The sequence below is a fragment of the Hominimerdicola alba 8 genome (genome assembly GCF_000178155.2).
Taxonomy (GTDB): domain Bacteria; phylum Bacillota; class Clostridia; order Oscillospirales; family Ruminococcaceae; genus Hominimerdicola; species Hominimerdicola alba_C.
The window spans coordinates 1-57671 of the sequence record NZ_ADKM02000128.1; the positions used below are offsets into that span (position 1 = coordinate 1).

Genomic DNA, 57671 nt, shown 5'->3' on the forward strand with positions numbered 1-57671 from the left:
ATTTCAGCAGTTCGTTTATACAATATGAATACTCGACATTACAATTGAATAGACACCTGCTTATGGCGGGGATGGCGTACAGTCGGTCAACGCGGCAGGTTTGATGGAATCTACTATTCGGGAACAGTTCGTAAGGAATTTCCGGATATTTCAGAGCAAGGAGTGAGTTCCACCAGTTTGATTTGGCTTGACCTCCGATAGCGGAGGTATTCGACAGTGACGCGGCAGCGTTAATTTACGAAAGGTGCTAAGGCCGATGGCATAACACTTTGTTGATTTCGATTATGACCCGATGATATCGGGATCTAATATAGGTTCAGGGAGTGGTGCATTATGAAAATGCGCAACAGACTGTTGAATATTTGAGAGTGAGGAGTGAGTCCCAAGTACAACACAGCTTAGCCTCCGAGCGAGGGAGGTATCCTGACCACAGCACTTGAAGCGCAAACTAATGAAAGGAAATCAGACCGATGGCATAAAAGGTTTTCTGATCTGAATGTTAGCGGCAGGTTCGCCGCACAAATTATATAAGGAGTGGTGCATTATGGTAATGCGCGCTAGACTGCTGAGAATCTGAAAGATTGGAGTGAGTCCGAAGGGTAATGCAGCTTAGTCCCGAAGCGAAGAGGGACACCCCGACAAACGGCGCGTGAGCGCTAGTAATTCTGAAAGGAATGCAGACCAATGGCATAGTTGGTTTTTTATCCCGACTTTTCGGCGGTGGGTTCGCCGCACAAACTATATAAGGAGTGGTGCATTATGGTAATGCGCGCTAGACTGCTGAATATCTGAATGTGAGGAGTGAGTCCGAAGGGTAATGCAGCTTAGTCCCGAAGCGAAGAGGGACACCCCGACAAACGGCGCATGAGCGCTAGTAATTCTGAAAGGAATGCAGACCAATGGCATAGTTGGTTTTTATCCCGACTTTTCGGCGGCGGGTTCGCCGCACAAATTATATAAGGAGTGGTGCATTATGGTAATGCGCGCTAGACTGCTGAATATCTGAATGTGAGGAGTGAGTCCGAAGGGTAATGCAGCTTAGTCCCGAAGCGAAGAGGGACACCCCGATGATCGGCGCGTGAGCGCTAGTAATTCTGAAAGGAATGCAGACCAATGGCATAGTTGGTTTTTTATCCCGACTTTTCGGCGGTGGGTTCGCCGCACAAATTATATAAGGAGTGGTGCATTATGGTAATGCGCGCTAGACTGCTGAATATCTGAATGTGAGGAGTGAGTCCGAAGGTACATGCAGCTTAGTCCCGAAGCGAAGAGGGACACCCCGATGATCGGCGCATGAGCGCTAGTTTAAAGAAAGGTAATTAGACCGATGGCTTGATTTTAATTGTCGCTGATGCGGCACTCGACTAAAATATATTGAAAGGTAATAGGACCAATGAGAAGATAAGTTTTTATCCCGTCTAAAGATTATTTCTCTACCGAAAGGAAATTAAATTCCAATGGAAATTTGATATATATGCCTGCACGTTTGCTATGAGTCTGCTTGCGATGCGGGTAAAGGGTCTTGACTTTCTATATATAACATGAAAGGAATCAAAGTCCAATGGCTTAATATGTGGATCGTAAGAGGGTTGCCGAGTTACGGCAGCCCTCTTTTTGTGCAGCTATTTCCGACTTATATTATCGTTCAAAAAAATTATTGATTACCGACGGTGAAAAATAGCAAACAATACTTGACTTTTATCAAATATTTGATATAATCGTAATTGTCCGATAATATTCGGATGTGTAAAAATTTTAAGCAGTCATCTTTTTGCATAAAGAGCAGATAAAGGTATCAGGGCGCCAAGTCCTGCATCGGTAAAAAGGGCTGCAAAACTATCTCATAGATTATGGAGGGTATGAAGAATTGAAATGTGGAAATGGTTGCGTAAGGGTGAAAAAAATAAGTGAAGAAGAACTGTATATGGATATCACGAGGATATTGACCGCGCTGTGTTTTAAAAAGAAATATACAGGCTACAGATATGTGCGCGATGCAGTCAGGTTTGCGGTGCAGCAGGAGCAGTGCGGAGGGATATCAAAACACATCTATCCGCTTATCGCAAAGCAGAACGGCATAAGTTCTGCGGCGGTCGAAAGCGGTATACGGAGCGCTATCCACAAGGCGTGGAAACTTTCCGACAGCAGCACAAAACAGGAACTTTTCGGCGTATACGGTCAGCCTGAACAGCGTACACCCAGCAACAGTGAATTCGTTTACACGATAGCAGACAAACTGGCGTGCACAGGGAACATTAACGAGTTTCCGAAATGTTGAATAGTATATACAAACGAACTTCCCCGATGCGGGCAGGGTGACAATAAGTCCCCCGAACAGCCCTGAGCATACCCGCAGCGGTCGGTGCGTTTCAGATATGTTGCCGCAGCCACAGCGCTGCGGCATTTTTGTTCTGTGTAAATTTCAGGCGATAAATGTTAAGCGTAATGTATTTTTCAGCCCGCATCACTCAAAATATAAAACAGCAGGAGAGCACTGTCGCTCACCTTGACACGGTCCTGTAAAAAGATAGTCAAAATTTTACCAAAGTCGCAAAAGTCGGTTTTGTAGGGGAAAATCCGCCGTTTTGCAGGAAAAATTGCGCCGTTCCCGAACATGGTGCAGAACGTTCAGAAAAAATTTAAAAAGTTATGGGTATAATGGGATTGACAAAAAAATAACAAACTGGTATAATATATACAGTTACAACGCACATCGCCTTTAACAAAACTGAAACACAACTGAAACTTTACTCAAACAAGGCAGTCGTATCATTCAGATATACCGAAGACGAATGCGGTCAACCCCGTCAGTGCATCTTCTGTGATGCCTGTGAAATGCCGAACGCGGCATTGTGCGGGGCTGAGAGCGTAACTGTGATAGCGGTACTGAAAATGAATGCGGGTATCATCACCCGCTTAACATTGAGATGGAGGAGTTAAATTATGGCAAAAACTACTGCTAAGAAAAGCGAACCTATCTACGTTGACAGCGTTGAGGCTCTTACTGCCAAGATAAAGGAAGTAAGAGAGGCTCAGGCTAAGTTCGCTGAGTACACTCAGGAACAGGTCGATAAGATCTTCAAGGCGGCTGCACTGGCTGCGAACAAGGCTCGTATCCCGCTGGCTAAAATGGCTGTCGAGGAAACAGGCATGGGCATCGTTGAAGACAAGGTCATCAAGAACAACTATGCTGCCGAGCATATCTACAACGCATACAAAAATGTGCAGACCTGCGGCGTTTTCGAGAGAAATGAATCATACGGCACAACTAAGCTGTACGAACCTATCGGTCTGATAGCAGCGGTAATACCTACCACAAACCCAACTTCCACCGCTATATTCAAGACACTGATCTCACTTAAGACCAGAAACGGCATCATCATCAGCCCACACCCCCGCGCAAAGAACTGCACCATCGCGGCTGCCAAGATAGTTCTTGATGCGGCTGTTGCTGCGGGCGCACCTGAGAATATCATCGGCTGGATAGATGTTCCCTCACTGGATATGACCAATGAGATAATGCGCGATTCAGACCTGATACTGGCTACAGGCGGTCCCGGAATGGTAAAGAGCGCTTATTCTTCGGGCACACCTGCACTGGGTGTCGGCGCGGGCAACGCATCGGCTATAATCGATGCTTCTGCTGACATCAAGGTGGCTGTGAACTCCATAATCCACTCGAAGACTTTCGATAACGGTATGATCTGCGCTACCGAGCAGACACTTATCGTTGACAAGAAGATATACAAAGAGGTAAAGGCTGAACTTAAGGCAAGAGGTTGTTATTTCCTTAACAATGAAGAGGCTGACAAGGTAAGACATACCATGATAATCAACGGCGCACTTAATGCGAAGATCGTTGGTCAGCGCCCTGTTGCTATCGCAAAACTCTGCGGCTTTGAAGTTCCCGAAAATGTCAAGGTGCTTATCGGTGAGGCTACCAGCACTGACCGTGACGAGGCTTTCGGTCACGAGAAGCTGACTACCGTTCTGGGTATGTATAAGGCTGACGATTTCGATGATGCACTTGACAAGGCTGAGGCTCTGCTGGAGAACAACGGCGGTCTGGGTCATACATCGGTACTGTGGATAGATAACGTCAACGAGCGCGAGAAGATGATGAAATTCGCTGAGAGAATGAAGACCAGCCGTCTTATCATCAACACTCCGTCTTCGCTGGGCGGTATCGGTGACCTCTACAACTTCAACTTCGCACCATCGCTGACACTGGGCTGCGGCTCATGGGGCGGCAACTCGGTTTCCGAGAACGTGGGCGTTAAGCACCTGCTGAACGTTAAGACTGTTGTTGAGAGGAGAGAGAATATGCTGTGGTTCAGAGCGCCTGAAAAGGTTTATTTCAAGAAGGGCTGTCTGCCTGTTGCACTTGACGAACTGAAAACTGTCATGGGCAAGAAGAGGGCGTTCATCGTTACAGACCAGTTCCTCTACAAGAACGGCTACACCAAGCCTATCACCGACAAGCTGGATCAGATGGGCATTGTACACGATATATTCTTCGATGTTGCACCCGACCCATCGCTGGGCTGCGCACAGGAGGGTGTAAAGGCTATACGTGCATTCGAGCCTGATACCATCATCGCTATCGGCGGCGGTTCTGCTATGGACGCTGCAAAGATCATGTGGGTGATGTACGAGCACCCTGAGGCTGACTTCCTCGATATGGCAATGCGCTTCATCGATATCAGAAAGAGAGTCTACACATTCCCGAAGATGGGTGAAAAGGCTTACTTCATCTGCATACCTACTTCTTCGGGTACAGGTTCTGAGGTAACACCTTTCGCAGTTATCACCGATGAAAAGACAGGTCACAAGTATCCTCTGGCTGACTACGCTCTGCTGCCTAACATGGCTATCATCGACACCGATCTGATGATGAGCGCACCAAAGGGTCTGACTGCAGCTTCCGGTCTGGACTGCATGGTGCATAACCTTGAGGCTCTGGCATCTGTAATGGCTACCGACTTCACTGACGGTATCGCTCTCCAGTCGCTGAAAATGACATTTGAAAACCTGCCTGAGTGCGTTGACAACGGTCAGACCGCAGTCAAGGCAAGAGAAAAGATGGCTCACGCTGCAACTATGGCAGGTATGGCATTCGCAAACGCATTCCTTGGTATAGGTCACTCGCTGGCACACAAGCTGGGCGCTTATCACCACCTGCCTCACGGCATCTGCTGCGCACTGGTAATAACCAATGTCATGAAGTTCAACGCTAACCCTGTTCCTACCAAGATGGGCACATTCTCGCAGTACGAGTATCCCAAGACCCTTGAAAAGTACGCTCTGGTAGCACGTTCGCTGGGTCTGTTCGGCAAGGACGACAAGGAGTGCTTCAAGATGCTCTGCGACAAGGTAGAGGCTCTGAAAGAGCGCGTAGGCTGCAAGAAGACTATTGCTGAATACGGCATCTCTGAGGAAGATTTCCTCGCTACCCTCGACCAGATGTCTGAGGACGCATTCGATGACCAGTGCACAGGCGCTAACCCAAGATATCCTCTCATTGAAGAGCTGAAGGAGATCTACAAGGCTTGCTACTACGGCACTGAGTACAACGGCTGATAGGGTCGGACACTTTGCTGTACTGACGGAAATCAACACAAAATGTAGGGTGGGAGCTTGCTCCCACCTTTTTTTGCGCCCGTTATAAGGAGAAAAAAGAAATGCGCTCGCGGAAGATCCCGTGAGCGCACTTTTTGTCAGATCGTAAAACTTTATTTCATGCCAATGATCATGAATCTCCCAATTTTGATATGTATTGCTGATGATGCAAAATGGCTGTTCTTTCGTACTGTTCCCCCGCCTTCGGCGGGGGAACAGTACACAACCAAATTGGGATTCATGAATTAATGACTCGGTTTTTTCCTGCGGATTTGCCTGCGTAAAGCCGCTTGTCCGCAAGGGATATCATCTTCTCGATGTCGTCATCGGGCTTGCCTTCGGCAACACCGATGGTCATTGTCACACCAAAACGCTTCTCGCCCGACTTGAAAGTTCTGTCAGCGATGGCGCGGCGTATCTTTTCAGCACATTCGCGACCTGCTTCAATGTCGGCATTCGGTATGACGAACAGGAACTCCTCACCGCCCCAGCGTGCCGCGTAGCCCTCAGCAGGCACCGAATGTTCGATTATGTCAGCCACCTGTTTGAGTGCATCGTCGCCCGCACCGTGTCCGTAGCTGTCGTTTATCTGCTTGAAGTCATCTATATCGCCCAGACATACAGCGTAACCCTTGCCTGTGCGTTCGCTGTTCAGATGGACAAGTTTCAGGTATTCACCCATCGCGCGGCGATTGAACAGCCTTGTCAGCGGGTCGATGGTGGCGAGTTTTTGCAGGCTCTCGTTCTTTGAAGTCAGCTTGAACTGCATTATCTCGCGGTTTATCATATAAATGGAAGAAATGTACAGCAGTATCGATGAACCCATTACCACATTAAGGAAATAGATAAGGTCGTTCAGCGAATGGTCGCGGAAAGTGTACATGGCAGTTTCGGCAGAGCCGTATTTTGCACGCATTATGATGTAAAGCGCCAGCGGCACCAACGAAGACAGGTACGGCATGAACAGCTTCCTCAGCGGCATATAGAAAGGTATCGGCATGATGAACAGCAGTATCATCGAAAAGCCCATATCCCAGCCCATTGTGACAATGCCCAGACAAGCGTGGGCGATTATCTCGGCAAGTGATGCCATTATCAGCCCCTTGCGCAGATGCGTCCGAAAAAGCAGCAACAGCAGCGCTGAATAAAACGTTACGCTGAAAATGTTGAAGTACATCATCGGGCGAACGCCCAGTATACCGAACATTATAAGATACATCACATGTCCCAGCAGCAGCGCGCCGATACCTATCAGGTAGGCTGTGCGTTCGCTTATCTTCTCAAAGCGCATGAAGTTGATGTTGTTCTTTTTACGTGATATCGCAGCCATATTGACCCCCCTTCCGGAAAACATCCGTCACGACCTGAACGCGCATGCGCATCAGTATCGGCAGAACCTAATTATACATCTATATTATAAAATATTACAAAATTATTTGCAATACATCAAATTCACAAAATTGGTCTACAATATTAATCTGTCGGAGTTATCTGCGGGAAATATGAACTCAAATGAGGGCGGTTTTTCGCCGTATAATTGATATGGTAAAACTCACGAAGCGGCGATAGACGGTCTATCATTTGAGCATAATCAACTATTCGCACAGCATAAGTTTGTGCATAAAGCATCATACTTTATGATGTTGCGTACACTAAAAAATCGTGCTAAAATATTACGAGAAGTTCGGGCATTCCTGAACTATAAAACAGTCCATCATTTACCCTTTCATAATACAGCGCCGCTTTCGGTATGATATCCGACAGCGGCGTTTGTTATTTGTGAAATTTATGCGCATAAAATTGAAAAATATGTGAAAATTAGCACTCTCCCCTTGACAGTGCTAAAATTAAGTGCTATAATATAGTCAGAACAAAGGAACAGAGCGGAACGCCCGGGAGTCCGCTGATCGTCCCAATGCTCAGATGTATAAACATAAAGCAAATGGTCAAAATATGTTTACCGAGATGATCTCGGCGTGTGAGAAAAGGAGGACTGACCTATGTTACTGCCTACAATTTTTGGTAATGATTTTTTCGATGATATGATGAGTTTCCCGAGATTTGAGGACTTTGGCGATGTTGACCGCAAACTCTACGGCAGGCACGCAGACCGTGTCATGAAGACAGATGTCACAGAGCATGAAGACAGGTACGAGATAGACATCGACCTGCCGGGCTTCAAGAAAGATGAACTTGAACTGAACCTGCAAAACGGCTACCTTACCGTGACTGCCGCGAAGGGTATTGACAAGGACGAGAAATCGGCTGAGGGCAAGATGATAAGGCAGGAGAGATATGCGGGCGCAATGCAGCGCAGCTACTTTGTCGGTCAGGAATTGACTGAAGAGGATATCAAGGCTAAGTTTGAAAACGGCGTGCTGACCCTCTGCATACCGAAGAAAGAGCCGAAAAAGGAGATACCTCAGAAAAAGTGTATAGCGATCGAAGGTTAAAATAAGATAATATAAAGCGGCTGCCGCATGAAAACGGCAGCCGCTTTTTTGTCCTGCGAAAGGGAAGTCAAATTTATGACAAACAAAAAGACCCGACACAAAATCGGGTCTTAGATCCATTATTAAAAACGATCTTAGCCGAGCTTCTTAGCAAGCTGGGACTTCTTTCTTGCAGCGTTATTCTTGTGCAGAATACCCTTTGTGCAAGCCATATCCACCTTCTTGATGGCAGCTCTTACAACCTGCTCCTTGTCGGAAGCGTTGTTTGCAACAGCAGCATCAGCCTTCTTCAGAGCAGTCTTAAGATCGGACTTGATAGCCTTGTTTCTCAGGGTCTTCTTCTCGATGACCTTAACTCTCTTCTTAGCAGACTTGATATTAGGCATTATGGACACCTCCCTCAATGAATAAAATCTCGCTTATCAGGATAAGCTATCCGCAGACTGAGAGGAAATGCGGATAACAGATTGGCAAGCTACATAAGTTATATTAACATATTTTCCGCTGAATTGCAAGGGGTTTTCAAAAAAAATATCTCAAATTTTTTACCCTGCTTTTGTACATATTGTCAAATATGGCTGACCTGCCGACTCACCGCACTAAAGGTCGTTTCGGCGGGCGTTAAAATATCCCCTGTATGACGCAGAAAAGAGGTAATCAAAATGAATGGATCACGCACAGACCTTGCGGTAGAAGCCGCCCGCAGACTGTCCCTCAGCCGCGATATAGAGGGCGCAGAACGCCGCATCGATATCATTGAGAGCGCACAGCTTGAAATGGCGGATATAACCATCTCCACCACAGCCGCCGCCGACACCATCGGCAGACCGAAAGGGCGCTATATCACGCTGAAAGCCCTTGACAGCACGTTTGAGAACTACTGCCCCTGCTTTGCCGAGCGGGTCAAAGTCCTCGCAGAAAGCCTGCGTGACCTGGCAGGCGGTGCAGAGCGTGTGCTGGTGGCGGGGCTTGGCAACCGTCACCTTACTGCCGATTCGCTGGGTCCCCTGACTGTTGACGGTATATTCGCCACCCGCCACATCATGCGGCTCTCCCACGAACTGGAAACAGGCGGTCTGACGGAAGTCAGCGCCGTTGAAACAGGCGTGCTGGGTCAGACGGGCATCGAGTCCACCGAGCAGGTAAAAGCCCTCTGCGAAGCCGTCCGCCCCGACCTTGTCATAGCGGTAGATGCCCTTGCCTGCTGGGAACTGGGGCATCTGGGGCGCACGATACAGCTTTGCGACACAGGCATATCGCCGGGAAGCGGTGTCGAGAATGCCCGCCGTGAACTTTCGCGCGCCACACTGGGCGTTACCTGCATAGCGATAGGCGTGCCGATGGTGGTAGACCTGTCATCTGCCGCCGAAATGATATTCGACCGCCCCGCCCCCGAAGGCAGTGAGCGCATGACCGTCACCCCTGCATCGGCAGACAGACTTGTGCGCTCGGCGGCGGCATATATCTCAGAAGCGATAAATCAAGCCTTCCAGCCCACCCTCACCCCCGAAGAACTGCGGACGCTGGTGTAAAAAACAAAACAGCGCCCACTAAATAATGAGCGCAGTTTCTAGGAAGAAAAGCAGTATTCTTCCGTTCATGCCAATAATTATGAATTATGAATTATGAATTATGAATTAAAACACGCGGTACTCTGGGGGAAATGCCGCAGGTTATCTCGTAGCCGATGGTACCTGTCAGCGCGGCGAGGTGGTCGGCGTTCATCTCGGCGTCCATAAGTATCGCTTCGTCGCCCGATCTTATGTCAGGCAGGTCGGTGACATCGCACATGAACTGATCCATGCAGACACGCCCGCATATCCTGCACCGCTTGCCGCCGATGATGACTTCACCCTTGTTTGAGAGCGCACGCGGGTAACCGTCGGCATAGCCTGCGGTTATGGTAGCCAGCTTCATGCGCCTGTCGCTGACGAAAGTTCTGCCGTAGCTGACAGCTGTACCTGCGTCTATCCACTTCACCTGTGAAACGACAGCTTTCCAAGTCATAACAGGCTTTGGTTCAAAGGGAAGTGGTTTGGCAGGGTCGGGGTAAAGCCCGTACATGATGATGCCCAGCCGCGCCAGCGTACTGCCCTCACCGAAACCGTAAGCGCCGCCCGCAGAATTTTTGATGTGGGCGTGTTTCAATTCTATGCCGCCCGCAGTCAGCAGGTCGCGCACACGAAAGAAACGCTCTGCCTGCATGTTGGTGTAGTCGTCATCAGCCTGCGCTGTGCCGTCAGCAGAGGAAAAGTGGGTGAAGATGCCCTCCAGCGCGATATTCGGGGTCGCGGCGATCTCGGAGAGTTCAGCCGCCTGTTCTTCCGCAGTGCCGTGAACGCCGATGCGGGTCATGCCTGTGTCAACGGCGCCGTGTACCCTGACAGTCCCCTCAGCATTTTTGCTCAGTTCACGCGCATAGCTGAGGTCGGTACATGCCTGTATGACATTGTGCTTTGCAATCAGCGGCGCATATTCGGGCAATGTGTAGCCCAGAATGAGGATATCCCCCGAAATACCCATGCCGCGAAGCCTGATGGCTTCATCGAGGTCAGCCACCGCGAAATATTCAGCACCCAGCTTTTCCTGCAAAAATGGTACTATAAGACTGTCATCATGCCCGTAGCAGGCGGCTTTTACCACATACATCAGTTCAGTGCCCGCAGGCAGCAGCTTTTTGTACTCGGTGACATTGTATTCGACCGCTGAAAGGTCGATCTCTGCCCAGCAGCGCTTTATGTAATCCATTTTAAAACTTCCTTTATGATAAGATGGTTTGGCGAAACAGCCAAACTATAGCAATCCGCCTTAAAATTCAGACAAAATCCGGTCACAAAACCCATAAATCCGAGCTTTAGCGACCGGATTTTGTGAATTTAAATAGTTGGATTGCTATAATTATACTCCGAAACGGCAGATTTGTCAACAAAAAAAGCTGCCCCGCAGGACAGCTTTGTGTAAATGCGTGAAAATTACTTTTCAGCCTCAGCCTTAGCAGCCTCGATCTTAGCCAGCGCTTCGGGAGAAGCAGTAGCGGTCAGCAGATCGCGGATCTCGCCCAGCAGCTTTTCTTCTGCGGAAGGCTCAGCAGCAGCCTCTTCTTCTTCCTCTTCCTTCTTGGCAAGAGCAGCAGCCTTAGCAACAGCGCCGTTAACAGCCTTAAGCATCAGGAAAAGTACCAGTGCGATCACAAGGAAGTTGATGACAGCGGAAACGAACGAACCGTAGTTGAAAGCAACTCCTCTGATCTTGAAAGAACCGCCGACTACCTGCATAACGCCGTTTTCATCCTTCTTCGCACCGCCTGTGATAACAGCGATGAGTGGGTTGATGAAGTTATCGGTCAGCGAGGTAACGATATTACCGAAAGCCGCACCGATGATAACACCGATAGCCATGTCCATAACGTTACCCTTGAGGGCAAACTCCTTGAACTCCGTCATAAATTTCTTAAACATACTTCTGCACGTCCTTTCAGAAAATTTCTGTTAATATAATAGCACACCAAATCATGCAAGTCAAGTCATATTTCGTTAAAATTTTATGCTTTATGGGAATTTTTGCACATCTGCGAGGGCATCTGTCTGCGTGAATGTAAAATAGTGCAGATCAGTATTTCTCTTTAATAAGGTATAAAGAAACGACATATGTCGCTAACGGAAACGATATGTAAACAAAATGTAAATGTTGGTGAAAAGGGGTTGTAATCTGAAAAAGACTGTGGTATAATATAAAAGCTGTCAGGGAAGACAGTAAAGCGATGGAGGACACCTGCTGGGGTATAGCCAAGCGGTAAGGCAACGGACTTTGACTCCGTCACTCGATGGTTCGAATCCATCTATCCCAACCATACTGGGGCGTCGCCAAGCGGTAAGGCAACGGACTCTGACTCCGTCATGTCGAAGGTTCGAATCCTTCCGCCCCAACTAATGCACCTTACATAGTAATGTGAGGTGCTTTTTGTTTATATTGACATGCTCCGAACGGTTCGAGAAGACTGCATGAGAGTCAGAAACAGGCTTTTTTGTGGTGAATATACCAAAAATTATTTTTTGAACTGGTAAATATTATTTGCAATTTGCTATTGACATGACGGTTAAATTGTGATATAATGTGGACAAATCCGAATAGGAGACGTCTTATTTGGGGCATGATACGCTGTACATACTGTTGAGGCAGCTGCTGAAAACTTACTGTTTGAGTAAAGTTAACACAACGTTAACAAAATATTCAACGATGGTATGTATATATGTATTATAATTAGTAACATCGGATTAATTGTATCACCATAATTTCGCGGCGGACAAGTTCTGCGGCGTCAAATGGGTATGATTAAGCAATAAAAATTCAAATTATTAATTTTGGGAGGAATTTTTTATGAACAAGAAGTTATTTGCACTTCTCACATCCGCAGCTCTGATGGCTGGTTTCGTACCTTCTGTTTTTGCAGATGATACTGCTGCTGGCGATGTTAAGGCTACTCTGGAGATCAAGGCACAGTCTGCTACTGTTGCTCCTGAGGCTGAAGCTACTTTTGACGTAGTTCTGACTGCTGACGTTGCTGTTGACACCATTCAGTTCGCTTTCGTTGCTGACGGCGGCGAGATCACCGGCTTCACTTTTGATGAGGCTGCTATCCAGAGCCTGGGCTTCGATGACTGGGGCTACAAGGGTGTTATGAGCGAGCAGGACAAGATCGATTTCCCTGACAACGAGGATTATCAGATCGTAGCTTACGATTCCAACTTCAAGAATGAGTCTGACGTTGTTCCTGCTGGTACTGTTATCGGTACTCTGACTGTTAAGGCTCCTGCTGAGGAGGGCGCTACTGTTTCTGTAACTACTTCTTCTGCTAAGAACACCGCTGGTGGTATCGTAAACTATGATGTTGACGTACCAGCTGCTATCACTGTTGTTGACGGTTCTGTAACTGTAAAGGCTGAAGAGTCTTCCGCAGCTGAGCCTGTTTCTTCTGACAGCGAGTCTTCTTCTGAGTCTGTTGCAGAGCCTGTAAGCAGCAATTCTGAGGTTTCTTCTACCTCTTCAACTTCTTCTGCTTCTTCTACTTCTTCTGCATCTTCCAGCTCTAAGGCAGCTACTAACAACACTACTTCTAACACCAACACCGGTGCTGCTTCTACCGCTGCTGTAGCTCTGGCTGCATCTGCTGCTGCTCTGGTTGTTATCTCCAAGAAGAGAAAGTAATTTGAGCGACTGCTAGAAGTCAAATTTATAAGCATATAACGGCGGAGTCTTTACGGCTCTGCCGTTTTTTGTTGACAATACTGCGGCTTTAGTGTATAATTATGTGGGAGGTGCTTTGATGAAAAAAGTGATACTCTGTCTGCTGACGGTGCTTACAGTGATTTTCGGGCTGACTGCCTGCGGCGCAAGAAGTCTGCCGCCTGAGGAAGAGTCGATGTATGATCTTATAATCACTGAGGAAAGTTCTACAGCTGAAAGTTCTACAGCTGAAACGACGGGATCTTCTGCCCCGACAGAAGAAAGTTCTGCGGCGGAAACTACTGCTGAAAAGTCGAAGAAGTCTGCCACAACGACCACAACTGCCGCCCCCGAAAGTTCACAGGGCGAGTATGTTGAATACTGGTTCAGGACGAAAAACCTCCGCGACCAGCATTATGAGAAACACGGCATAGAGATGGGCTTTGACAACGCCGATGATTACCGCAAAGCGGCTTCCGATGTGGTCAATGACCCTGCCGCACTCCATAAGACCGAGAAAGAGGACGGCGACGATGTCTACTATATCGAGGAAACCAACGAGTTCGTGGTGGTGTCAAAAGACGGCTACCTGCGAACCTATTTCAATCCCGCTCGCGGTAAGGATTACTTCGATAAGCAGTGAGATGTTAAAAAAGTGTTAAATCAGACCTTGTGCTCTTGACATGAGGGCGTTAGTGTCGTATAATTATTTGTAGATTTTGGAAGGTGGGCTGAGTGCATGCTTAACGAAAATAAAGTGAAATTTAAAAAGGCGCTGGCAAAAGTCATTGCTGATATGCGTGCCGATGTGCAGGATAAACTCCCTGAGGTCGGTCCCGCTGATAATGCGCTGAACTTCAACCTGCCGATCATCGGAAGTGATAATTTCGTTGCTTTCCTGTTCGATAACTCGAAAGACCCACATGTGGGTAAGTATAATGTGGTCATCGGTGTGACTTGCAATGGCAGTAATCAGCTTGAAGCTGTACATGCTGTGACAGGTCAGACAAAGGCGCAGATAACCGCATTTTTGGCTAACGAAAATCTTCCCAACCGCCTGTGCGACAGGCTTGTGATGGCATCGGATAAACTCGATGCTGATAAATGACGAAAGGAAACCTTGTATGATGCTGACCGTTAATACTGTCTTTACATACTTTACCAGCTTTGAGCGATTTTTTTGCTCAGAGCGTTTTGGTCGTAGTATGAAAGCAAAACAAACGGAAAATCAGCGCATATAGGTTATGTATATTTTCCATAAGTTTACAGACTGTGCTTTCGTATTGCGAGGGCACAGTTATTTTTATGCAGAAATTCTGACATAAATTTCAATAAATTTCCAAAATATTACAGGAGGAATGAAAAATGGTAATCGTATTGAAAGACGGCGCAAGCAAAACACAGATCGATGAACTTATCGGGTGGCTGACAAGGTTCGATGTGAAGTCAAATCTGGTGGAGGGCGTTCACTCGAAGATAATCGGTCTTATCGGAGATACCACCAGCGTTGATATCGAGTCGGTGCAGGCTAAAGAGATAGTCGAAACCGTCAAGCGTGTGCAGGAACCCTATAAAAACGCTAACCGCCGTTTCCACCCGCTGGATACCGTCATCGATGTACGCGGCAGAAAGCTGGGCGGTGACCGCTTGCAGGTCATCGCGGGTCCATGCTCGGTGGAAACCGAAGAGCAGACCATAAAGACTGCCATCGCTGTTAAAGAAGCAGGCGCGACAATGCTTCGCGGCGGCGCGTTCAAGCCCAGAACTTCTCCTTACGCATTTCAGGGTCTTGGCAAAGAGGGGATCGAGATACTGAAAAAAGCCCGCGCTGAAACTGGTCTGCCCATCGTCACCGAGATCATGGACGTTTCGGATATTGACTTGTTCGATGATGTTGATGTTATCCAGGTCGGTGCAAGAAATTCCCAGAACTTCACACTGCTGAAAGCACTGGGTCGTCTTAAGAAGCCTATACTGCTCAAACGCGGTCTTTCGGGTACTTTGCAGGAACTTCTGATGTCGGCTGAATACATCATGAGTGAGGGCAACGATCAGGTCATACTGTGCGAGAGAGGTATACGTACCTTTGAAACAGCTACAAGAAATGTACTGGACTTGGCGGCTGTTCCGCTGCTTAAACAGAAAACACATCTGCCTATAACCGTTGACCCCAGCCATGCAACGGGTATCGCATCACTTATCGAACCTTGTGCATTGGGTGCGATAGCAGTGGGGGCGCACGCTTTGGAAATAGAAGTCCATATAGACCCTGAGCATGCGTGGAGCGATGGTGCGCAGTCATTGACACCTGCCGCTTTCTCAAAGACGATGGACAAGATCAGAGCGATGGCAGAATTCTGCGGAAGAAGCGTGGATAATTCATAATTCATAATTCATAATTCATAATTATTGGCAGGGGCGAAAGCGGGCTGTTTCGGCGGACACTTTGCCGCCCAACAAAGCTGAGAAAGCACAACAAGCTGTGCGCGAACCAAAGCGCGCGGTCAAGCCTCGCGCCAGCAGGCTTGCAGGGAGCGCGAGGGGCAGAGCCTCTCGCATCGGGGAACGGCAAAGCAACGATACGTGCTATCTATTTGGGCGAACAAAGCAAAAGACGGAAAGAGGACAAGACCCTCGATAAAAACAAGCGGGCAATTCGCTAAGAATAGAGCGTAAACAATTCAGTTGAACACCGCTCCCAATGTGCGTGCGGCGAATTGCCCGCTTGATATTAGCCGAACAGCGATAGCGTTTTCGGCGGTCGACACGCCGACACAGTCGCGTGGCGCAGTCCCCCGCGATAGAGTGTCAATATTTCAAGGCACAAAAATACGCGGGTGGGCGGGCGGGGAACACCCCCATAAAAAGAGTACTGCCAGCCCCATCATGCAAGTGCGCAAAGCAGATAAGATGCACACAAAGTTTATCTAATGTCGGGAGCTTGCTCCCGACAACTGCCCCCGCACTTCCTTGTGATAAAGTACCGCGAAAAAAATATAAAGCATAAAACGTCCGCCGAAATAACGCGGGCGTTTTTTTGCAGAGCGCTGTAACTCTTTCGGAATGTTGTGACCAAAACTGTGAAAAAAGTCTGAAAAAAAGGGCAGATACTTGAATAATCGCGTAAAGTATGGTATAATGTGATATTACAGGAGAATTTGTATCAAACCGTAAAGGGTGTTATGTTATTGTCAATAATTACTAAAAACCGTGAGCAGTATAAAAGACTGCTCAATTTTGTTGCAGCACTTATCATTATCTTTTTCTTTATGATGGGCTTTTCGCATGTGTGGTATAACTACTATAACAGCACTATGCACGACCCGTTCTGGCATTACGGCAACCTGCTCATGGTGGGGATATACGGCATCATGTATACCACCGTCACCAGTCTGTTCAACGGGTTCAGACTGGGCTACTCTAAGTTTATGGGACTTTTTGGCTCGCAGGTGCTCGGCATTATAGGCAGTAATGCCGCCGAAATGGTGCTTATAGCACTCATCGGGCGTAACCGTATGGACCTTAAGCCCATGTTCGTGCTGGCAGGCATACAGCTTGTCTTTTCTTTGCCCTGGAGCTACGCTTTCACTCTAATATATACCAAAATGTACCCGCCGCGTAAACTGCTGATAGTCTACGGCAACTCAAATGCGAAATACCTCGTCAATAAAATGGCTCAGCGTACCGATAAATATAGTATCTGCGCCGCTGTCAGCTGTGAGGAGAGCCTTGAAGAGATAGAACGCCGCATACTCAGATACGAAGGCGTTATCATCACCGATATACCCGGTGACCTCAGAAGCAAACTGGTGAAGTTCTGCTTTGAGCATTCTATCAGGACCTATATCAACCCGAAACTTTCCGATATAATCATTCGCGGGGCGGACGATTTCCACCTCTTCGATACGCCGCTGCTGCTGTCGAGAAATGACGGTCTGAAATTCGAGCAGCGCATGATGAAGCGCTTTTTTGATATACTGCTTGCAGGCGTTATGCTGTTTGCCGCTCTTCCGTTCATGCTGATAACCGCCATGATAATCAAACTTTATGACGGCGGACCTGTGCTGTATTCACAGGTCAGACTGACTACAGGCGGTCGTAAATTCAAAGTGCTCAAATTCCGCAGTATGGTCACCGATGCCGAAAAAGGCGGCGCAAGACTTGCCGCCGAGAACGATGAACGTATCACTCCTGTTGGCAAGGTCATCAGAAAAATACGCTTCGATGAACTGCCCCAGCTGATAAATATCCTTAAGGGCGATATGTCATTTGTTGGACCCCGTCCCGAAAGACCCGAACTTGCCGAGAAATATGAACTTACTATGCCCGAATTCAAGTACAGGCTGAAAGTAAAGGCGGGTCTGACAGGCTATGCGCAGATAATGGGCAAGTACAATACTACCCCATATGATAAGCTGAAACTCGACCTTATGTATATCGAACACCAGTCTGTCAGAGAAGACCTGCGCATAATCTTAAGCACAGTCAGAACGGTGTTTGTTCCCGATGCCACCGAAGGTGTTGAGGACGATACTCCCATCGAGACTAAGCGCGACCTCATCGAACATGATTTCAGCAAAGACTATAATCTGACTGATGAAGAAGTAGTTGAATATGAAGAAGAAAACGGTCTGCCAAAAAGGTAAGACCGACAGAAAGGCTCAATATGGAAAATCAGTATGCGCGTACCGAACTTCTGCTGGGACGCGAAGCTATGGATAAACTCAGAAACAGCCGAGTGGCAGTTTTCGGCGTGGGCGGTGTCGGCGGTTATGTGGTCGAAGCACTGGCAAGATGCGGCGTGGGCGAACTCGACCTTATTGATAACGATACAGTCAGCCTGACTAACCTGAACCGCCAGATAATCGCTCTGCACAGTACCATCGGTCGGCTGAAAACAGAAGTCGCCGCTGAAAGAGTGCATGATATCGACCCATCAATAAAAGTCAATGTGCATAACTGCTTTTTCATGCCCGATACCGCAGACTTGTTCGATTTTGGCGAGTATGACTATGTTGTTGATGCCATCGATACCGTGACAGGCAAAATAGAGATGATAATGCGTTCACAGAAGGCGGGCACGCCTGTTATCTCTGCGATGGGGGCAGGCAATAAGCTGGATCCTACGGGATTTAAAGTCGCAGACATCTATAAGACTAAGGGGTGTCCGCTGGCGAAAGTCATGCGTTATGAACTTAAGAAACGCGGTGTTAAGAAACTTAAAGTAGTCTATTCGGAAGAACCGCCGATAAAACCTCAGGGCGCTTCCGAAGAACCTGTGATCGGCAGACGGGCAGTGCCGGGTTCATTGTCTTTCGTGCCGTCAGCGGCGGGACTTGTAATTGCGAGTGCAATAGTTGATGATCTAATTCATAATTCATAATTCATAATTACTGGCGTGGGCGGGAGAATGCTGTGCCGCCCAATAAAGCTAAGTAAGTACAACAAGCTGTGCGCGAGTCAAAGCGGTCGGTCAAGCCCGCCGCCAGAGGGCTTGCGGGGAGTTTGAGGGGCAGCGCCCCTCAATTGGGGAAGCAGACAAAAAGCGACAAACAAAACAAGTTGGGCGAACAATTCTCCCGACGGAAAGAGGTCAAAAAAAAAGACCTCAGCAAACCAAAAGCGGGCAATTCGCAAAGAAAAGAGCGTACTCATTTTCCGCGAATACCGCTCCCCGTGTGCGGGCGCGAATTGCCCGCGTGATATTAGCGCGACAGCTTTGCTGGCGTTAAACAGCGAAGCGCCTTCGGCGGTCGTACACGCCGACACAGTCGCGTGGCAGTCCCCCGCGATAGAGTGTCAATATTTCAAGGCACAAAAATACGCGGGTGGGTGGGCGGGGAACACCCCCATAAAAAGAGTACTGCCAGCCCCATCACGCAAGTGCGCAAAGCAGATAAGATGCACACAAAGCCTATCGCACGGCGGGAGCAAGCTCCCACCCTACCCTCTGACAGCAATATACAACGTCAGAACGGCAAAGCGGTCATCGGCGGCGGGAACATGCCCCAATGACAACGGTACACAAAAAAATAATAATAAAAGCGAAAATAATTAAAGGAGGAATCACCATGAATTTCAAACTGACAGTAAAAAGAAAACTCTCTGTGACCGAGTTCGGCGAGCCTGAGATAGTCAAGGCGGCGGGCGCTGACGGTGTATTCGAGGCGCAGGCTCTGCCTTTTGCAAAGACCGCCTGCAACGGCTTCATAAGAAGCTGGGCTGAAGGTACAGGCGTTACCCTTGCGACTCAGAAAGACTGGGCTAAAAATATGAAGACCAAAGCCCTTGAAAAACAGGTGTCCGTCAGGGATAACGGCGTGATGCTCACCTACGTTTTTGTGCTTGAAAACCTGTAATGTTTGAACTCCTCTGCCTGACAGGGGAGTTTTTTTGCGGTTATTTCCCGAAAAATCGGGCAAAATGGTTTCATATATCTATAGCGATACAACTTTTTAAATTCACAAGATACGGTTGCGAAAACTTCGATATATAGGTTTTGTGACCGTATCTTGTCTGAATTTTAAGGCGGATCGCTGTAATTGTGTGATATGTCGGCGTGCTTTGTGCGAAATATCCGAAACATCGGGCTTTTCAAAAGCGAAAACGTTTGAAATTTGCTCTTGACTTTTCATGCGATATGGCATATAATAAAACAATAAACCAAAGCGGGATATATTTATGCACAATTCATACAAATTTAATAACAATGCACTTATTTACCTTGCAATTATTTCGGAAGTGTGTTATAATTAATAAGATAGTTATCAGGCGATGCCGTGTTTTTTTGCGGCGCTGTCTGTAGCATAGAGCAGCTTTGCGAGGGAATTGGGTTCATGTGCGGGCTGCCAAGAGGAAATCAGGAGGAATGATACGATGGCAAAGAATGCGGAAAAGACAATTTCCAAAGAGGAGCTGAAAAAGCAGTTCATCGAGATACTGCATAACGATTTTCAGACTACCCCCGATGAAGCAGACGACAAAAAGGTGTATGAAGCACTGTCTAAGATAGTTGTCGGCATACTGAAAAAGAAGAGAAGAAAGTTCACTGTAAATACACAGTCGGCAGGTAAAAAGAAGGTCTATTACCTCTCTATGGAATTCCTGATGGGCAGGTCGCTGAAAACTTCACTGTACAATCTGGAAATGAACGTGCAGGCTAAGGAAATGCTGAAAGATCTCGGCATATCCATCAACGGCATATACGAGCAGGAACCTGATGCAGGTCTGGGCAACGGCGGTCTGGGCAGACTGGCTGCATGCTACCTCGATGCGCTGGCTGCTGACGGCTACCATGCAACAGGCTACTCCATCTGCTATGAGTACGGTATTTTCAAGCAGAAACTGGAGGACGGCTGGCAGACCGAACTCCCCGATAACTGGCTGCCGGGCGGTTCTGTATGGCTGGTGCCCGTACCTACAAAGGCTATCGAAGTCCGCTTTGACGGTGAACTGAAAGAGTACTGGGATAATCAGTACCACTGTGTAACTCACGAGAACTACACATCTGTTATGGCTGTGCCTTATGACCTGTTCGTTTCGGGCTACGGCAGTGAGGCTGTTTCAAAGCTCAGACTGTGGAAGGCTGAGATGGCTTCTTTCGATATGCCTTTCTTCAATAAGGGCGACTACGCTAAGGCACTCAGCAAGAATATCATGTCGCAGGCTATCACTAAGGTGCTTTACCCCAATGATAACCACGCTGAGGGCAAGAGCCTCAGACTCAGACAGCAGTATTTCCTCTGTGCGGCTTCCATCGGTGATATAGTAAACCAGCATATGTCGGTTTACGGCACACTGGATAACCTGCACGAGAAGGTCGCTATACACATCAACGATACCCACCCCACCCTCGCTATACCCGAACTGATGCGTATCCTGCTTGATGACTGCGGTTACAGCTGGGATAAGTCGTGGCATATCGTTACCAATACTTTCGCATACACAAACCACATCGTTATGCCCGAAGCGCTGGAAAAGTGGGACTGCAACCTGCTCAAGAGCGTTTGCCCCAGAATTTTCTCCATAATCATCGAGATAAACGAAAGATACTGCCGCGACCTTTGGGAGAGATACAAGGACGAAGGCAAGGTTTCTCACATGTCAATCGTTGAGAACAACAAGGTCAAGATGGCTACACTGTGCGTTCACGCTTCGCACAGCGTAAACGGCGTTGCAAAGATACACTCCGAGATAATCAAGAGGGAAACATTCAAGGACGAGTATCTGGATACTCCCACCAAGTTCAAGAACGTTACCAACGGTATCGCATACAGAAGATGGCTGTATCAGTCAAATGAAGGTCTGACCGAACTGCTGAGAGAAAAGATAGGCGACGGTTTCCTGAAAAATGCCGCTGAACTGAGCAAGCTGGCAGTCTTCAAAAACGACGAAGAAGTGCTGAACAGACTGGCTGACATCAAGGCTGAGAACAAGCAGAAATTTGCAAAATATGTCAAGAACCAGTACGGCACTGTGCTGAATACCGAGTCCATCTTTGATGTACAGGTAAAGCGTCTGCACGAATACAAGCGTCAACAGCTGAACGCGCTGAACATCATCGCACAGTACAACTACCTCAAAAACAACCCCGACGCTCCTTTCGTGCCCAAGACCTATATCTTTGCGGCAAAAGCGGCACCGGGCTACTATATGGCTAAGCAGATAATCAAGCTGATCTGGAACATATCGGAAGAACTTAAGAAGAACGACAAGCTGAGAGAAAAGCTGAATGTTATCTTCCTTGAAGACTATAATGTTTCGCTGTCCGAGATACTTATGCCTGCGGCTGATATCTCCGAGCAGATCTCACTTGCGGGTACTGAGGCGAGCGGCACAGGCAACATGAAGCTGATGATAAACGGCGCTGTGACACTGGGCACTATGGACGGTGCTAATGTCGAGATACACGAGCAGGTGGGCGATGACAACATCATCATCTTCGGTATGAACGTTGATGAAGTCAACGCATGCAAGGCAAGCTACAGACCTATCGACATCTACAACAGCAATCCTGTTGTAAAGCAGGCTATCGACACCATTCAGTACGGCGTTAACGGCGTACAGTTCCCTGAGATAGCCGACACCCTTAAGAACACCGATACCTACATGGCACTTAAGGATTTCGACAGCTATCAGAAGGCTCAGAAGTACGCTTCAGAGTGCTATTCCGACAAGCTGAAATGGCAGAGGATGAGCCTTGCAAACATCGCAGGTGCAGGCATCTTCTCGGCAGACCGCGCTGTTGAAGAGTACGCTAAAGACATCTGGGGACTGACTAAGTAATTCATAATTGTTGACATGAACGCAGGTTTCGTGTGTTTGTCGGCAGTTTGAAGCAGTCAAATAAAAAAATCGTGCGCTCACGGAATTTTTCGTGAGCGCACTTTTTGTGGGAGAAAAAAGATATATGAAAGCAATGTGAGGGTTAAAACATCAAAGCCCGAATGCCTGCCAATAATTATGAATTTGCCCGAAGTCCCTGCATGAAACCGTCAGAGGCGGTAGAGCAAACATCGCAGGTGCAGGCATCTTCTCAGCAGACCGCGCTGTTGAAGAGTACGCTAAGGACATCTGGGGACTGACTAAGTAATTCATAATTGTTGACATGAACGCAGGTTTCGTGTGTTTGTCGGCAGTTTGAAGCAGTCAAAAAAAAACGTGCGCTCACGGAATTTTCCGCGAGCGCACTTTTTGTGGGAGAAAAAAGATATATGAAAGCAATGTGATAGTTACAGCAAAGCCCGAATGCCTGCCAATAATTATGAATTATGAATTATGAATTAGAACGAATCCCCTGCATGAAACCGTCAGAGGCGGTAGAGCAGACATCGCCGCCGATAAGCCGACCATCACAGACCATAAGGTGGCATAGAATGCAGTCCTCGTTTTCATGGGAAGGATAGTTCATTACACGGTAGCTGTAGACCTGTACCTGCATGCCCTTGTATTTGGTCAGGTCAAAACCCTGCTTTTTTTGCAGTTTGTTGTATTCAAGGTAAACTTCGCCCCACTCTTCGGGGATAAGTACTGTTTTGACTTCATCGAATTTTTCGGGGACTTCCCAGCCCATCTCGCTTAAAAATGCCTGACGCTTCGGCTCGCTGTCGAGCATGCGCTGTTTTGTGTGGCTCTTCAGCCCGAAAATGAACACGGCGGCAAGCCCGATACATATAATAACAAGCAGGACTGTCAGCATGACCTTCGGCTTTTTTATCTTGACTGTGCGTATGAACATGGCGGATACCTCCTGAAAATGTGTTTGCTTAATAGTATGCAGACAGGACAAGATATATGCAAATGAACTGAATGTCAATAATGTTCCAAAAGCTAAAATGTTCTGCGAATTCAGTTTTGAAGAGTTTTTCTGAACTTTTTGATATGAATTATGTAAATGCAGTGCTTGAACTTGTGTTAGCAGGAAAATTAAGGAAATGTTAATGTGTCAGAAGAATGGAAATGACCACCTGAACGGCAGTAAAAAGTTGTGCAAGATAGCTAAAAAATTATAGGGTGCTTAATGTGAAATCACGATTTTACGGTTTTTTAAGCGAATTGCTTTGACAATTCTAAAATATGTGGTAAAATATATATTAGGTACCACTGCTTTGGTTGCGTTTTTCTTAACCTGCACTTTTGGAGAGGTGTCGGCAGATAAAATAATGATTTGGCAAAATGATTTGACCAAAGGTGGAGATCATGCAGGCGGCATAAAAGTCAGTGCCGCAGTTATGAAAGGAGTAATGGATCAATGTCTAAGATAATCGCAGTTACATCGGGTAAAGGTGGAACGGGTAAGTCTTCCATCAGTGCCTGTCTTGGATATGCGCTTGCGAAGCAGGGCAACAGAACGCTGATAATCGAACTGGACTTCGGTCTGAGATGTATGGACATAATGCTTGGCATGCAGGGCAACATCACCTATGATCTCGGTGATGTACTTGAAGGAACCTGCGATGTTTATAAAGCGACGACAACGGTCAAGCTGGCTAATAACCTGAGTGTGCTGTGCGCACCGTCTGACCCGTTCGTACAGCTTAAGGCTGAGGATATCGAGAGGATAACCAGTGAGATGCGTAAGTATTTCGATTATATACTTATCGATACCTCAGCAGGTATCAACGGCTCGGTATTTGATATAGTAACAAATTCCGACCTGATACTGATAGTTACTACACCTGACCCCGTATGTGTAAGAGATGCGCAGATGATGTCTGACGAGTTTTACAAGCGGGGCAACCAGAAACAGAGGCTTATCATCAACAAGGCAAGCAAGAGGATATTCGAGTTTGAAGATATGGATGACCTCGATGCGATAATCGATACTGTAGGTGTACAGCTGTTGGGCGTTATCCCCGAAGATTCAGCGATACCGCTGGCAACAGGCAAGGGTGCGCCGCTGTCATCAAGTTCGATGGGCTTTGTGGCATTCTCGGCTATATCGAGAAGAATAAAAGGTGAGCACATACCGATCCAGATCAAGATGTGAGTTTGACGGAATAATAATGAACCGGGGGGAACAACTTTGAATATTGCACTTATCGCACACGATACCAAGAAGGAACTTATGGTACAGTTTTGTATAGCTTACTGCGGTATACTCAGCAAGCACAGGCTTTGCGCTACAGGTACTACAGGCAAGATAGTGGCAGAAGCGACCGGGCTTACTATACAGCGCTACATGGGCGGCTCGCAGGGCGGCGATCAGCAGATCGCGGCAAGGATATCCTGCAACGAGATCGACCTGCTGCTGTTTTTCCGTGACCCTATTTCCGCCAAGCCGCATGAGCCTAACGAGATGAACCTGCTGAGGCTCTGCGATGTACACAACATACCTGTGGCTACAAATATAGCTACAGCTGAGGCGCTCATACACTCGCTGGAGAGAGGCGACCTCGACTGGCGCGATATCGTCAATCCGACTACGCCTAACTGACGATTTTTAGCTTTACAGCCGTAAGGCTTGCTTTGCTATGGGCAAATTTCTGAAGATACGCCGACAGACCGCGTGTTTGTCGGCTTTTTGTTTGTTGAAGAAATTAGGCGGAAAGGAGAATTACTGTGCTGATATCTGAACTTCTTTCATATGATCCCACCGATGAAAACATTCATCGCCTGCTGTATGACGGGCTTGATTATGACGGCAGTGCGGCAGACCTCATAATGGTTCTCGGAAGCCGAAAAGCCTGTGAATACCGAGTACCCGAAGCTGTTCGGCTCTATAAAAGCGGCAGAGCGCCCATGATGCTTTTCAGCGGCGGAAAAGTGCAGAAAACTGCGCTTGGGGAAATGGCTGAGTGGCTTTCGATGGAAACGGCGGCGATATCGCTGGGGGTCAGTGAGAGGGATATCCTTTTGGAAAAATGCTCAATGAATACGGCTGAGAATTTCAGCTGTTCAGAAAATCTGCTGAGGGAAGTTCTGCCTGATGGCGGTAGGATAATACTTGTGACCACCGCATACCATATGCGCAGAGCGCTCCTTACAGCTGAAAAGATACTGCCGCAGTATGAGTTTATTTCATGTCCTGTGCAAAAGGGTTCAGCCACGAAAGAAAATTGGTACAAAACTGACAAAGGCAGGCGGACAGTACTTGACGAATGGGGAAAATTACGTTATTATATAAGAGCAGGCATTTTATAATTCATAATTCATAATTCATAATTACTGGCGTGGGCGGGAGAATGCTGTGCCGCCCAATAAAGCTAAGTAAGCACAACAAGCTGTGCGCGAGTCAAAGCGGTCGGTCAAGCCCGCCGCCAGAGGGCTTGCGGGGAGTTTGAGGGGCAGCGCCCCTCAATCGGGGAAGCAGAAAGAAACGCAACAAGCAAAACAAGTTGGGCGAACAAAGCAAAAGACGGAAAGAGGACAAGACCCTCGATAAAAACAAGCGGGCAATTCGCAAAGAAAAGAGCGTACTCATTTCTCGCGAACACCGCTCCCCGTGTGCGTGCGACGAATTGCCCGCGTCCACCAGCGCGACAGCTTTGCTGGCGTTAAACAGCGTAGCGTCTTCGGCGGTCGCGGCGCACTCCAAAGGATAAGAACAGCGAAAAATCGGCGGCGTTTTTATCGCTCACCAGCGGGAAACATCTCCCGAATTGCAGGGTGGGGGCTTGCCTCACCGTTCGTCCCTCGTTCCAAAGTATGATAATGATAAACCATCACCTGCATAGCATGGCTGTTATCAGGATGCGTGACCCACGCCGATACAGACCCGCGCGGAAAGTATCTTATAGCGTTCCGCCTTAAAATTCAGACAAAATCCAGTCACAAAATCCATAGATCCGAGCTTTTGCGATCGGATTTTGTGAATTTAAACAGTTGGATCGCTATAAATGGACAAAACGGCAAAAATGTGCCGCACTATGTTCATGCGGCAGAAAAGATAATAATAAGAAATCAATGATAAATTTACGGAGGTAAGTAAAATGGCAATGATACAAAGACCAAAGGGTACAGCTGATATGCTGCCCGCACAGGCTTATAAATGGCACACAGTAGAAAAACTGGCGGCTGAAACTGCCGAACAGTACGGCTTTAAGGAGATAAGAGTCCCCACATTCGAGGATACGGGTCTGTTTATCCGCTCGGTGGGCGAAACTACCGATGTGGTGCAGAAGGAAATGTTCACCGTTTCCGCAACGGGCGATGATACCTTCACCCTGCGCCCTGAGGGTACTGCGGGCGTTATGCGCGCAGTCGTTGAAAATGGTCTGCTCAATGAAGCATTCCCACAGAAACTCTATTACATAACTTCCTGCTTCCGCCACGAGAACGTGCAGAAAGGCAGACTGCGTGAGTTCCACCAGTTCGGATGTGAAATGGTAGGTTCGCCCGATGCTAAGGCTGATGCAGATGTCATTTCCCTCGCTAAAAGCGTTATGGACAGAGTGGGCCTGCAAAATATCAAACTGAATATCAACTCGATAGGCTGTCCCACCTGCCGCGCAAATTACCAGAAAGCTCTGCGCGAGTACTTCACACCTCACCGCGATACCCTCTGCGATACCTGCAAGGACAGACTCGAAAAGAACCCCATGCGCCTGCTTGACTGCAAGTCGCCTATCTGTCAGGGCATCGCAAAGGACGCTCCGCTGATAATCGACTACCTCTGTGAGGAGTGCGATGCTCACTTTAAAGCACTGCAAAAGTACCTCTCGCTTATGAATATCGACTTCGATATCAATCCACGCATCGTGCGCGGTCTTGATTACTATACAAGGACTGTTTTTGAGTTCATCGCTGAGGGCATCGGCGCACAAAGCACCGTATGCGGCGGCGGCAGATATGACGGTCTGCTGAACGAACTCAGCGGCAAACAAGTGCCTGCACTTGGCTTCGGCATGGGTCTTGAAAGACTCATAATGACTATGGAACAGCAGAACTGCGACTTCATGGAAGCAAAGACCTGCGACCTCTACATCGCTTCTATGGGTCAGGCGGCGGCTGACCGCGCTATGTCCCTCGCGATGGAACTGCGCGATGAAGGCTATTTCGTTGAGTATGACCTCATGGGCAGAGGTATAAAGCCCCAGATGAAGTACGCCGATAAGATAGGCTCGAAATTCGTCATAGTTATAGGCGACAGCGAACTGGAAAGCGGCTGCGCAAAACTTAAGAATATGGCAAGCGGCGAACAGACCGATATCAAACTCGATAACACCTTTGTTGAGAATTTCTCAAACGCTCTGGTAAGCGAAATGTTCAAGGGCGTTGAGGAAGAGATGGCAGGTCTGCTGGGGAAGGAGTAAACCATGTCAAGATGTGAACAGTGCGAAAATATAATGGTGCGCGAGATAAGAAGCCCGCAGGAGTACCTGCTGTGCGCTAATTCTCTGGTTGGTCTGCTGATATCGGGCGATGTGGAGATGACTTACTCCACATGTCCGCTGGGCAGGATAGTCGATGAAGATATGAAATTCACGATGGGCAAGTATTTCCACCAGTTCCGCTGTACCAAATGCGGCACGATATACGGCATGCTTTTCAATACACAGCGCGGCGGCGAGATAAGGATAAACGAGAAAGTCTTCGACCCCGCCGATTATCCCGATAAGAAGGACGAGGGCGAAAATGCCTGAGAAATATACCATTAAGACTGACCTCGACAAGAAAAAACTGTTAAAAAAACTGAGGGGCAGTATGGTGGAATACAGACCCTCCATGAATATCCTCAGCACAGGCAGATTTATGCGCGCGCACCGTACCGAAAGTGTCTATTACGGCAGGATAGAGGGCGATAAAGTCATGATGTTCTACCATAAAGCAGGCAAGCGTGACGGCGGTTCTACGGGCTTTTTCGGGAAGATCACCGAGAACGGTGATGGTTGCACTTTAAGCGGCAGTTTCCGCAAGCCGACATATGCGTATGTGACAGTCGGGGTGTATATACTGCTGACCCTGCTTTGTGCGCTGGGGGCATATGCAGGCGGTTCAAATACGGGTGCGCTGGTATTTCTGGGACTGGGGGTACTGGGATCGGCAGTGATGCTGTGGGATAACAGCAAAAAAATGCTGAGATCCTATCTGGAAAGCCTTATTAATTCATAATTCATAATTCACAATTCATAATTATTGGCATGGTCGAAAGATAGCCGTTTTAGCGAAAAAAAGCAAACCATGACGCAGACTACGCAGAGCAAAACAAAAGTCCGCAAGTAGGATAAGAATGGCAAACTCTGTGCCGACACTGCCGAATGGCAGTCCCAAGCTGTAAACGCAAAGTGCAGACTTCGAGGAGAAACACAAATGAAAAAACCTAAGCTGGGCGGGGCGGCGGCTATCTTTATTGTGATGGCTGTCATTATCCCCGCAGTCTTTTTATGGGCGGCGAAACACGGTGTTTTCGTCGAGGAAGAATATATCGAGAACGGCAGGAAAGTCAGTGCGAATGTGACCGCTGTCGCCCGAACAGGCAGTAACAGTCAAGTCATGGTAAAGTATAAAAACGATAAGGGTGAGTGGATAGAAGCCTACTGTATCGCCAATCAGAACCCCTCAGTCGGTCAGACGCTGGAGGGCTATGTGCTGCCCGATGACCCCTATCAGGTCTACTGCCCGCCCGATAATGCCCTCAAATTCCTGTTCATTGCACTGGTCGGCGGAGTGGCTGTCGGCGGCTGGGCTGTGCTTATCAGTGCGCTGAAAGGCAGGGCGAAATACAACAAACTGATGAAAAACGGCAGAACAGTCAAAGCCGAACTGACCAGCTGGCATAACGGAAACGGCGGCACCGAAATGCAGTTTCGTATTTTCAGGCAGAACGGTCAGGAACAGATAATAAGCGTAAAAACCGAACGCACCGCACCGAGAGTGGGCGAGTTCTACGATTTAGTCATCGTCGAAGAAACCAACGGTAAAATAACTGCGGCGCTGGCAGACGAAAGAGCAAGGTGATGTTATGGGCGAGATAATGCGGCTTGATAAATTGGTCGCTTCACAATTCAGCGACGTTTCAAGGGCTGATGTCAAAAAACTCTGCCTGAAAAAGAAGATCTCTGTCAACGGCAAGCTGATGGCTCGCTCAGATGCGAAAGTTGATACCGATGACGAAATTTTCGTGAACGGCGAAAGGCTGGTCTACAAAAAGCATGTCTATATCATGCTCAACAAGCCCGCAGGCGTGGTCTGCTCGACTAAAGAGGGCGACAGCATGACAGTGCTCGACCTTGTGCCGCCCGAACTTATGAGGAACGGACTGTTCCCCGCAGGCAGGCTCGACAAGGATACTGAGGGCTTCGTGCTGCTCACCGATGACGGCGAACTGAGCCACCGTATGCTCTCGCCTAAGACCCATGTGCCAAAGACCTACTTTGTCAGACTGGAAAAGCCTTATCAGCCCGAATATGCCGATATAATGGCGGCAGGCATGACCATAAAAGGACTTGACGGCGGCGAGGACGAAAAGTGTCTTCCTGCGCAATTTTCGGGCAGTGACGAAAACGATTGCGAATGTACCCTCATACTGCATGAGGGTAAGTTCCATCAGGTCAAACGAATGTTCGCTGAACTGGGTAACAAGGTGGTGTATCTCAAGCGCACCGCCATCGGTGAAATGCCCTTGAATGGGGAGTTAGCGAGCGGAAAGTGTTTGGAGATACTGCACAAAGATGTTGAAAAATTATTGGCAGGCAAAAACTAAAATTGGAAAATTCTGACTGCGGTTAGTGTATTTTCGTTAATATACATAAAGTAATACGATAAAGTTTAGTTAAAAAAACTCTTGCGGCTCTGATGAAAATTTGTTATGATATATGTGTACTAAATTCGGGCATAAGTGTGGCCATGCCTGAGTAAGGAAATATTCAATAGGGAGGTTCTTTTTAATGGCAAGCGTATCATTAAGAGAAATTTATAAGAAGTATGCCGGCGGTGTTATCGCTGTTTCCGACTTCAACATCGAGATCAAGGATAAGGAATTCATAATCCTCGTAGGTCCTTCGGGCTGCGGTAAGTCTACTACACTGAGAATGATCGCAGGTCTGGAAGAGATCAGCGAAGGTGAACTGTACATCGGCGACAGACTGGTAAACGATGTCGCTCCTAAGGACAGAGATATCGCAATGGTTTTCCAGAACTACGCTCTGTATCCTCACATGACTGTATTTGAGAACATGGCATTCGGTCTGAAACTGAGAAAAGTTCCAAAGGACGAGATCGCAAGAAAGGTCGAAGAGGCAGCTCGTATACTGGATATCTCTCACCTGCTGGACAGAAAGCCTAAGGCTCTGTCAGGTGGTCAGCGTCAGCGTGTTGCTCTGGGTCGTGCTATCGTTCGTAACCCTCAGGTATTCCTGCTTGACGAGCCTCTGTCAAACCTGGACGCTAAGCTGAGAGCACAGATGAGAACCGAGATCTCCAAGCTGCACAAGAAGCTGGGTACTACATTCATCTACGTAACACATGACCAGACTGAGGCTATGACAATGGGCGACCGTATCGTAGTTATGAAGGACGGTTATATCCAGCAGATAGATACACCTACCAACCTGTACAACAACCCAGTTAACCAGTTCGTTGCAGGCTTCATCGGCTCACCTCAGATGAACTTCATCGATGCTAAGCTGCTGAAGAGAGATGGCAAGTATGTTGTTGAATTCGGTTCTGAAGACACCAAGACTGCTAGGGGCGTTAAGTACGAGGTCGAAGTTCCTGAGAGCAAGGCTGATCCTGAGGCACTTGAGCCACTGGTAAATCAGGAAGTTGTTCTGGGTGTAAGACCTGAGTGCATACACGATGAAGAGATGTTCATTTCTGCTGCTAAGACAGGTATCATCAACGCTACTGTTGAAGTAACCGAAATGATGGGTGCTGAAACTTATCTGTATCTGACCTGCGAAGGCATCAACCTGACTGCAAGAGTATCGCCAAGATCTACTGCAAGACCTCAGGATGAGATACAGGTAGCTCTTGATCCTAACAGAATACACATCTTCGACAAGGAGACCGAGAAGGCTGTTGTAAACTGATAGCTTCCCTATATGAATATTTCGCCCTCTTCGCAAGGAGAGGGCGTTTTTGTTTAGTGTGTGGTGTATTTCCTCCTGACAGCGTTCGCACTGTTTGATCTGCAAGCGCTGGCGTTTTTTAACGGCTTCCGGCTGGTCGGCACTGCATTGTATGTGCTTGTGGTGCGCAAAGCGCGGGCGGCTGTCGGTAATTGTCCGAAAAATAGTGCTGAATGTTAGTCAAAGTGCCATAAAATCCATATGGGCTTTTGTGCAAAAGCGTGATACTTGGGCGGCGTGTAAGTCAAAGCATTGACTTATGCGCCTTTTTTATGTTATAATTTAAGTTGATATAATGTTTGACAAGATGTCCGCTTGCGGTAATGGCGGACGGGATATAGTTCGGGTCAAAAGATCAAGGAAATTTTTAAAACGGAGGTCTTTGCATGGAAAAGCAGATCAATTACGGAAGCTATGCGGGTTATAAGGAAACTGTCGGGAACCTTACTGCCGATCTGCAGGAGCTTCTTAAGCTCAGCGAGGAGATAGCACTGGTCAACACCGCCGAGTCTATCAGGGAAACTCTCGAAAAAGCTAAGGACGAGCATTTTGAGGTCGCTATAGTGGGTGAGTTCAAGCGCGGCAAAAGTACGCTGATAAATGCACTGCTGGGTCAGGAAGTACTGCCCGCAGATGTTCTGCCTGCTACCGCCACCCTCAACCGCGTTACATACAGCACCGAACCTTATGTGCAGGTGGAGTATAAGAACGGCGATTCCGAGAGGGTCGATATCGACAGGCTGGAAGAATATGTCACCAAACTGACCAGCGAGAGTGAGCGCAAGGCGGAAACTGTAAAGGAAGCCACCGTCTACTATGATACCGAGTTCTGCCGCAATAACGTTGATATAATCGACACTCCAGGTCTTAACGATGATGACCAGATGACTAATGTCACCATGTCGATAATACCAAAGATAGACGCGGCTGTTTTCGTTATCAGCGCGAATTCGCCTTTCTCACAGTTCGAGAAAGAGTTCCTTGAAAAGAAGATGCTGACCTCCGATGTGGGCAGGATAATCTTTGTGGTAAACTGCTTCGGTACTTTCACACAGGAAGATGAAACAAAGATAGTTGAAACCGTCCGCACACGTATAGGCAAGTACGTGATGGAAAAGGCTAAAAAGGTAATGGGCGAAGACAGCAAGGAGTTCGCCGTTTACAAGCGTAAGATAGGCACGCCCAGAGTAATAGGCGTGTACGCGAAGCGCGCCCTGACCGCAAAGACTATCGGCAGTCAGGAATTGCTGGAAGAGTCGAACTTCCCTGAGTTCGAGAAGGCGCTGGAAACTCTGCTGACGCAGGAACGCGGTGTCATCACCTTGCAGATACTTGCAAATAAGATAACAAATTCGGGCACTGAGATACTGCGTTCGGTAGTAATGCAGGAGAATGCCCTGATGATGGCGAATGACGAGTTCATGGAGAAGTACGATGCCGCCATCAAGGAGATAGACGAGATAAGAAACCTGAAACGTCAGGAATTCGTCAAGATAAATGATGCGGCTAACAAGGTCTTTGAAGACCTGCGCCCTGTGCTGGACAGCTATTGGAGCAATATCGAGGAAGCCGCTATGGAAGTTATCGACAATTTCCAGATGTCCTCTGAGGATTTCAAGAAGGACAGGCTAAAGCTGGTAAGCTCAAAGCTCACCGAGAAGATAAAGGAGAGCATGGAAGCGAGAGCGCAGATAATCTGCGAGCAGATACAGAACAGCATAAACAGCGCTGTCAGCGGCGAAACTGAAAGATTGCAGGCTTTCGAGGACGAGTTCTTTGAAAGCGTTGAGGAGATACAGAAAATGTTCTCGGTATCTGACAGATTGTCGCAGAACGGCGGTACACTGGATAAGGTCATCGGCGCGGCAACAGGCATGTGGGGTGTCGGCGGCGTTTACATGGGCTTCAGAGAGTCGGGCGCTAAGGGCGCACTGCTGGGCGGTGCAACAGGTCTGGCAGGTTTCTATGCGACCTACTATGCGGCTGCATTCTTCGGCTCGTTCTTCGGGCTTTCTACGGGACTTCTGCCCGTTATGCTGGTGATGATGGCTTTTGCTGGCATCGCAGGCTCGTTCACCGCTAATTTCGCCATAGAAAAGGTGCTGGTCAAGGAGAGGATAGATAAGTACAAGACCAATTTCAAGGCTAACGTCAAGAAGCAGTTCCACGAGATGAAGCTGAACAACGACTTCACCGAAACTGTAAGACGTCAGGTATTCTCTTCGTTTGACAGCATAAAGAGCAAGATAGAAGAAGAAACCGAGATAATCCTGAGAGATACACAGGAAACTCTCGATAACCTGAACGACCTTAAGGCTGAAAAGTCTGAGGTATCGCAGAAGGAGATGGAAAGACTGCACGTTATCGCTGAAACTGCAAGTAAGCTGGTACAGGACGCTTACGCAGTCAGAAAGGTGCTCAACGATGATGTCAGCATACAGACCGCTGACATAAATGCACCTGCTGAGGACAGTGTGCAGACAGCTGAATGAAGAAGCTGACAGGGAAACTTCGCTGTGGTGTAAAGGCAAAGTTTCTCATTATCTAATAAGGAGGGCACTCGATGAGTGACATGAGAGATAAGGTCAATCCGCTTCTTCAGATAGATACGGGGTTTCGTTCATATCTTAACGCATATACGCGGTCTTATCAGAGCCATATGGTAGACGGCAGTCTTGACTATGCCTTTGAGTCGGACTTTGTGGTAAGGCAGAAGATAAACGGTCTGGGGGGCAGCGCAAAGCTGTTCAAGGCGGTAAACACACAGGATATCGCGGCGGAAGCCAAGCACCTGTTCATGAAATGCGATCAGGTGGGTCCGCTGAAATATCCCGATATATATGATAAAGTAAGAAAATGCGCAGAAAGGCTGGAACTGATAGTGCCGATAGTCTTTATACGCGAAGATCTTAACAGACCGCTGGCATATTCCATAGCCAGTGACCTGATAGAGCCCTGCATAGTGCTCACGAAAAAGCTGCTGGAATTTTGCAGCGATGACGAACTTATGGTTCTGATAGGCTGTGAGTGCGGCAGGATACAGAATAATCACTGCTCTTTCAATATGGCGTACACATACCTCAATGTGAATAACGAGGTGTTCCGCCCGATAGACAGAGCATTCAATCAGCCGATAGGCAGTCAGGTGTATTCACTGCTGGTGCAGTGGGTCAGGTATGCCGATGTTACGGCTAACCGCGCAGGCATGATATGTCTTGATAAGCCGGGTCAGTACCTTAAGATAATGTGCGGGCTGTACGGCAAGGATTATGTGGATTTTTACGGACGTTCACAGCATGGCATCAGCTATGACAAACTGGCTGAACTGAGCGAAAAAGTGCATTCAAGCACTTCGAGAAATATCAGCGTTGACGGCACGCTCTCTGATGTTGAGAGGTACCTGCTGGCATGCAGTGAATTTCTGTACTGCAAGACCCTCTATTCGTGGCGCACAGATGTTACTGATATGGACGGTCATGCTGAAAGCGGACAAATTTGCGACGTGCGCACAAGCGTCATTGTCGGGAACGGAGGTCAGCTATGAGAGAACAGGAAAATCTGATGGCTTCCGATGAGAATATCAGCACTGTGAGAGATCAGCTGAGTGATCTGATAGAAGATGATAAGATAGCTGAGATACTGGGCAGAGAGTGTGTCGAACATCTCAAAGAGTTCCGCGCACTGGTCGATAAAAGGTGTGAAGAACCTTTCACGCTGGTGATACTGGGTGAATTCAAGCGCGGCAAGAGCACTATAATCAACGCTTTGCTGGGCAAGAAGCTGGCACCTATCAACGTAACGCCCGAAACCTATACTATAAATGAGATATCATTCGGTCATACCCAGACGGTGGAAGCCATACTGGAAAACGGTCAGCGCGTGCCGCTGGTGCTGGAGGATATAACCCGCGAGAACCTTGAAAAGCGCATGAAGCTGTTCCCCGCGAAGATAAGCTGTGTGCAGATAAAGGACAACGCGCCCATACTCAAAAATATCAGGATAGTCGATACTCCGGGTCTTTCCGACCTGGAGAGCCTTGATAAACAAGTGCAGGAATATATCGTGAATGCTGATGCCATAATGTATGCGGCAAGCTGCCTGCTGCCTTTTTCGGAAACTGAGCAGGTCTTTCTGGCGACACATGTTTCGCCGCAGAGGTTCGGCATGCTGTATGTGCTGGTGAATATGATCGACTCGCTCAATTCGATGGCTGATGTCAACAAGATAATGCGCCGATTCAGAGGCATATCCGAGAGGATAGTGCCGAACGCATTCGTCTACGGCATAAGCGGCGGCGATGAACTGAAGCGCAAGCTGGGCGAGGAAAGACCCATCGACAAGGGCACGAGGGAGTTCTACGAAACTCAGTTCTTGCAGTTTGAACTTTCGCTTAAAAGAGATATCATCATGCAGAAGGACGTTATACGTTCAAAGCGCGTGCTGACGATGCTCGACCAGATGCACTCTGAGATTAGTTCGCGCTTGCAGATAATCAGCGAGATGGCTGAGATGGATAACCAGCTTCTCGAAAACAAGGCGAGGGAATTTGAAGAGCAGTGCGATGTGCTGGCGGCAGAACTTGAAAAGAGAAAGCCCGCGCTGCACCTTTCGATACTGGAGATGCAGCAGGAAGCAGAAACATGGATGTATGAGTTCTTTGCGAAGCTGAGGACCAGCATACTCGAATGCAGGGCTAAGGACGAAAACGGTGAGGATATCTATTCGCCTGAGGATATCGAGAAATATTTCTATTCTTTCCTGATGGAGAAGGTGAGCGAGGCTTACCGCACCTGCATAGAGTGCCACAGAGATGCCATAACCGAACTGACCGACAAGATGAGCCGTGAACTTGCTGAGGCGCTTGGCATCTCCAATATAGCCGATGCAGGCAAGGCACCATCGGTGGAAAGGCTGATGATGTCCGCAAACAAGAATGTCACAAGAAGTGTCATGGGCGTTAAGCTGTTCGGCACCAGCGAGAGTTTCTCACCTGCGGCGATGAGTACTTTCTCGCTTATAATGAAGAAGAAAAAGCAGACGGATATAATCGACATAGCACTTGAAAACTATGACGAGATAAGAATAAACATCGTCAAGGATATCAAGACTGTGTATCAGGATCTTGAAGTCAAGGCGATATCAAGGCTCGAAAGCCTGTATCAGTATCAGGTCGAGGTCGGCAGGACTGCCCTCGAACAGGCGACGGAAATGGTCAACAATGACGACAAGAACGAACTGGTAGCTACCATAGCCGATGCACTCAAACGCCTTGAAGAACCTAAGAAGATACTTGAAGCAAATCTGCCTGCATAAGTACAGGAAACGATATAAAAGCGGTCATATATCTCCCTGCCGACGGCGGGGAGATAGTGATAAATGAACACACAAAGGAGAGATAAACATGGTAAGAACAAACATTTTCCAGCCTACTGAGGTCAGAGATGTCGTAGCTTCGGCAGGTAATTTTTCTGTCGTAGAGTATAAGCGGGATGTTTCGGTGGACTCGGTATCGGCTGAAACAAAGTATTTCATGGCACAGATGAACATGCGCAAAAGACAGGTCATCGCAAGGCTGAACGGCAACGGCATCATCTTGCAGGCAGGCGCTATGCAGGTCATGACAGGCGATGTGCAGGTGGCTACAAATGTCAAGGGCGCAGGTGATTTCTTCAAAAAGATGATAGGCGGCAGTGTAACGGGCGAATCTGCCATAAAGCCCAGATACACAGGTCAGGGCTTTGTTTACCTTGAACCCACCTACAAGTACATAATCCTTGAAGACTTAGACACATGGGGCGGCGCAGTCACCATCGATGACGGCATGTTCCTTGCCTGTGATGACAGCGTTAACGTGGGTGTGGTGGCAAGGTCGAACTTATCCTCTGCGGCGCTGGGCGGCGAGGGTCTGTTCAACACAAGCCTGAACGGTAAGGGCATAGTTGCACTTGAAAGCCGCGTGCCGAGAGAAGAACTGATAGTCCTTGACCTTGAGAATGACTGCGTGAAGATAGACGGCAACATGGCTGTTGCATGGTCTACGAGCCTGCAATTCACCGTTGAGAGAACTACCGCAACGCTGATAGGTTCGGCGGCATCGGGCGAGGGTCTGGTGAACGTGTACAGAGGTACAGGCAGAATACTTATGGCACCCGTATAAATTATATCGATACAGCATAAAAAAACTCCCTGCATCGCGCGGGGAGTTTTTTTGTCAGTTGGCTTTTAGTATGCCTTCGATTATCGCCCATACCAGTATCAGCAGGTAGATGATAACGGCGGGGTTTCTGTAGATGACCTTTGTGACTTCGCCATTTTTGGGGAGCGCCTGTCTGCGGTCGTGCTTGAAATAGCTGTAGCGGGTCATGAAAACATATACGCCGATAATGCCCGAAAGCACCTGCAAAGTGCTCGCTATAGTGTCAATGTGGGGAATGCCCAGCGTACTGCCCAACTCCTGCATACTCACCAGAATGTTGTTCAGCGAGTGAATGATGAGCGAGGGGAGTATCGAACCACTGCTGACAGCAATGCTTGCGTATGCAAGCCCTGTGATGAAAGCTGATACCGCCTGCGGTATGTTTCCGTGCATCAGCCCGAAACACAGCGCCGAAAAGACGATAGCGGGTATCTCGCCATACTTTGAAAGCGCACCAAGTATCATTCCGCGATAGACGACTTCTTCTATCAGCGGCGCTACAAGCGCGATATACGCAAACTGGAACGCCACTGCCGCAACAGAGGGATTTTTGATGGAGAAATCAGCTTCGGGGATAGTAACGCCCACCGAGTCCATCGCGGCAGTGAAGTAATTGACCGCCATCGAGGAAAAGATATTCAGCAAAAAGCAGGCAGGGAAGAACCAAAGCCCCTTTTTTGCGCCGTCACGGGAAGGTCTTAAATAGCCGTTGAAGCTGAAACCCAGCACGATGTAGCCTGTCAGTATCGTGAAGATAAGTGATGATATAGTCACTGCCGAATTCAAAAGCATGCTGAAAGTGGTCGAATTGATGATATCTTTGTAGTCGGATATAAGCCCGTTTACAGAAGCATTGTAGCCTGCAAAATGCCCCGACAGAACGCGGTAAGCCGCCAGATAACAAAGCATGGCGGTCAGCCTGTTCATGAACCTGTAGGTTATCAGCATAACGCCCAGTCTGATACAATCGCGGAAAAGCTCACTTCTTTTTGAAGAGTACTCAGGCGGGGCGATGATATCGGGCGTGGGATAGGGTGTGTAATTCAAGTGGGAGATCAACTCCGATCATAAAATAATATATATATTATAGCACAGCGCGATAGAAAAAGCAAGAGAAAAGCCAAGACACAGTCAGGGGTGATCAAGCATCAAACTGCGGCTGATTTGAACGGTGTATCATCGGGACAGTCATATTATATTTTTTTAACGGTCACTCCGTCTACTATTATGAGAACATCTTTGAGATCATCGGGGTCTTCGCAGTATTCTGCAAGTGAACGATACACGCTGGATATAGATGTATTTAACTCTTCTGAAGCACCCGTATCATAGTCTTCTCTTTTGTGAGGTATATGGTCGGGCGGGGTCATAGCATCAAGATCTGCTTTAGTTTCGCAGCATTCGAGAACAAGGGTATGGCAATTTATACCGCTGTCCCTCAGCGAAAGCGCAAGTTTTTTATATTCAGCGATCAGTCCTTCCTTGTCAAGTTTATGCGGTATATAGACTTTTATATCAAAATCGTTGTTGGCAAGATATGTCTTTAGGTCAGAAGATGAATTATATGCGACGTTGGGATAATGATTTACTGCCAGGTCAATAACGACAACTTTGCATTCCGTTTCGGCTTTTTCGGCGGCTTTTTGTATGGCAGAGTAAGCGTCATCGCCGTATCTTACGAACATGTAATCGGTGTATACAGGATGCTTTTCATCGAATTGAAAGACGCTTATCTCTTTATCGCCTGTTTCACTGCACGTCACGATGACATTACACATAGTACCGCCTGTAAATTTTTTTGATTTGAGTTTGAAGTCTGCCCCGAACTGTTCGCTTACGGCGCTGATCGCATTTTTGACATCAGCACGTTTGTTTCCGCCGTAACAGCCCGATGCGGCTATCGCTGTAAATATCCCTGCGGATATTATCAGTACTTTTTTTATTATTGATACCATAACATATCTCCTTTCGGTTTTCAGTTCAATTACATTTTAGCACATGCGCACAATAATTGCAAGCTATAGCAGTCATTTATGAGATAAACAATGATTATGACTATTTTGTGTATAATGCACGAACAAACTCCTGCGAGAAACATTTTGCTTGTGCATACTAATAAATCGCAAGCGAAATTATATAATTCCATTGACAAGTTATTTAAAAGGTGCTATACTGTTATCAGTGAAAAGGGGTGAGATGATGAACAAAAGCGTGTATAGTCTGGTGCTTGCAGACGAAGTTGTTGAGGCTATCGACCGTATGGCGTATTCGATGAATACCAGCCGCTCAAATCTGATAAACCAGATACTTGCAGAACGTGTCAGCCTTATGACTCCCGAAATGCGTATGCGGCAGATATTCAGCGAGATAGAACAGCTGATGGATCAGCGGTTTTTGTTCATTGACCAGCCGTCTGACAGCATGATAGCCATAAAAAGCCCCGTCAGATATAAGTATAAACCAACTTTGCGGTACAGCCTTGAACTCAGCCGGGATATGCAGGGCAGGGTCGGCAGACTGAAAGTCGCTTTCCGTACCAAGAGTGAACAGCTTACGGCGGCGGCAGAAGGCTTCTTTGAACTGTGGCTGGCGGTCGAAAACAAAAATCTCTGCAAGGTATTCCCTGATGGCGTGCCCGCACAGGCAGAAAACGGGCGCTATACCCGTGACTTCTATTCGCCGCTGGCTGAAAGGCTTTCAGATAACCAGATAGCCAACGCCGTTGCAGGCTATATCAGGCTGATGGACAGCTGTATACAGACCTACTTCGACGGTCTGACCGACGGCACAGACCGTTCAGCCGAGATAGGCGCTGAATATGCCGCCTATGTGAAAACTGTCACGGCGGTGATATAGGTGGGCTGTTTGAAAAAGAAATTACTGATAACGGTGGGCAGTCTGCTTATGATATGCACTGCGGGGGTCGCAGTTTTCTTCTCTGTTACCACTATAGCAATCCAACAATTTAAATTCACAAAATCCAGTCGCAAAAGCTCGGATCTATGGATTTTGTGACTGGATTTTGTCTGAATTTTAAGGCGGATTGCTATAAGGCGGAGCGCAGATTTGGCATAACTATTCCCGAGTCGGCTACAACAGATGTCATCGGCATGGTGTATGATGTGCGCAGTGACTTTATCATAAATATGCCCGAGAACTATATCCTTGAACTCAGCAAAAGCTGTCCCGCCTACGATGAGGTTGTGGAAAAACTGGGCGAACCCAGCGGAAAGTACGGTTTTGGGCTGTGCAGGGCATACTGGCGCATAGGTGAAAGGAAATATGCCGAATATGTTTTCATGGGCGATGCGCCGTTTTTGGAGATACGTGAATACTGATAATACTGATAATAATATCTAAATATGACTATATAAAGGAGGAAACGATATGAACATGCAGAAATTTACCGAGAAGTCGTTGCAGGCTGTGCAGGACGCTCAGAATATAGCGGCAAGACAGTCTAATCAGGCGATAGGACAGGAACATCTGATGAGTGCGCTGTGCCTTGATGACAACGGGCTTATCCCCCAGCTGTTGACACAGATGAGTACCGATGTGAACGCTTTCAGGTCGGCACTGGACAGGGCTGTGGACAAGATACCGAAGGTAACGGTAGGCGGCAGGGCGCAGGGACAGATATATATTTCCAACGAGCTTGACCGCGCACTGGCGGAAGCCGAGAACCTCGCTGCACAGATGAAGGACGAGTATGTTTCGGTCGAACATATCTTTTTGGGCATAATGGAATGCGCCAATACCGAAGTAGGCGAGATACTGCGCACTTTCGGCATAAACAAGACGGGCTTCCTTGCCGCACTGAAACAGGTGCGCGGCAGTGCGAAAGTCACCAGCCAGAACCCCGAAGAAACTTATGATGTGCTGAAAAAGTACGGTCAGGAATTGGTGGGACTGGCAAGGCAGAACAAACTTGACCCCGTTATCGGGCGTGATGCCGAGATACGCAACGTTATCCGCATACTTTCCCGAAAGACAAAGAACAACCCTGTGCTGATAGGCGAACCGGGTGTCGGCAAAACTGCCGTTGCTGAGGGTCTTGCACAGCGCATCGTAAGCGGTGATGTACCCGACAGCTTAAAGGACAGGCAGATATTCTCGCTGGATATGGGAAGCCTTATCGCAGGCGCAAAGTTCAGGGGCGAGTTTGAAGAGCGATTCAAAGCGGTCGTTGAAGAGATAAAGAAGTCTGAGGGCAAGATAATACTGTTCATTGACGAACTTCATACCATCGTGGGCGCGGGCAAGTCTGACGGCGCTATGGACGCAGGCAACCTGCTGAAACCAATGCTGGCGCGTGGCGAACTGCACTGCATCGGCGCGACTACCCTCAATGAGTACAGGCAGTTCATCGAAAAAGATAAAGCGCTTGAAAGACGCTTCCAGCCCGTTATGGTCGATGAACCTACTGTTGAGGACACCATCTCCATACTGCGTGGTCTGAAAGAGCGCTATGAGGTCTTTCACGGCGTAAAGATACAGGATCAGGCATTGATAACTGCGGCTGTGCTGTCTGACAGATACATCACTGACAGATTTCTGCCCGACAAGGCGATAGACCTTGTTGACGAAGCCTGCGCACTTATCCGCACCGAGATGGACTCTATGCCCACCGAACTTGATGACCTGCGCAGAAAGATACTCCAGCACGAGATAGAGGAAACTGTACTTAAAAAGGAAACTGACAAGCTGGCTGAGGAACATCTGGCAGAAGTACAGAAAGAACTGGCTGATATGCGTGCACAGTTCGATGAGATGCGTGCAAAGTGGGAGAACGAGAAGAACGCCATCGGCAAGGTGCAGAAGATACGCGAGGAAATAGACGCGGTAAACGGTGAGATCAAAAAGGCAGAGCGCGACTACGACCTCAGTAAGCTGGCTGAACTGAAATACGGCAAGCTGGAAAACCTGCGCAAGGAACTGGCTGAGGAAGAGAAGAAAGCCGAGCAGTCCTCGAAGAGCAATACTCTGCTGAGGGACAAGGTGACAGATGACGAGATAGCCCGTATAATCTGCCGCTGGACAGGCATACCTGTGGCAAAGCTGATGGAGGGCGAGCGCGACAAACTGCTCAGACTGGAGAGCATACTCCACGAGAGGGTCATCGGTCAGAACGAGGCTGTGCAGAAAGTCAGCGAAGCTATACTCCGTTCAAGGGCGGGCATAGCCAACCCAAATCAGCCGATCGGTTCGTTCCTGTTCCTGGGACCTACAGGTGTGGGCAAGACCGAACTTGCAAAGACCTTAGCGCAGGCGCTGTTCGACGATGAGAACAACATGGTGCGCATAGACATGTCGGAATACATGGAGAAATTCAGCGTATCAAGGCTGATAGGAGCGCCTCCCGGATACGTGGGCTACGAAGAGGGCGGTCAGCTGACGGAAGCTGTCAGAAGAAAGCCCTACTCGGTGGTACTGCTGGACGAGGTCGAGAAAGCGCACCCCGATGTATTCAACATACTTCTGCAAGTGCTTGATGACGGTCGTGTTACCGACTCGCAGGGCAGGACAGTAGATTTCAAGAACACTGTCATAATACTGACCTCAAATCTCGGCTCACCGTTCATTCTGGAGGGCATTGACGAGAAAACAGGCGATATATCCGATGAGGCAAGAGAAAAGGTCAACGAACTTCTGCGCACACATTTCAGACCCGAGTTCCTCAACCGTCTTGACGAGGTGGTAATGTACAAGCCGCTTCTGAAGAGCGAGATATACAGCATATGCGGTCTGATGCTGAAGAGTCTTGAAAAGCGCCTTGCAGACAAGCGCCTGAAAATGGAGATAACCGAATCCGCAAAGGCGGCGATAGTCGATCAGGGTTACAACATGGCGTTTGGTGCAAGACCCCTCAGACGCTTTATACAGAGCAACGTGGAAACTCTGCTTGCCAAAGCGATAATTCGCGACGACCCCGCCGCAGACAGCGTGATGAAAGTCGATTACGACGGCAACAATTTCAATGTAGAAACAGTTGCGCCCGCTGTGGTGGAAGAATAACGTAAAAGAACCCTCTTTCCGAAAGGAAAGAGGGTTTTTTTGTCGTTTGTACCTTGTGTGTCAGCTGGATGACCTCGATACGGTTTGTTATTTCTTTTTCTCCACCAGTGTACCTCTGTCGCTCATCAGCTTGAATGTGAAATCATATTCTTCATCTTTGCTTTCGGTCTTGCGAATGACATGTATCGTCACATCATCGCCGGGAGTCAGTTCCTGCTGTACGTAGGTGGGGACATCTTCAAGTTCGTTCACATCTTTATCGTTTATTTTGGTTATCAGGTCGCCGGGTGCGAGGTCTGTGTTCGCCACATCGCAGTCGGGCGAGATGCTCTGCACCATCAGACCCGCAGTTGAGCCTGTCAGTTCGGCGGTCGCCTGAGATATCGGCACAAAGGTGATGCCCATGCGCGCCTTGCCCTGAACTTCTCCGAACTCCATAAGGTCTTCGATGATAGATCTGGCTTCGTTTGTGGTTATGGCAAAACCTATTCCCTCATAGTCGATGGAGGACAGCTTTGAAGATGGTATGCCGATGACCTGCCCCCACATGTTGAACATCGCGCCGCCCGAATTTCCGGGATTTATCGCCGCATCTACCTGCAAACAGCTGACCGACATGGTGGAATTTTCAGGCACTATCCTGCGGTCGATACCCGATATGATGCCCTTTGATACCGAATGCCTGTATCCCGCAGGCGACCCGATGCAGACCACATCTTCGCCCAGCTTTACCTGATCTGAGTTGCCGAAAGTTGCAGGCGTAAGGTCTACAGCAGGTATCTTTATGACAGCGATATCTGTGCGCGGATCTGAGCCTATTACTTTTGCCGCATACTCTCTGCCGTCAAAAAGCACCGCCTTGATGCCGTTTACCGCCTTGTCTATAACGTGGGCGTTGGATACGATGTAACCGTCTGTGCTTATGATTATGCCGCTGCCTTTGCCTGTCGGCATTAACTCCGACTGCTCGGTGAATATATCCAGCGATACCACCGACGGTCCGCAGACTTCTGCGATGCCTGCCGCAGTGTATCTGCCCTGTTCGTCTTTCAGGTCGTCAGCTACCTCAGGTACATCATCTACCTGCAAGTCAAAGGTCATGTGCTTGCCGCCTGTGACAAGGTTCGACACCACGCCGCGTCCCCTTGCACTTACGCAGGCTATGCCGAAGCCAACGCCCAGAAAGACCACTGCCAGCAGCAGGTTTGCCGCCACACGTTTGCCTGTGCCGCGTTTTTTGGGGCGGTCGTAGACTTCCGGCAAGGTCAGACCTTTCCAGAAATCCCTGTCAACTATCTCTTCTTCCTCCACCGAACCCTCAGGCATGGTGAAACTGTTCAGCTCATCGATGGACTGCGTGTTTTCAGCGCTGAATTCCCCGACATTTTTCTCGTTCATATCCATTTTACTCACCTCTGATCGAAACTATGGTCATTTTGCAGATAAGCGAATGCCATATTATCGGAAAAGGGGGCTGCCGCGAACAGCAGTCCCCCGACTTCATTCCTCGTTCTTTTCATTCTTTGGTATGTTAAAGGTGAACTCCGTGAACTCGCCCTTAACGCTTTTTACCATTATCTTGCCGCCGTGTATCTCAACTATCGAACGTGCGATGTTCAGACCCAGACCAAGTCCCTGCGCGTGAATGCCGCGTGACTTGTCGGTCTTGTAAAATCTGTCAAACACCAGCGGAAGTTCGTCTTCCTCAAGACCCTCACCGCTGTTGCGTATCGAAACGGTTGTCTGGTCATTGTCCTCGGCAAAGTTGAATTCGATGTACCCGCCCTTATCTACGAACTTTATGGCGTTTTCGATAAGGTTGTACATTACCTGATGTATCAGGTCGATGTCAGCATACATATTTATGCGCTGTACATCAAGCCCGCGTATGTCGATCTCTTTTTCGTTTATGCGCGGTTCAAATGTAAGCAGAGTATCCAGTATCGGTTCTGTAACTGCAAAGCTGGTCTTGTTGGGTTCAAGTTCGCCCGCCTCTATCTTTGCAAGGTTAAGCATACTTTTGACCAGCCTTGTGAGTCTGCCGACCTCCGATGAGATTATCCTGAGATAATACCCCTGCTGTGATTTCGGTATAGTGCCGTCGAGAATGCCGTCAACAAAGCCGCCTATTGAGGTCATGGGCGTTCTCAATTCATGTGAAACGTTGGCGAGGAAACTGTTGCGCATGGTGTCATAGCTTTTTAGGTTAGCCGCCATTTCATTGAAAGCCTCAGACAGCTGGTTGAATTCTCTCGTGGTATACTCGGGCAGAGTCACCGAGAAATCGCCGCCGCCCAGCTTTTTTGCGATCTCCGCGACCTCAGTTATGGGCGCTGTCAGCTTAAGTGTGGCAAAATACACAAGGAACATCACTACCAGCAGCACAGCTATCGCTGATACCATGAATATTTCCATGATGTTCTTCGTATAATTGTCTTGTTCAGACTTTGGCGAATATGCCAGCACGTAGTATTCAGGACCGTTTGCTCTGAAAGACACGCCCATTATGTGGCAGACTTCACCCAGCGTACCGCCGAGATCGTCATAGATATAAGCCCCCTCTTCATCGAAGCCTTTGAGTATACCTTTGTCAACATCGCCCACATCGCCGCCCGTGACTGCCACAACGAAGCCGTCATCGCTGCATATCATGTAGTCGGCATTGCTGCCTATCGAGTAGGTCTTTAACTCTTCTCTGACATCTTCACGCCAGCCGTCGGGCTCTGCCAGCATTTTATACTGCGTATACAAAGCAAGAGCCTTGGCATCTTTCAGCATAAGGCTCTTCTTTTCATCTAAAAAGTACCGCGAAGAAACAAGCAGTAATACTGTACCTAAGCAACAAAAGCTTATCAGTATTACTGCTGAGCAAATCGCAAAGTACCTTGTAAATATACTTTTGCCGTTATTCATTTGTTTCTGCGACTTCAAACTTGTAGCCTACGCCCCAAACGGTCTTGAGCGCCCACTTGTCTGAAACGCCTTCCAGCTTCTCACGAAGTCTTTTAACATGTACGTCGATAGTTCTTGAGTCACCGTAGTACTCAAAGCCCCATACTTCGTCAAGCAGCTGATCTCTGGTGTATACTCTGTTGGGATTAGATGCAAGATGGAACAGCAGTTCCAGCTCCTTCGGGGGAGTATCCAGTACCTTGCCGTCAACTCTCAGTTCATATCTGGTCATGTTGACAGACAGCTTGTCGTACTTGACTTCCTTGATCTCGCTCTCAGCAGAGGACTGACCTACTCTTCTGTAGACAGCCTTTATTCTCGCGATAACTTCCTTTGTGTCGAATGGTTTTACGATGTAGTCATCAGCGCCCAGTTCAAGACCCAGCACCTTGTCGAATGTTTCGACCTTTGCTGTTATCATGATTATCGGCACGTTGGACTTCTTTCTTATCTCACGGCAAACCTGCCAGCCGTCAATACCGGGCAGCATGATATCAAGCAGAATGATATCAGGCTTCAGGGCGTTGAACTTGACAACTGCTTCTTCGCCGTCGTGAGCCAGGATAACGCCATATCCGTCCTTTTCAAGATAAAGACGCAGCAGCTCACAGATATTCTTATCATCATCAACTACCAAGACTCTTCCAAGTGACATATTTCATCTTCCTTTCATTGGCTCAGCCACGACCCGGACTGCAGCACTCGATCTGACGCCGTCAGCGCACTGACAGCAAATTAAAATATATTATAATTGGTATTTACAGTATAACAAATTTACATTCGCAATTTGTGAACTCGCGGTTAAATTTTTGTGAACATTTAAGATTATTTTTTGCTATAACTTGAAGACAGCTGGATTTGTTCAAAAATCAATAACAAAAGCACTTGTGAATGTTAGTTTGCAACTAATACTAATTACAATAAATTATAACATAAATCTTTGTAAAATAACAGACACATACTGACACAAAATCGGCCATAGCGTTAAAGCACCTTTTGTGCAAATCTACAAAAATGAAATATATGTATTGCATTTTGGAAAAATCGTGGTACAATATACTTAGCACTCAGAGATGAAGAGTGCTAAAACATGACAATAATTTCAAGGAGGAACCTATTATGAATATCAAACCGCTTATGGACAGAGTTGTTATTAAGATGACCGAAGCTGAGGAGACCACCGCCAGCGGCATCATACTGGCAGGCTCGGCTAAGGAGAAGCCTCAGGTAGCTGAGGTAGTTGCAGTCGGACCCGGCAAAGAGGGTGTCGTTATGCAGGTAAAGGTAGGCGACAAGGTGCTTGTATCAAAATACAGCGGCACTGATGTCAAGGTTGACGGTCAGGAATATACCATTCTTAAAATGGAGGATGTGCTTGCAGTTGTCGAGTAAGACTCAGCAAGGCACAGATCATCACGCTGACATGGTTTTTGCTGTAGTCAGCGGCGTTGTCGGAAAATACACAGCCCCTCTGTTTGCGGGGCAAATATACAGAAGGAGAGATCTATTATGGCTAAACAGATAATCTACGGCGAGGACGCCAGAAAAGCATTACAGGCAGGTATCGACCAGCTGGCTGATACTGTTAAGATAACACTCGGACCTAAGGGCAGAAATGTCGTACTTGACAAGAAGTACGGCGCACCTCTCATCACCAACGATGGCGTTACCATCGCTAAGGAGATAGAGCTGGAAGATGCTTTCGAGAACATGGGCGCACAGCTTGTGAAGGAAGTTGCCACCAAGACCAACGATGCCGCAGGTGACGGTACTACTACCGCAACTCTGCTGGCACAGGCACTTGTACGTGAGGGCATGAAGAACATCGCTGCGGGCGCTAACCCGATGATACTGAAAAAGGGTATGTCAAAGGCTGTTGACACCGCAGTTGAGGCTATCATCAAGAACTCCAAGAAGATCGAGGGCAGCAAGGACATTGCAAGAGTAGGCGCTGTTTCTGCTGCTGATGATACCATCGGTCAGCTGATAGCTGAGGCTATGGAGAAGGTAACTGCTGACGGCGTTATCACTCTGGAAGAGTCCAAGACTGCTGAAACTTACAGCGAAGTAGTAGAGGGCATGCAGTTCGACAGAGGCTACCTCAGCCCCTACATGGTGACCGATACCGAGAAGATGGAAGCTGTTCTTGACGATGCATTGGTGCTCATCACCGACAAGAAGATAGGCAACATGCAGGATATCCTGCCTCTGCTGGAGCAGATCGTAAAGATGGGCAAGAAGCTGCTGATAATCGCTGAGGACGTTGAGGGCGAAGCACTCAGCTCCCTGATACTGAACAAGCTGAGAGGCATCTTCACCTGTGTTGCTGTAAAGGCTCCCGGCTTTGGCGACAGAAGAAAGGAAATGCTCCAGGATATCGCTATCCTGACAGGCGGCGAAGTTATCTCCACCGAACTTGGCATGGAACTGAGCGAGACTACTATTGAACAGCTGGGTTCTGCAAGACAGATCGTTGTTCAGAAGGAGAACACCATCATCGTAGGCGGCGCAGGCGAGAGTGAGAATATCAAGGCTCGTATCCAGCAGATCAAGGGTCAGATCGAAACTACAACTTCTGACTTTGACAGAGAGAAGTTACAGGAAAGACTGGCTAAGCTGTCAGGCGGTGTTGCAGTCATCAAGGTCGGCGCAGCTACCGAAGTTGAGATGAAAGAGAAGAAGATGCGTATAGAAGATGCTCTGGCAGCTACTAAGGCAGCCGTTGAAGAGGGCATCGTAGCAGGCGGCGGCACCGCTCTGATAAACGCTATGCCCGAAGTCAAGAAACTGGTAGACGCTCTTGAAGGCGATGAAAAGACAGGCGCTCAGATCGTTTACAAGGCACTGGAAGAGCCTCTCAGACAGATCGCTGCAAACGCAGGTCTTGAGGGCAGCGTCATCATCGACACCATCGTTCGTTCGGGCAAGGTCGGCTACGGCTTCAACGCTTACAGCAGCGAGTATGTTGATATGATCCCCGCAGGTATCGTTGATCCTACTAAGGTCACAAGAAGCGCTCTCCAGAACGCAGCTTCCGTTGCGGCTATGGTACTGACCACCGAGAGCCTTGTTGCTGACAAGAAGGATCCCGCAGCTGATGCGGCTATGGCAGCGGCAGCAGGTGCAGCAGGCGGCATGGGCGGCATGTATTAATTCATAATGCAAAATTCATAATTATTGGCGGAGGACTTTGTCCTCCGCTTTTTTGTGTTTGCAAAGCAGTAAAAGTATGTTGATACTTTGTTTTTAATCAATATGCTGACTTTTCGATGATTTTCTGTACGATTTTTTTCACATGATTTTTATTATTTTTGTTGACCTGTGGGGAAATACGTGGTATAATAACTGTATATGACCATATTCGGCAAAATTTGACCTTTTTGCCGCTGATTTGAAGAAAAATTATGTGAGGAGTAATAAGAGTGGTTTTTGCAGACCTGTTTTTTCTGTACTTTTTTCTGCCTGTGTGCCTGATATGCTATTTTATCACCCGCAGCGCGACTGTCCGCAATCTGGTGCTGATAGTCTTCTCTTTGATATTTTACGCATGGGGCGAACCGATATGGGTCGGCATACTGTTCGTTTCGGCACTGGTGGATTACGCCAACGGACGCATCATCGCAAAGCACCCTGAGGGCTTTCAGGCTAAGCTGGCACTGGCGTTTTCGCTTATATTCAATCTGGGACTGCTTTTCGGGTTCAAGTATACAGGCTTCTTTGTTGAGAACTTAAATGCCGTCACGGGGCTGGGGCTGGATGTGCCGAAGATACGGCTTCCCATCGGTATCTCTTTCTACAGCTTCCAGACACTTTCGTATACCATCGACTGCTACTGGGGCAAGGTGAAACCGCAGAAGAGTTTCCTGAAATTCCTGATGTACGTGTCGCTGTTCCCACAGCTGGTCGCAGGACCGATAGTGCGCTACTCGGTGATAGCTGACGAGATAGAAGACCGCAAGACCACTATCAAGGACGTTTCGGAGGGCTTCTCGCGAATAATTCTGGGTCTTGGCAAAAAAGTCCTCATCGCCAACGGCCTGAGTACTGTGGTGACATCGCTTTTCGGTGAGGCTGAGAACGGCTATGAAGCTATCAACAGCCTTTCGGTGCTGGGTACATGGTACGGCGCTATACTTGTGGGACTTTGGTATTACTTCGATTTTTCGGGATATTCCGATATAGCCATCGGTCTTGGCAGATTGTTCGGCTTCCACTTTAACGAGAACTTCAACTATCCTTTCGTCTGCAAGACCATTTCCGAATTCTGGCAGAGGTGGCACATCTCACTTAGTTCATTCTTCCGCGATTACGTGCTTTATATACCCATCTTCGGCAAGCGCCGCAAGTATGGCGGACTTTTCCTTGTGTGGTTTTTGACAGGTCTGTGGCATGGCGCAAGCTGGAATTTCGTTTTCTGGGGACTTTACTACGGTCTGTTCATAATGATGGAGATGCTGATAGGCAAAAAGCGCATGAAGAAAATGCCTCTGCCGCTGGCGCATGTTTATACGAAAGTCGTTATTTTCCTGGGCTTCGGCATCTTCTATTTTGAGAAACTGCCACAGCTGGTGAAATTCTTCAAGGCACTAATAGGTCTTAACGGCAACACGTTCATCGACTCCTACACAGCTAATATATTTATGGGCAACATTTTCCTGTTCATCGCGGCGATAGTTTTTGCAATGCCGATAATACCGAAGATACGCGAGAAAGCCTTCGAGAAGCCTGGCAGTGCTTACATTTTCCAGTCGGCAGGCGTTATCTGCAATGCGCTGGTGCTGCTGGCAAGCAGTCTGCTGCTGGTGAACAACACAAATAATCCGTTCCTTTATTTCAGATTTTAAGCAGGTGAGCAAATATGAATGAAAACAATAATAAGAACAGACGCTCTCCCGCAGTAGATCTGGAAGCGCTTTCAAAGGCTTATGAACAGTCGCTTAATAACGTGACGCTGGGCGGCAGGGATATACCCACTCCCGCCGTGAGGAAAAAGCCCGCCGCCGAGAAAAGGGAACTGAAAAACTTCGTTCCGCAGGACTACCGCCCGCGCACCGAAGCAACGCCCGAACATGATAAGATAGTCGATAAGATAAAGGCAGACCGTCTGAAACGCAGTCACAGCGTATGGACGGATACACCGGTGCTGAAACCTAAAAAGAGCGTCTGGATAGATGACAGCGACGATGACAGCACACCTCTGCGCCCTATACCGCCTGCACCCAAAAAGGTCGGCGGTGCGCCTGTGCTGAATTATACTGCCCCTGCCGGTCAGCCTGTAAGGACTGCATACACACAGCAGATACCCGCGCAGAATGTTCAGCAGCCGACCGTCAAAAAGCAGCTGCCGCCCGATTTCATCGCGCCGCTGCCTGTTATGACACGCCCTCCCGAACCTGAGCCGATACCCGATTTCGGCGCATTGGTGGACGATGCTGTCAGGGAGAAAAAACGCGAGCAGGTGGTGCCGCTCCTCAACGAGAAGCCCCGCAAGCAGGAACTTCTGATGAATGTAGGCAATGACGGCGATACCCGCGTGAAGGAGATACCCCACAGGGTCAACAAGCAGAAGGTCACCGTTGATATGTCGGGCTACAGGGAAGAGCAGGAAAACTCTGCCACAAAGCGCACAGTCGCGCTGAAAATGCCCCTCAACAAAATGAAGCTGGACGATCTCCGGCCTGAGAAGAAACCTGAAAAGAAGCCCGAGATCTCTTCCGCAAAGGCTGAGGACAAGCCCGCAGAAGCAAAGACCGAAAAGGTCGAAGAAACACCGAAAAAAGCCGAAAAAACGCTGGACGGCAACACAAGGGTCTTCATTGTAAATGACGAAAAAGCTGAGGAAAATGCCCCGAAGATAAAAGAGGTCACCGATGAGATACCTGTAGTATTTGAAAAGGAAGAGGAAAAAGCTGAGGCGGCTGTGAAGTCTGTAACCTCTGAGGAATTTTCCGAAAAGAGCGCCCGCGAAGAGCCGAAACCGACCGCAGAGGGTGAGTATAACTTCTCGGAGATGTTCAAAAAGGTGCAGGCTGACAAAAAGGGCAAGGTGCGCGAAGAGTATGAAAACAGTGACGAGCATACCCACACCATCATAACCCAAAAGGCTGAGATGAAGCGTGAGCAGGTAAAGCCTGCCGCAAAGCCCGTACAGCCCGACACAAGCACTGCTGCGACCGCTAAAACTGCGGCAAGACACTCCGGAAAAGTGTCCAGACGCAGGAAAAACCTCGACCATGAACTGGAATTTCAGTTTATAAACTGCATCATGTGTCTTGGCGTGGTATTTGTGGTGTTCTTCTCACTGCTGTTTATGGAACGTGAGAGCGGTTTCATAAATTCCGAGAACCGCAACCTGACAGAATTCCCGAAATTCAGCTTGAAGAGTTATTTTTCGGGCAAATACACTAAGGCGATAGACGATTACTTCACCGATACCATACCGGGTCGTGAGGATCTGAAAAAATTCAGCGCCGAGTATGACCGTCTAAAGGGTATAGATCTGGGCGGTGCTAAGGTCAGCGGCAAGCATAAGACGGTCGAAAAGGAAACTCTCGATGAAGAGAAGATGGCGGCTGTGACCACCGTCACCGCTAACACCGACCCCAAAGCGACAACTACCACTGAAAAAGCTGACAGCAAGCCCGATATAATCACCACCACCAAAAAAGAGGAAGTCGTAAAACTCCCTGAGATACTCGATGACGGTGCTATGGAGGGCGATGTGATAGTATTCGGCAAGGGCGATGAAGTCAGGGCGGTCGCAGGCTACTACGGTCAGTTTGAAACAGGTGCGCTGTATGCCAAGACCATCAATAAGTACAAAGAGGCTCTGCCGAATGTCAATGTCTACAATATGAGCATACCGACCTCTGCGGCGTTCTATATGCCAAATAATTTCAAGGACAGCGTGGCAGACCAGAAAGATAACATCGATAATATCGCCGCTGAACTCAAGGGCATAATCAATGTCGATGCCTATTCCGCTATCGGTGCGCACACCGATGAATATATCTATTCCCGCACCGACCACCACTGGCAGCCGCTTGGCGCTTATTACGCAGGCAAGGCTTTCGCTGATAAGGCGGGCGTTGATTACCCCGCACTGAAAACCTACGAAAAGTGCCAGATAGAGGGATTTCTCGGTACTATGTACGCCTACAGCGACTATGACAGTGAACTGGAAGCGCACCCCGATACATTCATCTACTATAAGCCCGATAATCAGTATAAGACCATCTACTACAATACAGACTTCACCAATGGTCAGGAGGGCTTGCTGTTCTTCGACTTTGCTGAGGGCGTAAACTGCTACTCTGCAATAATGGGCAAGGACGAAGAGATAACCGAGATAGATACCGATGTCAAAAACGGCAGAACGCTGGTCATCTTCAAGGACAGCTACGGAAATGCACTTGTGCCTTTCTTCACACACAGCTTTGAGAAGATATATGTCTGCGATTTCAGATACTTTGATGAAAATGCGATAGAATTTTGTGAAGCGGTGGGCTGTACCGACCTGCTGTTCTCGATATCGCTGACATCATGCTCTACCGAGATGCACATCACAGCCATTAACAATAACCGCATACAGGATTCCGCATCGCCGCTGACAACTCAGACAGAGGAAAGCAGTCAGCAGGAAGAGAGCACTGAAAGCAAACCCGAAGAAGCGGTAACAGCAACAGAGAGCAAGGCAGACGGTCAGGCAGAAGAAACAAGCACCGCAGAGCCGACAGCTGAAAGTTAACAGCTTTCGATGCAGGAATGCGCCGCATTCGCCCACACAATAAGACCATAAGCTGAAAGGATAGCCATGAAAGAACTTGAATACCCCTTTGACAGCAGCTTTATAATGAAAAAGAAAAAAGCACTCAGACGACTGCTGGAAGAGCAGGAGCCTGCACCTGCTGTCACTAAAAGAGTTGCTGTGCTGGGCGGTTCGACAACTGCCGATATCGTCAGGGTGCTGGAACTGTTTCTCAGGAATTTCGGCATAGCCGCAAAGTTCTATGAATGCGAGTATAATATGTTCAGGCAGGAAGCGCTTTTCCCATCGCAGGAACTTTCTGATTTCAAGCCTGAGATAGTATGGCTCCATACAGGGCTTAGGAACCTCACTTTCAAGCCGTCACCCGATATGTCTGCCGAACAGATAGCAGACGGGCTTGATGCCGAAGTTGCGGGCTATGTGCAGATGTGGGAAAGCCTGCACGAAAAGTTCGGGTGTGCTGTGGTGCAGAATAACTTTGAACTGCCATCATCAAGACTTATGGGCAATAACAGCGGCGCTGACCCGCGCGGGCTGGTCAATTTCGTCGGCAGGCTGAATTTAAGACTTGCAGACGAGATAAATGCTCACAGCGGGGTCTACCTCTGTGATGTCAATTACCTCTCGGCTGTCTGCGGACTGGACGAGTGGAGCGACCCGCAGTACTGGTATATGTACAAATATGCCCTCAATACGCGCTTTATACCCGACCTCTGCTTTGAAGCCGCTAAGGTCATAAAAGCAGTTTGTGGCAGAAATAAAAAAGTGCTGGCGCTTGATCTGGATAATACCATGTGGGGCGGCATAGTCGGTGATGACGGCGTTGAAAACCTCGCAATAGGGCAGGAAACTGCCGAAGCTATGGCTTTCTACCAGTGGCAGGAGTATGTTAAGTCGCTGAAAAATATCGGCGTACTGCTGACTGTCTGCTCGAAAAACGAAGAGGAAAACGCCATAGCAGGTCTTGAACACCCCGAAGGCGCTGTCAAGCCCGCAGACTTTACCTTGATAAAGGCAAACTGGGAGCCTAAAAGCGAGAACCTGGTGAATACCGCAAAAGAACTCGACCTGCTGTCTGAGTCGATAGTGCTGGCAGACGATAACCCTGCTGAACGCGAGATAGTCCGCGCATGCGGTTTCTCGGCACCTGACATTGGCGAGGTGTGGGACTATATCCGTGTTATCGACCGTTCGGGCTTCTTTGAAACGGTCAGCCTTTCGGCAGATGACCTAAAACGCACCGAAATGTACGCCGAAAATGCCAAGCGCAAACAGGCGCAGTCGAAGTTCGCTGACTATAACGACTACCTGCTGAGCCTTGAAATGAATGCCGAGATAGCACCTTTCAAGCCTGTCTATGTTGAAAGACTGGCACAGCTGGCGGGCAAGAGCAATCAGTTCAACCTGACCACAAAACGCTTCACTGAAAGCGATATGACACACTTTATGGAAAGTCAGGGCTATGTCACACTGTACGGCAAACTGGCTGACAAGTTTGGCGATAACGGCGTGGTGTCCGAGATAATAGGCAGAGTTGACGGCAGGGAAGTACATATCGAACTGTGGCTGATGTCGTGCAGAGTGCTGAAAAGGGGCATGGAATACGCCATGCTGGACGAACTGGTGAAAGCCGCAAAAAATGTCGGCGCTGACAGACTTGTGGGCTATTATCTCCCCACAGCGAAGAATAAGATGGTCGAGAAATTTTATGGCGAACTGGGCTTTACACTGACAGAAACACATGATGACGGCGCGACAGTGTGGGCGCTTTCGCTTGATGAGCATAAAGAGAGTAAAAATAAGGCAATAAATGTCAAAAGGGAGGACTAAAAATGGCAAACGCAAATGATATATTGAAAAGGCTCAACGAAGTTTTCAGGGACGTTTTTGATGATGATGACATTGTCGTTACACCAAAGACCACCGCTGACGACATAGAGGACTGGGACTCCATCGAGCATATCACGCTGATAGGCGCTGTTGAGGACGAGTTCGGCATGAAATTCAAGATGGGCGAAGTTTCGGGCATGAACAACGTTGGCGATATGCTTAAGATAATCATGGCGAGGGGCAAGTAAGCTCTGCCGAAAATGGCAGGCTTGCAGGAATATATATCAACATAACGATAACGAGAGATCAAGTCAGGGAGGTGTCAGAGTGAGCATAAATCTGTGTGCGGGCGTATCATCGCCCGGTGCTGACAAGGTGGAGAGCAGTTTTTGCAGAAACGGCAGAGAGGTGAGCGGTCTGCTTAGCGCGGAACAGATATTGTCCTGTGCAAGGGAGTATATCGGGCTTCTGCCGAAACAGCTGTTCTTCTTTATAGACCTGCCCCGCGAGGACGGAGAGGGTTATGACAGCTATATCCTTGACTGCACGAAAAAAGTGGCGCTGGCGCTGTTGGACTGTTACGGCGACCTGCTGATGAATGACGGACCATCGCGTTTCGGCTTTGGGGGATATCCCTGTGAGGACGAAATGATGTTCGGAGAATTTCAGGAGTTTTACGCCTACTGCGACAGCATCAGGGCTGAGAAAATAAGTGAGATGCTTGAGAAGATAGGCGTTAAGAAGAAGGATAAGGCTGATTCGCTCAGCGACTATATGTCCGATGATGATGAGGGTGTTCTGACCCCCATTGAGTCTGACGGCATCACGGTATACGATCTGCCCGAACTATTGCACGATGCGGGAATGGTACTCAATTCATAACGTGGTTATCCCGCTGACACACCACAAAAACGGCGGTTTTACAGAACTTAAGGTGGCTAGCGTATGGCGCTCAATTATCCTTTTGTTTACAACATTTTCAGCTGGTGTGCTAAAGGGATAGTCATAATTCATAATTTTTGGCATGAACGCGAGAATGACGTTTTTTACAGGAGGTCAGTATGAATATCTGGCATGATATTTCACCGAAATCTATATCTAAAAAT

Annotated in this window: 46 protein-coding genes and 2 tRNA genes (1 of these 48 running past the window's edge); 38 read left to right on the forward strand and 10 right to left on the reverse strand. The window is 48.2% G+C overall.

Annotated features, from left to right (window positions below; genetic code table 11):
* Positions 1 to 1867 precede the first annotated feature (1867 nt).
* Positions 1868 to 2278, forward strand: a complete 411-nt coding sequence (locus CUS_RS18855) for a sporulation initiation factor Spo0A C-terminal domain-containing protein (protein ID WP_050792252.1) — start codon at positions 1868 to 1870, stop codon at positions 2276 to 2278.
* A gap of 665 nt (positions 2279 to 2943) precedes the next feature.
* Positions 2944 to 5580 (forward strand): bifunctional acetaldehyde-CoA/alcohol dehydrogenase, encoded by a 2637-nt coding sequence (adhE, locus tag CUS_RS15840; RefSeq protein WP_004167548.1) that lies wholly within the window; start codon positions 2944 to 2946, stop codon positions 5578 to 5580.
* A gap of 277 nt (positions 5581 to 5857) precedes the next feature.
* Here the strand turns inward: adhE and CUS_RS15845 are convergent, their stop codons facing one another.
* The gene (locus CUS_RS15845; RefSeq protein ID WP_004167540.1) at positions 5858 to 6949 is read right to left on the reverse strand and encodes a GGDEF domain-containing protein; all 1092 of its coding nucleotides are present in this window, start codon (positions 6947 to 6949) and stop codon (positions 5858 to 5860) included.
* Positions 6950 to 7619: 670 nt separating this feature from the next.
* Between CUS_RS15845 and CUS_RS15850 the strand changes: the two genes are divergently transcribed.
* Positions 7620 to 8072: an Hsp20/alpha crystallin family protein gene (locus CUS_RS15850; RefSeq protein WP_004167489.1), complete on the forward strand. Its 453-nt coding sequence runs from the start codon at positions 7620 to 7622 to the stop codon at positions 8070 to 8072.
* A gap of 134 nt (positions 8073 to 8206) precedes the next feature.
* Here CUS_RS15850 and rpsT read toward each other — a convergent pair whose 3' ends face one another.
* The gene (rpsT, locus tag CUS_RS15855; protein WP_004167529.1) at positions 8207 to 8458 is read right to left on the reverse strand and encodes a 30S ribosomal protein S20; all 252 of its coding nucleotides are present in this window, start codon (positions 8456 to 8458) and stop codon (positions 8207 to 8209) included.
* Between the two features lie 276 nt (positions 8459 to 8734).
* Between rpsT and gpr the strand changes: the two genes are divergently transcribed.
* Positions 8735 to 9604, forward strand: coding sequence for a GPR endopeptidase (gpr, locus tag CUS_RS15860; RefSeq protein WP_004167524.1), 870 nt, complete (start codon positions 8735 to 8737; stop codon positions 9602 to 9604).
* Positions 9605 to 9695: 91 nt separating this feature from the next.
* Here the strand turns inward: gpr and alr are convergent, their stop codons facing one another.
* Positions 9696 to 10820 (reverse strand): alanine racemase, encoded by a 1125-nt coding sequence (gene alr / locus CUS_RS15865; protein ID WP_004167526.1) that lies wholly within the window; start codon positions 10818 to 10820, stop codon positions 9696 to 9698.
* A 224-nt stretch (positions 10821 to 11044) separates the two neighbouring features.
* On the reverse strand, positions 11045 to 11530 hold the full coding sequence (mscL, locus tag CUS_RS15870) for a large conductance mechanosensitive channel protein MscL (RefSeq protein WP_004167503.1): 486 nt from the start codon (positions 11528 to 11530) through the stop codon (positions 11045 to 11047).
* A gap of 317 nt (positions 11531 to 11847) precedes the next feature.
* Here mscL and CUS_RS15875 point away from each other — a divergent pair.
* The 10 genes from CUS_RS15875 (at position 11848) to CUS_RS15920 (ending at position 22580) form a co-directional block, all read left to right on the forward strand.
* Positions 11848 to 11922 (forward strand) — tRNA-Gln (locus tag CUS_RS15875).
* Positions 11923 to 11925: 3 nt separating this feature from the next.
* Positions 11926 to 11998: transfer RNA gene (locus CUS_RS15880), tRNA-Gln, on the forward strand.
* A 451-nt stretch (positions 11999 to 12449) separates the two neighbouring features.
* The gene (locus tag CUS_RS15885; RefSeq protein ID WP_004167507.1) at positions 12450 to 13277 is read left to right on the forward strand and encodes a hypothetical protein; all 828 of its coding nucleotides are present in this window, start codon (positions 12450 to 12452) and stop codon (positions 13275 to 13277) included.
* A 118-nt stretch (positions 13278 to 13395) separates the two neighbouring features.
* On the forward strand, positions 13396 to 13938 hold the full coding sequence (locus CUS_RS18860; RefSeq protein ID WP_004167519.1) for a hypothetical protein: 543 nt from the start codon (positions 13396 to 13398) through the stop codon (positions 13936 to 13938).
* A 96-nt stretch (positions 13939 to 14034) separates the two neighbouring features.
* The gene (locus CUS_RS15895) at positions 14035 to 14403 is read left to right on the forward strand and encodes a hypothetical protein (protein WP_004167501.1); all 369 of its coding nucleotides are present in this window, start codon (positions 14035 to 14037) and stop codon (positions 14401 to 14403) included.
* 257 nt (positions 14404 to 14660) lie between these two features.
* Positions 14661 to 15680, forward strand: coding sequence for a 3-deoxy-7-phosphoheptulonate synthase (aroF, locus tag CUS_RS15900; RefSeq protein WP_004167490.1), 1020 nt, complete (start codon positions 14661 to 14663; stop codon positions 15678 to 15680).
* A 797-nt stretch (positions 15681 to 16477) separates the two neighbouring features.
* Positions 16478 to 17941, forward strand: a complete 1464-nt coding sequence (locus tag CUS_RS15905) for a sugar transferase (RefSeq protein ID WP_037277763.1) — start codon at positions 16478 to 16480, stop codon at positions 17939 to 17941.
* A 20-nt stretch (positions 17942 to 17961) separates the two neighbouring features.
* Positions 17962 to 18678 (forward strand): tRNA threonylcarbamoyladenosine dehydratase, encoded by a 717-nt coding sequence (locus tag CUS_RS15910; protein ID WP_004167504.1) that lies wholly within the window; start codon positions 17962 to 17964, stop codon positions 18676 to 18678.
* A gap of 688 nt (positions 18679 to 19366) precedes the next feature.
* Positions 19367 to 19654: a hypothetical protein gene (locus CUS_RS15915; protein WP_037277766.1), complete on the forward strand. Its 288-nt coding sequence runs from the start codon at positions 19367 to 19369 to the stop codon at positions 19652 to 19654.
* 517 nt (positions 19655 to 20171) lie between these two features.
* Positions 20172 to 22580, forward strand: a complete 2409-nt coding sequence (locus tag CUS_RS15920) for a glycogen/starch/alpha-glucan phosphorylase (protein WP_004167523.1) — start codon at positions 20172 to 20174, stop codon at positions 22578 to 22580.
* A 490-nt stretch (positions 22581 to 23070) separates the two neighbouring features.
* On the opposite strand, the gene CUS_RS15925 is transcribed toward CUS_RS15920, so the two are convergent.
* On the reverse strand, positions 23071 to 23532 hold the full coding sequence (locus CUS_RS15925) for a DUF4830 domain-containing protein (protein ID WP_004167514.1): 462 nt from the start codon (positions 23530 to 23532) through the stop codon (positions 23071 to 23073).
* 513 nt (positions 23533 to 24045) lie between these two features.
* Between CUS_RS15925 and CUS_RS15935 the strand changes: the two genes are divergently transcribed.
* The 13 genes from CUS_RS15935 to CUS_RS15995 all read left to right on the forward strand — a co-directional run bounded on the left by CUS_RS15935 (position 24046) and on the right by CUS_RS15995 (position 37961).
* A complete protein-coding gene (locus CUS_RS15935) occupies positions 24046 to 24783 on the forward strand; it encodes a P-loop NTPase (protein WP_004167499.1) in 738 nt (245 codons plus the stop codon).
* Positions 24784 to 24819: 36 nt separating this feature from the next.
* The gene (gene mgsA, locus CUS_RS15940; protein ID WP_004167515.1) at positions 24820 to 25230 is read left to right on the forward strand and encodes a methylglyoxal synthase; all 411 of its coding nucleotides are present in this window, start codon (positions 24820 to 24822) and stop codon (positions 25228 to 25230) included.
* Positions 25231 to 25355: 125 nt separating this feature from the next.
* Entirely contained in the window at positions 25356 to 25937 is a 582-nt protein-coding gene (locus CUS_RS15945; protein ID WP_004167486.1) for a YdcF family protein, read from the forward strand.
* A 788-nt stretch (positions 25938 to 26725) separates the two neighbouring features.
* Positions 26726 to 28048 carry a histidine--tRNA ligase gene (gene hisS, locus CUS_RS15950; RefSeq protein ID WP_004167491.1) on the forward strand — a complete coding sequence of 441 codons (1323 nt, stop codon included), beginning with the start codon at positions 26726 to 26728 and terminating at the stop codon, positions 28046 to 28048.
* A 3-nt stretch (positions 28049 to 28051) separates the two neighbouring features.
* Positions 28052 to 28378 carry a hypothetical protein gene (locus CUS_RS15955; RefSeq protein WP_004167502.1) on the forward strand — a complete coding sequence of 109 codons (327 nt, stop codon included), beginning with the start codon at positions 28052 to 28054 and terminating at the stop codon, positions 28376 to 28378.
* Positions 28371 to 28847 carry a hypothetical protein gene (locus CUS_RS15960; RefSeq protein ID WP_004167505.1) on the forward strand — a complete coding sequence of 159 codons (477 nt, stop codon included), beginning with the start codon at positions 28371 to 28373 and terminating at the stop codon, positions 28845 to 28847. The genes CUS_RS15955 and CUS_RS15960 overlap by 8 nt, the downstream gene beginning before the upstream one ends.
* Before the next feature lie 198 nt (positions 28848 to 29045).
* A complete protein-coding gene (locus tag CUS_RS15965) occupies positions 29046 to 29693 on the forward strand; it encodes a DUF3592 domain-containing protein (RefSeq protein WP_004167494.1) in 648 nt (215 codons plus the stop codon).
* Between the two features lie 4 nt (positions 29694 to 29697).
* Positions 29698 to 30438, forward strand: coding sequence for a pseudouridine synthase (locus CUS_RS15970; protein ID WP_004167527.1), 741 nt, complete (start codon positions 29698 to 29700; stop codon positions 30436 to 30438).
* A 184-nt stretch (positions 30439 to 30622) separates the two neighbouring features.
* Complete coding sequence (locus tag CUS_RS15975; RefSeq protein WP_004167495.1) at positions 30623 to 31765, forward strand: ABC transporter ATP-binding protein; 1143 nt, start codon at positions 30623 to 30625, stop codon at positions 31763 to 31765.
* A gap of 425 nt (positions 31766 to 32190) precedes the next feature.
* Positions 32191 to 34296: a dynamin family protein gene (locus CUS_RS15980; protein WP_002852663.1), complete on the forward strand. Its 2106-nt coding sequence runs from the start codon at positions 32191 to 32193 to the stop codon at positions 34294 to 34296.
* 71 nt (positions 34297 to 34367) lie between these two features.
* A complete protein-coding gene (locus CUS_RS15985) occupies positions 34368 to 35348 on the forward strand; it encodes a M48 family metalloprotease (protein WP_004167500.1) in 981 nt (326 codons plus the stop codon).
* A complete protein-coding gene (locus tag CUS_RS15990; RefSeq protein WP_004167513.1) occupies positions 35345 to 37117 on the forward strand; it encodes a dynamin family protein in 1773 nt (590 codons plus the stop codon). The genes CUS_RS15985 and CUS_RS15990 overlap by 4 nt, the downstream gene beginning before the upstream one ends.
* Before the next feature lie 88 nt (positions 37118 to 37205).
* Positions 37206 to 37961 (forward strand): AIM24 family protein, encoded by a 756-nt coding sequence (locus tag CUS_RS15995; protein WP_004167545.1) that lies wholly within the window; start codon positions 37206 to 37208, stop codon positions 37959 to 37961.
* Between the two features lie 54 nt (positions 37962 to 38015).
* On the opposite strand, the gene CUS_RS16000 is transcribed toward CUS_RS15995, so the two are convergent.
* Complete coding sequence (locus CUS_RS16000) at positions 38016 to 39047, reverse strand: CPBP family intramembrane glutamic endopeptidase (RefSeq protein ID WP_004167522.1); 1032 nt, start codon at positions 39045 to 39047, stop codon at positions 38016 to 38018.
* Positions 39048 to 39193: 146 nt separating this feature from the next.
* Positions 39194 to 39955: a hypothetical protein gene (locus tag CUS_RS16005; protein ID WP_004167506.1), complete on the reverse strand. Its 762-nt coding sequence runs from the start codon at positions 39953 to 39955 to the stop codon at positions 39194 to 39196.
* A gap of 244 nt (positions 39956 to 40199) precedes the next feature.
* Between CUS_RS16005 and CUS_RS16010 the strand changes: the two genes are divergently transcribed.
* From CUS_RS16010 to clpB, 3 genes are all read left to right on the forward strand, one after another.
* Complete coding sequence (locus tag CUS_RS16010; protein ID WP_242831562.1) at positions 40200 to 40856, forward strand: hypothetical protein; 657 nt, start codon at positions 40200 to 40202, stop codon at positions 40854 to 40856.
* Positions 40857 to 41002: 146 nt separating this feature from the next.
* Positions 41003 to 41338, forward strand: a complete 336-nt coding sequence (locus CUS_RS16015) for a hypothetical protein (protein ID WP_004167509.1) — start codon at positions 41003 to 41005, stop codon at positions 41336 to 41338.
* A gap of 49 nt (positions 41339 to 41387) precedes the next feature.
* Positions 41388 to 44015 carry an ATP-dependent chaperone ClpB gene (gene clpB / locus CUS_RS16020; RefSeq protein ID WP_004167521.1) on the forward strand — a complete coding sequence of 876 codons (2628 nt, stop codon included), beginning with the start codon at positions 41388 to 41390 and terminating at the stop codon, positions 44013 to 44015.
* Between the two features lie 87 nt (positions 44016 to 44102).
* Here the strand turns inward: clpB and CUS_RS16025 are convergent, their stop codons facing one another.
* The 3 genes from CUS_RS16025 to CUS_RS16035 form a co-directional block, all read right to left on the reverse strand.
* Positions 44103 to 45413 carry a S1C family serine protease gene (locus tag CUS_RS16025; protein WP_242831563.1) on the reverse strand — a complete coding sequence of 437 codons (1311 nt, stop codon included), beginning with the start codon at positions 45411 to 45413 and terminating at the stop codon, positions 44103 to 44105.
* A 102-nt stretch (positions 45414 to 45515) separates the two neighbouring features.
* Complete coding sequence (locus CUS_RS16030; protein WP_227945266.1) at positions 45516 to 46793, reverse strand: HAMP domain-containing sensor histidine kinase; 1278 nt, start codon at positions 46791 to 46793, stop codon at positions 45516 to 45518.
* Positions 46794 to 46920: 127 nt separating this feature from the next.
* On the reverse strand, positions 46921 to 47622 hold the full coding sequence (locus CUS_RS16035; protein ID WP_004167484.1) for a response regulator transcription factor: 702 nt from the start codon (positions 47620 to 47622) through the stop codon (positions 46921 to 46923).
* Positions 47623 to 48086: 464 nt separating this feature from the next.
* Here CUS_RS16035 and CUS_RS16040 point away from each other — a divergent pair, with 464 nt between their 5' ends.
* The 8 genes from CUS_RS16040 to CUS_RS16075 form a co-directional block, all read left to right on the forward strand.
* Positions 48087 to 48359, forward strand: coding sequence for a co-chaperone GroES (locus CUS_RS16040; RefSeq protein WP_002852664.1), 273 nt, complete (start codon positions 48087 to 48089; stop codon positions 48357 to 48359).
* Between the two features lie 117 nt (positions 48360 to 48476).
* Positions 48477 to 50120 (forward strand): chaperonin GroEL, encoded by a 1644-nt coding sequence (groL, locus tag CUS_RS16045; RefSeq protein ID WP_004167544.1) that lies wholly within the window; start codon positions 48477 to 48479, stop codon positions 50118 to 50120.
* 269 nt (positions 50121 to 50389) lie between these two features.
* Positions 50390 to 51811, forward strand: coding sequence for an MBOAT family O-acyltransferase (locus CUS_RS16050; RefSeq protein ID WP_004167546.1), 1422 nt, complete (start codon positions 50390 to 50392; stop codon positions 51809 to 51811).
* A gap of 14 nt (positions 51812 to 51825) precedes the next feature.
* Positions 51826 to 54714 carry a DHHW family protein gene (locus tag CUS_RS16055; RefSeq protein WP_004167479.1) on the forward strand — a complete coding sequence of 963 codons (2889 nt, stop codon included), beginning with the start codon at positions 51826 to 51828 and terminating at the stop codon, positions 54712 to 54714.
* A 66-nt stretch (positions 54715 to 54780) separates the two neighbouring features.
* On the forward strand, positions 54781 to 56565 hold the full coding sequence (locus CUS_RS16060; RefSeq protein ID WP_002852662.1) for an HAD-IIIC family phosphatase: 1785 nt from the start codon (positions 54781 to 54783) through the stop codon (positions 56563 to 56565).
* Positions 56566 to 56567: 2 nt separating this feature from the next.
* Positions 56568 to 56813 (forward strand): acyl carrier protein, encoded by a 246-nt coding sequence (locus tag CUS_RS16065; protein WP_004167478.1) that lies wholly within the window; start codon positions 56568 to 56570, stop codon positions 56811 to 56813.
* 79 nt (positions 56814 to 56892) lie between these two features.
* Positions 56893 to 57447: a hypothetical protein gene (locus CUS_RS16070; protein ID WP_004167498.1), complete on the forward strand. Its 555-nt coding sequence runs from the start codon at positions 56893 to 56895 to the stop codon at positions 57445 to 57447.
* A 179-nt stretch (positions 57448 to 57626) separates the two neighbouring features.
* On the forward strand, positions 57627 to 57671 hold the start of the coding sequence (locus CUS_RS16075; protein ID WP_004167493.1) for an inorganic diphosphatase. 486 nt of this gene lie beyond the right edge of the window; only the first 45 of its 531 coding nucleotides appear in the window; the start codon lies at positions 57627 to 57629; its stop codon lies off the right edge, out of view.

What these genes read in the sequence shown, in the direction of transcription:
- adhE (WP_004167548.1), top strand. Translation starts at nt 2,944, where the DNA reads ATGGCAAAAACTACTGCTAAGAAAAGCGAACCTATCTACGTTGACAGC.
- CUS_RS15845 (WP_004167540.1), bottom strand. Translation starts at nt 6,949, where the DNA reads ATGGCTGCGATATCACGTAAAAAGAACAACATCAACTTCATGCGCTTT.
- CUS_RS15850 (WP_004167489.1), top strand. Translation starts at nt 7,620, where the DNA reads ATGTTACTGCCTACAATTTTTGGTAATGATTTTTTCGATGATATGATG.
- rpsT (WP_004167529.1), bottom strand. Translation starts at nt 8,458, where the DNA reads ATGCCTAATATCAAGTCTGCTAAGAAGAGAGTTAAGGTCATCGAGAAG.
- gpr (WP_004167524.1), top strand. Translation starts at nt 8,735, where the DNA reads ATGAATGGATCACGCACAGACCTTGCGGTAGAAGCCGCCCGCAGACTG.
- alr (WP_004167526.1), bottom strand. Translation starts at nt 10,820, where the DNA reads ATGGATTACATAAAGCGCTGCTGGGCAGAGATCGACCTTTCAGCGGTC.
- mscL (WP_004167503.1), bottom strand. Translation starts at nt 11,530, where the DNA reads ATGTTTAAGAAATTTATGACGGAGTTCAAGGAGTTTGCCCTCAAGGGT.
- CUS_RS15885 (WP_004167507.1), top strand. Translation starts at nt 12,450, where the DNA reads ATGAACAAGAAGTTATTTGCACTTCTCACATCCGCAGCTCTGATGGCT.
- CUS_RS18860 (WP_004167519.1), top strand. Translation starts at nt 13,396, where the DNA reads ATGAAAAAAGTGATACTCTGTCTGCTGACGGTGCTTACAGTGATTTTC.
- CUS_RS15895 (WP_004167501.1), top strand. Translation starts at nt 14,035, where the DNA reads ATGCTTAACGAAAATAAAGTGAAATTTAAAAAGGCGCTGGCAAAAGTC.
- aroF (WP_004167490.1), top strand. Translation starts at nt 14,661, where the DNA reads ATGGTAATCGTATTGAAAGACGGCGCAAGCAAAACACAGATCGATGAA.
- CUS_RS15905 (WP_037277763.1), top strand. Translation starts at nt 16,478, where the DNA reads ATGTTATTGTCAATAATTACTAAAAACCGTGAGCAGTATAAAAGACTG.
- CUS_RS15910 (WP_004167504.1), top strand. Translation starts at nt 17,962, where the DNA reads ATGGAAAATCAGTATGCGCGTACCGAACTTCTGCTGGGACGCGAAGCT.
- CUS_RS15915 (WP_037277766.1), top strand. Translation starts at nt 19,367, where the DNA reads ATGAATTTCAAACTGACAGTAAAAAGAAAACTCTCTGTGACCGAGTTC.
- CUS_RS15920 (WP_004167523.1), top strand. Translation starts at nt 20,172, where the DNA reads ATGGCAAAGAATGCGGAAAAGACAATTTCCAAAGAGGAGCTGAAAAAG.
- CUS_RS15925 (WP_004167514.1), bottom strand. Translation starts at nt 23,532, where the DNA reads ATGTTCATACGCACAGTCAAGATAAAAAAGCCGAAGGTCATGCTGACA.
- CUS_RS15935 (WP_004167499.1), top strand. Translation starts at nt 24,046, where the DNA reads ATGTCTAAGATAATCGCAGTTACATCGGGTAAAGGTGGAACGGGTAAG.
- hisS (WP_004167491.1), top strand. Translation starts at nt 26,726, where the DNA reads ATGGCAATGATACAAAGACCAAAGGGTACAGCTGATATGCTGCCCGCA.
- CUS_RS15955 (WP_004167502.1), top strand. Translation starts at nt 28,052, where the DNA reads ATGTCAAGATGTGAACAGTGCGAAAATATAATGGTGCGCGAGATAAGA.
- CUS_RS15960 (WP_004167505.1), top strand. Translation starts at nt 28,371, where the DNA reads ATGCCTGAGAAATATACCATTAAGACTGACCTCGACAAGAAAAAACTG.
- CUS_RS15965 (WP_004167494.1), top strand. Translation starts at nt 29,046, where the DNA reads ATGAAAAAACCTAAGCTGGGCGGGGCGGCGGCTATCTTTATTGTGATG.
- CUS_RS15970 (WP_004167527.1), top strand. Translation starts at nt 29,698, where the DNA reads ATGGGCGAGATAATGCGGCTTGATAAATTGGTCGCTTCACAATTCAGC.
- CUS_RS15975 (WP_004167495.1), top strand. Translation starts at nt 30,623, where the DNA reads ATGGCAAGCGTATCATTAAGAGAAATTTATAAGAAGTATGCCGGCGGT.
- CUS_RS15980 (WP_002852663.1), top strand. Translation starts at nt 32,191, where the DNA reads ATGGAAAAGCAGATCAATTACGGAAGCTATGCGGGTTATAAGGAAACT.
- CUS_RS15985 (WP_004167500.1), top strand. Translation starts at nt 34,368, where the DNA reads ATGAGTGACATGAGAGATAAGGTCAATCCGCTTCTTCAGATAGATACG.
- CUS_RS15990 (WP_004167513.1), top strand. Translation starts at nt 35,345, where the DNA reads ATGAGAGAACAGGAAAATCTGATGGCTTCCGATGAGAATATCAGCACT.
- CUS_RS15995 (WP_004167545.1), top strand. Translation starts at nt 37,206, where the DNA reads ATGGTAAGAACAAACATTTTCCAGCCTACTGAGGTCAGAGATGTCGTA.
- CUS_RS16005 (WP_004167506.1), bottom strand. Translation starts at nt 39,955, where the DNA reads ATGGTATCAATAATAAAAAAAGTACTGATAATATCCGCAGGGATATTT.
- CUS_RS16010 (WP_242831562.1), top strand. Translation starts at nt 40,200, where the DNA reads ATGAACAAAAGCGTGTATAGTCTGGTGCTTGCAGACGAAGTTGTTGAG.
- CUS_RS16015 (WP_004167509.1), top strand. Translation starts at nt 41,003, where the DNA reads ATGGATTTTGTGACTGGATTTTGTCTGAATTTTAAGGCGGATTGCTAT.
- clpB (WP_004167521.1), top strand. Translation starts at nt 41,388, where the DNA reads ATGAACATGCAGAAATTTACCGAGAAGTCGTTGCAGGCTGTGCAGGAC.
- CUS_RS16025 (WP_242831563.1), bottom strand. Translation starts at nt 45,413, where the DNA reads ATGAACGAGAAAAATGTCGGGGAATTCAGCGCTGAAAACACGCAGTCC.
- CUS_RS16030 (WP_227945266.1), bottom strand. Translation starts at nt 46,793, where the DNA reads ATGCTGAAAGATGCCAAGGCTCTTGCTTTGTATACGCAGTATAAAATG.
- CUS_RS16035 (WP_004167484.1), bottom strand. Translation starts at nt 47,622, where the DNA reads ATGTCACTTGGAAGAGTCTTGGTAGTTGATGATGATAAGAATATCTGT.
- CUS_RS16040 (WP_002852664.1), top strand. Translation starts at nt 48,087, where the DNA reads ATGAATATCAAACCGCTTATGGACAGAGTTGTTATTAAGATGACCGAA.
- groL (WP_004167544.1), top strand. Translation starts at nt 48,477, where the DNA reads ATGGCTAAACAGATAATCTACGGCGAGGACGCCAGAAAAGCATTACAG.
- CUS_RS16055 (WP_004167479.1), top strand. Translation starts at nt 51,826, where the DNA reads ATGAATGAAAACAATAATAAGAACAGACGCTCTCCCGCAGTAGATCTG.
- CUS_RS16060 (WP_002852662.1), top strand. Translation starts at nt 54,781, where the DNA reads ATGAAAGAACTTGAATACCCCTTTGACAGCAGCTTTATAATGAAAAAG.
- CUS_RS16065 (WP_004167478.1), top strand. Translation starts at nt 56,568, where the DNA reads ATGGCAAACGCAAATGATATATTGAAAAGGCTCAACGAAGTTTTCAGG.